Below are 52,440 nucleotides of genomic sequence, written 5' to 3'. Positions count from 1 at the left end.
ACCGCGCTCTTGTTCTCCATGACTGACCCTCCATCGGATCCGAGCTGAAACCAGAGGACGCGGACACGTCCCCTGGAACCCACCTCGGCTCCGGCGTCGGCTCAGCCCTGGAGCGCCCCGGCCGCACGGGGGCCGGAGACGTCGAGGGAATCGAGGTTGCGGTAGGGGTCCGCCGGGTCCACGTTGGCGGCGACCAGGTGGCCGTGCAGCACCCGGACGAAGGTGTCGGGCGCGTCCGCGGTGTCCACCAGGGCCTTGGCGAGCACGCTGGCCCGGTGCTGGCCGAAGCTCAGCCCGTCCATCCCCGGAGCGGGGTCGCGCGGCTCCCAGGCCGTCGACACGCCGGGGCGGATCCGACGGGTGAACACCGAGGTGTCCGATCCGAGTCCGGGCAGCTCCCCGACGGCCTCCGCGAGTCCGTGCACGGCCTCGCGGTCCTGCTGGTCCAGGTAGACCACCAGGGCGTCCCGTCGCGGGTACAGCAGCTTGGAGGAGACGATCTTCGACCGGTAGGTCACCCCGTTCGCCTCCAGGTGGGTCAGCGCGGCGTGCCAGACCGGACGCGCCGCCCGCCAGGACTCGATGTGGACGTAGACCCGCAACACCTCGCGCGAACGGTGCGGGCGCGTCCCCTCGACCATGAAGAACCCGGGGGACAGCGCCGGCCGCAGCGAGGTGTTCAGCACGCCCACCACCGCACCGGCCGTCACCGCACCGGTCGTCACCGCACCGGCCGCCGACTCGCCGTCGACGACGACCCGTTCGGCCGGGATCCGGACGATCACCCCGCCGAACTCCACCCGGTGGGTGTCCTCCCCGACCTCCCGCAGCACGCCGCGCAGCGTGGTCTCCCGGTGCGGTACGGCCTTGGCGAGCTCCGCCTCGAACTCCGGGTCCCGGAGCCGGAACGGGAGCGAACCGCCCTCCACGTCGAGGCCCGCGTGCAGCTCGTGGTAGAGCGCGTCCGACAGGAGCCGGCGCAGCTCCCTGGGGGTCTCCGCCTCCAGTCGCCGCTTCCCCACGGTGGCGCCGGTGCGGTCCGGCAGCACGCTGACGCGCTCGGCGGCCGCGAGCAGCGCGGGGGAGACAGGGGTGTCGCTCATGGCGTGTCCTCGAATCCGAGCAGGGCGGCGAAACGGTGCGGGGTGATCAGGGCGCCGCGGCCGACTCCGGCGGCGGCCCGCTCGATGCCGGACAGCCGCTGGCTCTGCGCCGCGCCGGCGATCAGGCGGTCCAGCAGGTGCCAACCGGCGAAGGCGGTGGCGCGCACGGCGAACCCGGGGTCGGGCTCGGCGCGGGTCCGGTATCCGCGCCAGAATTGGTGCACCAGCGGCAGCAACCGCTCCATCTTCTCGGCGCCGCGGGCCAGGATCTGTTCGTGGGTCAGCTCGGTGTCGGGGAAAGGGATGTCGCCGTCCCCCCGGTTGGTGACGATGTCGAGGACCGAGCGGTAGAGCCACTCCCCGGCGAACGCGCCCACGTCCCGGGCCGGATCCGCGAGGCGGAACTCCTCCCAGTCCGCGATGACCGGGAGGTCGCCCTCCTTGATCAGCAGCTGGTCCACCCGGAAGTCGGTGTGCGAGGGGACGCGCGGCGCCTCCTTCTCCCACCGCCGCAGGTTCTCCAGCGCCTCCCGCAGCGCCTCGTCCCGCTGCATGAGCCGCCACGCCTCCAGTTCGGCGAAGCTCAGCTCGTTGAACATGGCCAGTGGCAGACCGCGCAGCAGCGCCGGCTCCGGCATGACGGGCTCGGTGGCGTCGACGTCGCCCACCGGGGCGGCGGAGTGCAGGACCCCGATCTTCTGCCCCACCAGGAAGGCCAGTTCACCGTCGAAGTCCTCGTCGACCATCAGCTCGGCGCCGGTCCTGGCCGCGATGTGCTCGAAGACCACCAGCCCGGCCGTCCCGTCCAGCCCGAGCAGCACCGGCACGTGCGCGGCCAGCTCGTCCACCGTCGTGACGAAGGACTCGAAGGACTGGATGCGCGTCATCCGCTCCCGCACGTCGGCCTCCCCGCCGACCAGCCGCTTGACGAAGACCCGCCGGCCGCTCGCGGTGTCCCCGGACCAGGCGTGGTTGCGGCCGACCGGAGCGGTGACGGAATCCCGGACGAAAGCGCCGACGCCGAGTTCCTCCAGCAGGGCGTCCACCTCCGGGAAAGCGTCCAGATCGGCCGGCCGGAATGCCGGCCGGGAATTCCCGTCCGCCTTTTCCGGCGACCCGGCCGGATGTTCCTCGACGCTCCTCGCGCCGGAACCTGCCCGTGTGGTTCCCGGCACGGCCACCCCCATTCCTCGCTGCCCGATCGGAACTCGTGTCCCTTGAACCGAGGAAAATCCTCGCGCGGTCGGCGGACCGCCGAAAGCCGCCGATCGTCGGTGGCTGCCAGCCGACCGGCTGCCGTTCCCCCGCATCCGCCGCCGATCGGCTGACCGGCCGCCGCCCGACACGGAGAAGCCGGTACCGGTCGGCGGGAACGGGAAAGCGGGTTCCGGGTGGCGGCAGCCATCCGGAACCCGCTATGGTGTTTCGGGACGAGTCTCCGGGACGGTGCCCGAAAAAGGCCCCCGGGCGGAATCCGTCAAGAACCCGTCGGGAATCCATCGGAAATCCGTCGGGAATCCCCGGGGAATCGGGCCGGGACCGGCCGGTTCAGGCGGCCCTGGTCGGCAGCGGGGCGCAACCGGCCTGCCAGGCCCGGTGGGCGATCACCGCCGCCTGGACGCGGTTGGCCACGCCGAGCTTGGCGAGGATGTCGCTGACGCAGTCCTTCACCGTCCCCGTGCCGATCACCAGCCGGCGTCCGATGTCGGCGTTGGACAGCCCCTCGGCCACCATGGCGAGCACCTCCTGCTCCCGCACGCTCAGCAGGGAGGTCAGCCGTCTGGCCGCCAGCGTGGCGTCGGCGTGCCGGACGTCGTCCGCCACCTCCGACAGCAGCCGGGAGGCGGCCATGGTGGACAGCACGGTGCTGCCGACCGCCAGGGCCCGTACCGAGGCCAGCAGCTGGTCCGGGCCGGTGTCCCTCAGCAGGAAGCCCGCGGCCCCCATCCGCAGCGCCGTGAGCACGCCTTCGTCCATGACGGGCGGCGCCAGCACGGCGACCCGGGGCGATCCGGGCAGGTCCAGCAAGGCCTTCAGGATGCCGAAGCCGTCGGCGTCACTCACCTGCATGTCCAGCAGGACCACGTCCGGCCGGCACCGCCTGGCCTCGGCGACCGCTTCGGCGCCGCCCGCGACCCGGGCCTTGAGGTCCTCCGCGGACTCGATGATCATCTGGAGGCCGGCCCGCAGCAGGGGTTGGTCGTCGACGATGAGGGTGAGGGTCACGATCGGTTCCTGCCTGCTCGAATGCTCATCGCCAGCTGCGCCAGGAAGAGCCCGGCGATGACGGTCAGTGAAATCCAGACGGCGTGGTCGGTGATCGTCTCGGCGAGCTCCACGGCGGGTTGGCCGATCGTGTAGCCGAGGGTGGTGAAGAGCCCTGCCCAGGCGGCCACGCCGATCAGGTCGAGCAGGAGGAAGAGCGGCAGGCCCATGCCGACCCAGCCGGCCGAGGCGAAGGCGAGCGTGGCCGGGATCAGGGGCAGCGGGGAGAGCACGACGGCTCCGGCGATGATCCGCCGGCTCGCCGGCCTCTCCCGCGCCAGGATGCTGCGGGGGCGCCGGACGGCACCCTCCGGCGGGGTCCCCGCGAGGAGCCGCACCACGTTCCCGCCCCACAGCCGCCCGGCGAGCCAGAACACCCAGACGAACTTCATCTTCCCCAGGACACCCGCGATCAGGGCGGTCACGACCGAGGCCTCGCCGACGCGGGCGAACGCCCCGGCGACGGTCATCGAACTCGGCGTCCCGCTCAGCGCCGCCAGCAGCACCGGGTCCGTGCCGATCAGCCAGGGCTTGAGCGGCCACATCGCGAACGAGTAGGCGAACACCAGCCACAGCGCGTACCAGCAGAACAGGTCCCTCGGCGCCGGGGCGCCGCCCCAGGGCAGCCACGGTTTGTCGAGCGGCCGCTTTCTGCTTTTCTGATCGCTTTCGGACATGGTGGTCAAGAGGGACCTCCAGTGCGTTCTGTAGGTACCCGGAAGCCGCCCAGGGGAAATATCGACGGACTTCCGCGAGCAGGAAATATCCCGGAATCAGAGCCGTGCATCTCATGAAACGACAGCGGTCATGTCCGACCGCACTACGGACTATGCGGAATCCACACGCACGGACCGGTCGGGGAGCACGGAATCCGCCCTCCGACGCCGCGGACCGGGATCGACACCGGTCGGCCGGGCGGGCCACAGAAGCTCACTGTCGACAACAAAAAACCTGCGCATGAAGACCCCCCGTCCTGCGCAAATTCCCGATTGGGCCAGAACCGCCGATGCCGGACATCGGCGCGATGATCGTCTCATAGGCGAAGCAGGGGTTCAACCTTTACCTGCACGTTACAGACCCGCCGATCGGCTGGAGTTCGCAGCCGATCGGCTGGACCTTTGCCGTCCTCCGGCGGGGGCCACCCGGGCCGTGGCCCGTCGGGGCACCGCGGGCGGCCTCGCCGGGGTCCGGCGACACCCGGCGGGGCTGCCGCCGAACCACTTGCCAAGTCGGACAGTAGTATGCCTATGGTTTCCATCATGGAAAGCACTTCGCGCAACTCCGGTCCGTCCCAGCCCGATTCCGCCCGTGCCGCCCTGGACGCCGTCGCCGACGCCCGGGCGCTGGTGGCCGACCGGGTCCGCACCCCGTGGTGGTACCACCTCGGGCTGGGCGCGGCGCTCGCCGCCTGGTTCGTCTCGATGAGCCTGCGGGCCGCCACCTGGGGGACCCCCGCCTTCGTCCTCGTGGTGCTGGGCCTCGCCTGGGCGCTCCGGGAGTCGACCGGGGTCTCCTTCGCCGCCCTCACCGCCACCCCCGCGACCCGCAGGCTGTACGCCGGCTACCTGCTCGCCCTCGTCGTCCTGGCCGCGGCCGGCATGTCCCTGGAGTGGGGAGCGGACGTCCGGTGGGCCATCGCCGCCGCGGGCCTGGTGATCGGAGCGCTCACCGTCGCCGTGGGGTACCGGGCCGACGCCGCGGCCCGCCGGGACATCCGGGCCGGGCGATGACGGGGCCGGTCTTCGACGAGCTGATCCACGCACCCAACCGGCTGCAGATCTGCAGCATGCTCGCCGCCGTCGACGCGCTGGAGTTCTCGGTCGTCCGCCAGGCCCTCGACGTCAGCGACTCCGTACTGAGCAAGCACGTGAAGGCCCTCCAGGCCGCCGAGTACGTCAGCGTCACCAAGGTCCGGGGCGCCTCCTACCCCCGCACCTGGCTCGCGTTGACCCCCCGCGGCCGCAAGGCCTTCGACGGGCACATCGCCGAACTCCGCCGCCTGCTGGACCTCGCCCAGGGCAGCGGCTGACCTTCGGCCGCCCCCTGCCCTGGCGGTCCGGCGTCGACGCCCTCGCGTACGGCCTGGCCGGCCGGGGCTCCGCCGGGGCGGAGCGCCGCCCGGGGCGGTCGCAGGACCCCCCTGCGACCGCCCCGCCGTGCTGCCGCCCCGCCGTCCGTCCGCTCCCGCGCTACAGCAGCGCGTACACGGCCGAGGCGTCGTCATGCGTCTTGCCGCGCGGCCAGCGCTCGCAGGCGGCGTCCGCCCGCTCCACCGCGCGGACCTGCGCGATCAGCTCGCCCGGGCCCGACTCCGCGAGCAGCCGCAGCGCGTCGCCCCAACTGCCCAGCCCGAAGCGCTCGGTGAAGCGCGAGGCGCCGTCGGTGAGGGCGGCCAGCGCGTGCAGCCGGTCGAGCCGGACGAAACCGGTCTCGGCGTGCTCGGCCGCGCGCGGGCTGGCCGCCGCGATCCACGGGCCGTTGCCCCGGTTGCGGGCGGCGCGGACGGCCAGCGCGTACTCCAGGTGCAGCGCCGCCCGCTCGGCCGAGCCGGGGACGGTCGACCAGATCTGGCGGCGCAGCCCCTCCCCGCCGGGGAAGCGCTGGTTGTCCCCGATCACCTTCGGCGGGCCGTCCTTGAACTCCAGCACCAGCAAGGAGTCGCCCAGCACCAGGTACTCCAGCGCCTCACCGTGCCGCCGGGCGGCGACCACCATCGCGGCGGGCGTGTTGGGATGGGCCAGGTCACAGCGGCCGCCGTGCAGCGCGGCCGTCTCCACGATGGCGTCGGAAAGGCACTCGGCGATCGAGCGGTCCGCCCGGTCGGTGAGCCGGGCGAGCAGGTGCACGCCCATGCGGCGCACGTACCAAGCCGTTCCGTGCCGGCACCCGGAGTCCAGGCCGGCCGGCGAACTCGCGCCGTCCAGCAGGACCAGCGCTTCCGGCGAGGCCGCCGCGAAGTCCTCGCTCTCGCGGTCGGGCCGCCGCGCTTCCCCTGCGAGCTGTAGCTGCATCCCGACAGTGTGGACGTCGCCCCCGGCCCGCGCCCAGACCCCTGCGCCGGTGCGAGGCGGGCCGGTGCCCGACGCCCGGTGGCAGCCGGGGCGATTCGGCCATACCGTCGGACAGTGACCGGACAATTCGGCCAATCGGGGCGGGACAGGTTTCGGATCACCTTCGGGTGGCCGGGCGGCCTGCGACTGACGAGGAGCGGAAGATGTTCTGGCAATTCATCGTGGTGACGGCCGCCTCGCTCGGCTTCCCGACCGCCGCGCTGCTGTTCCTGATCGGCGGCCCGCGCTTCCCCGACGAGCAGCGCGACCGGAGCTGAGCCGCTTCCGGGCCGGGTCGCGGCCGAGCGGCGCCAGGACGCGCGCGGACCGGTCCGCACCGGCGCCGGGCGGCAGACCCGGACGGACGGCCCTCCCGGCGCCCGGGCCTCCGGGGTGTCCGGGACGGCCTCGGTCGGTCCGCGCACGGGGCCACGGGTCCAGCCGGTCCGGCCGGACGGCGTCCACCTCCTCGGCCGCCGACTCCAGTGATCGTGTGTGCGGTTCGATGAGGTCCATCCGACCGACACCACTCGTCCGACCGCGAATTCCGTTCCCGCGGCGGGGAATTCGATCACCCCTGCCCTGACCGCCCCCCGGTCAGCACGCGTTCCAGCAGCGCCGCCTGGGCCAGCAGGCGCTCGTCGCCGCCCACCGCGCCGACCACCTGGAGCCCCAGCGGCAGCCCCTCCGGGGTGTGCCCGGCGGGCAGGCTCACCGCCGGCCGCCCGAGGAAGCTCCACGGCAGCGACATCGCACCGTCCCCGGTGCCGTGCAGGCCCTCCGGCGCCCCACCGGTCGCCGAGGGCGCGAGCCAGAGGTCCACCCCGGCCGCCGCCCCGGTCCGGTCCACCCGCTCGCGCAGCCGCTCCCGGAACCTCAGCGCCGACGCCCGGTCCTCCGGCACCACGCCCTGGCCGACCCGGATGCTCGCCACCGTCTCCGGCCGGTAGAGGCCGCCGAACCGGGCGAACCAGTCGGCATGGCTGCGGGCCGTCTCGAACCGGTTGATCGCCTGCAACCGCCGCCCGATCTCGTCGAGATCGGGGAACAGCTCGACCCGGCGCACCGTCAGCCCGGCCCGCGCCAGCCGTTCCAACTGCTCCTCGAAGGCCCGCAGCGCGCCCGGCTCGACCCGCTCCAGGTACGTCCCGTCCGGCACCCCGAGCACCGGCCCGGGGCCCGGCTCCGCGGGCCGCCAGCCGTCGCAGAGCAGCGGGGCCGCCAGCGCGACGCCCGCCAGGTCCGCGGTGAACAACCCGAGGGTGTCGAAGCTCGGCGCGTTCGGGATCACCCCGTCGAACGGGATCCGCCCGTACGTCGGCCGGAAACCCACCACCCCGCAGTACGCGGCCGGGCGGATCACCGAGCCGACCGTCTGGGTGCCGAGCGCGAGCGGCACCAGGCCCGCCGCGACCGCCGCCGCCGAACCGCTGCTGGAGCCGCCCGGGGTGTGCCCCGGGTGGTGCGGGTTGCGGGTCGGGCCCGGGGCGGTCCCGGCGAACTCGGCGGTCACCGTCTTGCCCGCGACCATCGCCCCCGCGGCCCGCAGCCGGTCCACCACCGCGGCCTGCGGCCCGGCCAGCACCCCGGGCGGCAGCGCCGAACCGCCGTGCGTGGGCAGCCCGTCCACGTGCACGACGTCCTTGACCCCCACCGCCACCCCGTACAGCGGCGGCCGCCCGCCCGGCTCCGGGTACCGCGCGGCCAACTCCCTTGCCCGCGCCCGCAGTCGGCCGTGCCGCCCGGGCTCCGGCACGAACGCGTGGAGCAGCGGGTCCACCCGCTCGACGAGCGCGCAGAACCGGTCGACGTACTCCGGCAGACCGGGATCCCCGGCCCGCAGCCCGGCGGCCTCACGGGTCAACGACAGCGGCCGGATCAGGGGTTCCTCCATGCCGCGCACCGTAGCCCGGTCTTACGGGTGCTCGGCCGCCAGGTACGGCGCCTCGCGCAGGAAGTACGCCCCACAGGTGTGGCAGCACAGCTCCGGGGTCTTGCCCCAGTCCACCGCCGACCGCACCGGCGCCTGCGGGTCGAGCTCCCGCCCGCACATCGCGACGCTCTCCTCACCCCGGACCACGTGCCACAGCCGCACCCCCTCGGCCTCACCGCCGGCGCCGTACTCGGCTCGCATCTGGTGCATCATGCCCCCCATCGTCCGACCCCCTCCCACCCCCGGCAACCGGAGCCGCCCCACCCCGCGCGGCCACCGCTGCGCCCCCGAACGGACCGGGCGCCCCGGGGCGGGATCCGGCCACCGGGGCCAGGTAGGGTACGCGGGCGCGACCGGCCCCGACGGCCTCGCCGAAGGGCCAATCCGCCCGATTTCAGCCATCTTTCATCCTTACGTGGGGGACTCTCACCGTGCGCACTTCCCGCCTCCTGGCCGCGTCCACCCTGGTGGCGCTCTCGCTCGGCGCCACGGTCGGCGCCGCCACCGCCGGCGCCGTCAGCGTCACCCCGACCCCGACGGCCACCGCGACCCCGACGGCCACCCCGTCGGCCACGGCCTCCCCGAGCGCCACCGCGACCACCCCGGCCCCGACGGCAAAGCCGACCATGCCGGTGCCGACGCCGACCGTCGACAACCGCTGCCACGGCGGCGTCTACCCGAGCTCCCTGCTCAAGGTCACCGGTACCGGCCTGTACGGCACCACGCTCATCAAGGGCGGCCCGGCTGCTGAAGTCACCGTGACTTTCGAGAACAACAGCGGCGTCGACCTGCTCGACGTACAGAACTCGCTCTACGTCACCGACGAGTTCGGCGGCGCACGCCCCGTCGACTGGAAGCCCGACTTCTTCGACGTCCAGCTGAACACCGGAAGCGGCTGGAAGCCCGCGCAGCTCGTCGACCGCGGCATCCGGGGCGCCGACCTCAAGCTGGCCAAGGGCGCGAAGACCACCCTCCAGATCCGGATAGCCGCCACTGCCAAGGCCCCGGTCGGAAAGTACGGCGCCAACTACGACGCCGGTTCGGAAGCCTTCGACAACGACAAGATCCCCACGCCGGCCAACAACAAGCCGCAGGCCTGCACGCAGTTCTATGGCGAATACACCGGCGAGTTCCACGTCGCCGAGGCCGGCGCCACCGCCCCGGTCGCGACCGCCGCCCCGTCGCCATCCGGCGGCCCGCACCTGGCCGAGACCGGTGCGAGCTCGAACACCCTCCCGATCGCCCTCGGCGGCGCGGCCGTGCTGGCCGTCGGCGCGGGCACCCTGGTGGCTCTCCGGCGCCGCAAGTCGGCCGCCGGGAACTGACCCCGCCGGATCGGCTCCGAGGGGCGCGGACCGATGGTCCGCGCCCCTCGGGCGTTCTCGGGGCCGCTGCTCAGGAGGCCGCGCGCAACAGCGCGTCGTCCTGCCACTTCAGGATCTTGTCGAAGCTCACGATCGCCCCCCGGAGGGGGTGGTTGCGGAGCTGGACGTGGTCCGTGAGGGCGTGGATGAGGAAGAGGCCGCGGCCGGATTCGGCGGTGAGGTCGGGGAGGGTGTCGAGGTCGACCGGGCGGAGGGTGGGGGCCGGGGGGCGGCAGGGGAGGACGTGGGTGTCGTACGGGTGGCCGTCGCGGCGGGGGCGGTGCGCGGTGAGGACGCGGGCCGGGACGGTGGCGCGGCCGCGGCGGGTGCGGCGGGGCCCGCGGCCGGTGGCGGCGGGGCGGGCCGGGGCGGCGGCCGGGCGGCGGACCGACGGGGCGGCGGGGGCGGACAGGCCGGGGCCGGAGTCGGTGACCTCGATCCGCAGCCGGTCGCCGCTGATCGAGGCGGTGACCTGGAAGGCGTCGTCGGGCCGGCCGGTGGCGCCGTGCTCGACCGCGTTGGCGCAGGCCTCGCTGAGGGCGACGCCGAGGTCGTCGGCGATCTGCGGGTCGACGCCCGCGGTCGCCATGGCACCGAGCAGGATGCGCCGGGCCAGCGGAACGCTGGCCGGGTCGCGCTTGAGGTGCAGAGTCCACCAGATGTCCACGGGAGGTCCCTCCTGGCTGCGGCTCCACATACAACTAGGTATCTCCGGGCGATTCGGCGGTGAACCGTGCCCGGGGGCCGCTACCGCCCGTTCGGCGGATGGACTGGGGAACGGGGTCTGTGCCGGGCGGCGCACGTCGGGGCCCGCACGCCGCCGCCGAAAGGGGCATTCGTAGGGATTTCCCACCCTGCCCGTGTCGGCGTCGTACGCAATGAGAGGATGGCCCGGCCATGACTGCCCTCGCCGCCGCCCCGTTCCCGGGCGCCCCAGGACCGGCCCAGCCGGTGCGGGCCGCCGCCTGGGACCTGCGGCTTGCCCGGGCCGTCCCGTTCGCGCTGGTCTGCACGCTGATCGCGGCCGCCGGGCACGCCCTGGCCGGTGGCGGGAACGTGCCGCCGACCGCGCTGGCGGCGGGGTTCGTCGCGGTGCTGGCGCTCGCGGCGGTCTGCGGCGGACGGGAGCGTTCGCTGGCGGCCATCGCCGGGGCACTGGGCGCGGGGCAGCTCGGACTGCACTGCCTCTTCCACGGTCTCGGCGGCCACGGCGCCGGCTCCATGTCCGGCATGCGCCACGGCTCCGGTCCGCTGACCGTGCCGCAGGTGGCCGGCCGGCTGATCTGCAACGAGACCCATCCGGGCACGCTGGCCGGCCTGCCCGGCAGCCCGACCCCGGAGCAGCTCGTCTCCTCGGCCGGCCTGGACCCGCACGCGTTCGCCGCCGCGCCCTGGTGGCAGGGCGGCGTGTTCGGCATGTCGCCGACGATGCTGGCCGGGCACCTGGCCGCCGCGCTGGTGGCGGGCTGGTGGCTGCGGCGCGGTGAGGCCGCGCTGTGGCGGCTGCTGCGGGTGGCCGCGTCGGCGGCCCGGGAGCACTGGGCGGCGCCGCTGCGGTCGGCGTTCGCGCTGGTGGCCGCGCTGCTGCGCGGTCTGTTCGGCGTGGCCGGTCCGGTCCGCCGGTTCGGGGGCCGGGGCGGGGAGGGTCCGCTCCCGGTGGGTGCCGTGCTGCGGCACAGCGTGGTGCGGCGCGGGCCGCCGTCCGGGGTCCTCGCGTACTGATCCGCGCCTTCCGGCGGCCCGCGGGCCGTAGCGGGCGCGGGTGTGCGCAGCGTCCGGGCCGTTCTCCGACCACACCGGGGCCGGCCCCTGGTTCCGCCCCACACGTCCCCACCCGCGGCACCGCCGAGGCACTGCCGGGGCACGGCTCCGTCCGTCGCCCGCGCCCGGTCCGCCGCCGAGCTCCGATCGGAGACCCCGCATCATGCGTTCCCTTCCCACCCGCCGTCTCGCCGCCGTCGCCCTGACCGCCGCCGCCTCCGTGGTGGCGCTGGCCGGTCCGGCCTTCGCGCACGTCACCGTGAACCCGGGTGCGGCCGCCCAGGGCGGTTACACGGCCGTCGACTTCCGGGTGCCGAACGAGAGCGACACCGCGAGCACCGTGAAGCTGGAGGTCAACCTCCCGCTGGACCACCCGCTGGCCTCGGTCCGGACCCTGCCGCTGCCGGGCTGGACGGCCACGGTCGAGAAGTCGAAGCTCGACAAGCCGATCAAGGTGCACGGCAACGACGTCAACGAGGCCGTCTCCAAGATCACCTGGACCGCCGACGCCGGCACCAAGATCGCCCCCGGCCAGTTCCAGGAGTTCCGGGTCTCGCTCGGCCCCCTGCCGACCGACTCGGACAGCCTGGTCTTCAAGGCCCTGCAGACCTACGACAACGGCGACGTCGTCCGCTGGATCGACGAGTCCAAGGACGGCCAGCCCGAGCCGGCCAAGCCCGCGCCCGTCCTGAAGCTCACCAAGGCCGAGGCCGGTGACGGCCACGGCGACAGCCACGGCGCCACCGCCTCCCCGGCCGCCGGCGCGCACGGGGACAGCTCGGACCACGCCGCCGCCTCCGACGGCGGCGACAAGGCCAGTGACTCCACCGCCCGCACCCTCGGCGTGGTCGGCATCGTGGTCGGCGTGATCGGCACCGCCGTCGGCGTGCTCGGCCTGCGCCGCAAGAACGGCGGCTCCGCCTCCTGACCCCCACGCTGACGGGGCCGTGCCCCGCGCCGCACCCGCGCCCGGGTACGGCCCCGTCGGCGGTTCACCGCGCACGATCGGATCACGCATGTCCCGCACCGCCCGCACCGCCCGTACCGCCCGGCTCGCCGGGGCGGCCGCCCTCGCGCTGGCCGCCGCCCTGACGCTGTCCGCCTGCGGCTCCTCCGGCGGCGGCTCCTCCGCCGCGAAGGTCACCCAGCAGAAGGAGTCCACCCCGTACCAGGGCACCAAGCTGGCCAAGAACTTCGAGAAGCCGGACCTCCAGCTGACCGACACCTCGGGTCAGCCGTACGACCTGCGGCAGCAGACCAACGGCAAGGCCACCCTGCTGTTCTTCGGCTACACCAGCTGCCCGGACGTCTGCCCCACCACCATGGGCGACATCGGCGTGGCGATGAAGGCGCTCCCCGCGGAGGACCGGCAGAAGGTCAACGTGGTCTTCGTCTCCACCGACCCGCAGCGCGACACCCCCAAGGTGCTGCGCACCTGGCTGGACTCGATGGGCAGCGACTTCATAGGCCTGACCGGCGACCTGGCCAAGGTGAAGAGCGCCGCCAAGTCGCTCGGCATCATGATCGAGGACCCGGTGGTCAACGCGGACGGCACGGTCACCTCGACCCACGGCGCGCAGGTGCTGGCCTTCCTCCCCTCGGACGACAAGGCGCACGTGCTCTACATGAGCGGCACCGAGGAGAAGACCTACGAGCACGACCTGCCGCTGCTCGCCAAGGGGGTCGCGGCGTGATCGCCGTGACCGGGACCCGCTTCCGGCGCACGGCCCTCACCGGCGCGGTGCTGGCCACCGTCCTGGGCGGCGGCGCCATCCTGGCCGCCTGCGGGACGGGCGGCTCCGACGGCTCCGGCACCTCCGGCGCGGCCTCCGGCGGACCGGCCAGGCTCAGCGTCGCCGACCCCTACATCCCGCTGCCCCCGGCCGGCGGCATGGCGGCCGGCTACCTGACCGTCCGCAACGACGGCGGGCAGGACCAGTTGGTCAAGGTGACCAGCCCGGGCGCCGAGTCGGTCACCATGCACCGCTCGACCCCGTCGAGCATGGAACAGGTCGCCAGCCTGGACGTGCCCGCGCACGGCGCGCTGCAGTTCGCCCGCGGCGGCACCCACTTGATGATCATGGGCTGGCAGAAGGCCCCCGCCCTCGGCGACGAGCTGGAGCTCGACCTCACCTTCGCCAAGTCCGGCACCATCTCGGTCAAGGTGCCGGTCAAGGAGCTCACCTACCGCCCCGGCCAGAGTTAAGGGGACCGCCACCATGCAGTCGGTCGGCCTGGAGAAGGCCACGCACCGCCGGATCGCCGGGGTGCTCGGAGTGCTCGGCGCGCTGCTCGCGCTGATGCTCGCGGGCGCCGTACCGGCCTCCGCGCACGCCACCCTGGAATCCACCGACCCGCGGCAGAACTCGGTGGTCGCCACCGCCCCGCAGGCGGTGACGCTGACCTTCAGCGAGTCCGTCTCGCTGTCGGGCGACTCCGTGCGGGTGCTCGACCCGGCCGGCAAGGCCGTGGACACCGGCGACCCGGCGCACGCCGACGGCAAGGGCAACACCGCCCGGGTCGGGCTGAAGGGCGGGCTCGCGAACGGCACGTACACCGTCGCCTGGCGGGCCGTCTCGGACGACTCGCACCCCGTCGGCGGGGCGTTCACCTTCTCCATCGGCGCGCCCTCGGACACCTCGGTGTCGGCCACCGCGCTGCAGGGCGCCAAGGCCGACGGCCTGGTCGCCGCCCTCTACGGGACCGGGCGGACGGTCGCCTACGCGGCGTTCGCGCTGCTGGCCGGCGTCGCCGCCTTCCTGTTGATCTGCTGGCCGGCCGGCACCGCCAGGCGCCCGGTGCAGCGGCTGCTGATGACCGGCTGGACGGCGCTGCTGGTCTCCACCGTGGCGGTGCTGATGCTGCGCGGCCCGTACGAGCGCGGCTCGGGGATCGGGCAGGCCTTCGACCTGTCGCTGGTGCGCGCCACGCTGGACGAGCGGATCGGCACCGCACTGGCCGCCCGGCTGCTGCTGCTCGCGGCCGGCGGGGTGTTCCTGTCGCTGCTGGTCGGCCAGCTGGGGCAGCCGCCGCGACCGCTCCCGGCGCAGGCCCGGGCGGACGAGGACGCGGGCGGCACGGGAACCTCGGGTGCCGAGGGCGTCGAGGGAGCCGAGGCAGAGGACGCCGAGGACGCCGAACTGCGCGCGCTGGAGCAGCGGGCCGCCGAACGGCCGCAGCGCGAGGCCCGGCTCGGACTCGGCGTGGCCGGGCTGGTGCTGGCGGTCGCGCTCTCGGCGACCTGGGTCGGCGCCGACCACGCCTCGGTGGGCATCCAGGTCTGGCTGGCGCTGCCGCTCGGCATCCTGCACCTGATCGCGATGGCGCTGTGGCTGGGCGGGCTGGCCGCGCTGCTGGTCGCGCTGCGCGAGGGCGTCGGAGCCGAGGTGGCGGACCGCTTCTCCAGGATCGCCTTCGGCTCGGTCGCCGTGCTGGCCGTGACCGGGATCTACCAGTCCTGGCGGGGCCTGGGCAGCTGGGGCGCGCTGACCGGCACCGAGTACGGGCGGCTGCTGCTGGTGAAGAGCGGCTGCGTGGTCGTGATGCTCGGTGTCGCCTGGATGTCCCGCTCCTGGCTGGCCCGGCTGCGGTCGGCCCCGGCCGAGGCGGCGGAGGTCGAACCGGCCGAGCTGCCGGAGCCGGTCGGTGCCACCGCCGCGCACAGCGAGGACCCGGTCCGCCGGGCCCAGCTGGCCCGCCAGCGGGCCGCCCGGGAGAACGCCGGGCGCGACCGCGGGCTGACCCCGACCCGGGCCGGACTGCGCCGCTCGGTGCTGGTCGAGACCCTGGTCGCGGTGGCGGTGCTGGTGGTCACCACGATGCTCACCAACTCCCCGCCCGGACGGGTGGCGAGCGAGGTCGCGGCCGGGGCCGGGGCCGGGAGCGCCGGCGCGCCGGTCGCCGGGGGCGGGGCCGCCGCCCCGCAGACCGAGCCCGGCCGCACCGTCGAGCTCAAGCTCCCGTACGACACCAAGGGCCGGACGCCGAACGCCAAGGGCACCGCGACCGTCACCCTCAACCCGGCCCGGACCGGCCCCAACGAGGTGAAGCTCGCGCTGGACGGCGCGGACGGGCAGCCGGTGGACGTCCCCGAGGTGCAGCTCGCCTTCACCCTGCCGGACCGCGACCTCGGCCCGCTGCCGGTCGCGCTCACCCCCGAGGGCACCGGCCGCTGGAGCGGTACGGCGCAACTGCCGCTGGCGGGCACCTGGGTGGTGTCGGTGCAGGTCCGCTCCTCCGACATCGACCAGACCACGCCGACCCAGCAGTTCAAGATCGGCTGACGGCGGTGGACGACGTGACGACGGAACGGGCCTCGACGGAACGGGCCTCGGCGGAACCGGGCCCGGCGGAGCAGACCGCCGCTGGGCCGACGACTGCCGGGCCGACCGGCGCGGACCGGACGGGCTTCACCCGGCGGGCGCTGCTCGGCACCGCCGGAGCCGGACTGCTGGTCGGCGCCGGGGCCGGCGTCGCCGGGGCGGGCGCCCTGGACCGCGACGACCGCACCGGTCCCGCCGCCGGTCCTGCACCCGCCGGGGGCGCGCTCGGCGCCGCCCGGGTGCCGTTCCGCGGCGAGCACCAGGCCGGGATCCTCGAACCGCAGCAGGCCCGGGTGCAGCTGGCCGCCTTCGACCTGGCCGAGGGCGTCGGCCGGGACGGGCTGCGCGCCCTGCTGCAACGCTGGACCAAGGCCGCCGAACGGCTGACCGCGGGGGAGCCGGCCGAGGAGTTCGACAACCAGGTCGCGCTGGACGCCGGGCCCTGCTCGCTCACCCTCACCCTCGGCTTCGGCGCCGCGCTCTTCGACAAGGCCGGGCTGGCCGACCGCCGCCCGCCCGGGCTCGAACCGCTGCCCGCCTTCCCCGGCGACGCGCTCGACCCCGCCCGCGGCGACGGCGACCTGTTCGTCCAGATCGGCGCCGACGACGCCCTGGTCACCGTGCACGCCCTGCGGGTGCTGCAGCGGCTGGCCACCGGCACGGCCGCGCTCCGCTGGCAGTCGGCCGGCTTCGCCCGGACCCCCGGCGCCACCGCCCGGCCGGTGACCGGCCGCAACCTGATGGGCCAGATCGACGGCACCAACAACCCCAAGCCGGGCCAGGACGGCTTCGCCGCCACGGTGTTCTGCACGACGGGCGGCGACCAGCCGGGCTGGCTGGCCGGCGGCTCGTACCTGGTGTTCCGGCGGATCAGGATGCTGCTGGACCACTGGGAGGCGCTGCCGGTCGACCGCCAGGAGCGGGTGATCGGACGGCGCAAGGCGGACGGCGCCCCGCTCGGCGCACCCGCCGGGGCCGGCGAGCACGCCCCGGTCGACCTCTCCGCCCAGGGCCCGGACGGCACGCTCACGATCCCGGCCGACGCGCACATCCGGGTCGCCGCCCCGGCCGCCAACGGCGGGGCGGCCATGCTGCGGCGCGGGTTCTCGTACCACGACGGGCTGCTGCCGGACGGCTCGCCGGACGCCGGGCTGCTCTTCCTCGCCTTCCAGTCCGACCCGCGCAAGGGCTTCACCCCGGTGCAGCGCAAGCTCTCCCGGGGCGACGGCCTCTCCCGCTTCCTGCGGCACGAGGCCGGCGGCGTCTACGCGCTGCCCCCGGCGGCACCGACCGGCGGCTACCTGGGTCAGCAACTGCTGGAGGGGTAGCCGCCGGGCGCCGGGGACGGTGCCGGCTCGGGATGGTCACGGGTCGGGGCACGGCCGGAGGTGCGGGGACGGGCACCGGGAGTACCCCGTCCCGGTTCTCGGAACGCTTACCGGGCGGGCCCGCGGAATCGTTATGGTGACTGCTTCGGCACCACCCGTCAGTGCAGCACCGAGAACCCCACGGAGGCGTCATGTCGGCCACCCGCTACACCTACCTCGGCCCGGCCGGCACCTTCACCGAGGCGGCGCTGCACACCCTGCCCGAGGCGGCGACCCGGGAGCTGGTGCCGCTGTCGTCGGTGGCGCTGGCCCTGGACGCGGTGCGCGGCGGGGAGGCCGCCGGGGCGTTCGTGCCGATCGAGAACTCGGTGGAGGGCGCGGTCACCGCGACCAACGACGAACTCGCCTCCGGCGCACCGCTGATGATCTACCGCGAGGTGCTGCTGCCGATCGCCTTCGCCCTGCTGGTGCGGCCCGGCACCGAGCTGTCCGGGATCAAGACGGTGACCAGCCACCCGGTGGCCCAGCCCCAGGTGCGCCGCTGGCTGGCCGCCAACCTGCCGGACGCCACCTGGGAGTCGGCCGCCTCCAACGCGGACGGCGCCCGGCTGGTCGCCGAGGGCCGCTACGACGGGGCGTTCGCGGGCGAGTTCGCGGCCCCGATCTACGGACTGGACCCGCTGGTCAAGGACATCGCGGACGCCAAGAGCGCGGCCACCCGGTTCGTGCTCGTCGGCCGCCCCGGCCGGGTCTCCTCGCCGACCGGCGCCGACAAGACCTCGATGGTGGTCTGGCTGCCGGACGACCACCCGGGTGCGCTGCTGGAGCTGCTGCAGGAGTTCGCGGTGCGCGGGATCAACCTGGTGCGGATCGAATCCCGGCCGACCGGTGAGGGACTGGGCAACTACTGCTTCCTGATCGACTGCGAGGGCCACCTCACCGAGCGCCGGGTGGGCGAGGCGATGATGGGCCTCAAGCGGATCTGCCCGCAGGTGCGGTTCCTCGGTTCCTACCCGCGCGCCGACCGGCAGGTGTCCACCCACCGGCGGCCGGGGACCTCGGACGAGGATTTCAGCTCGGCCGCGGACTGGCTCTCGCGCGCGCTCGACGGGCGCGGGGACATCTGAGCGACATCTGTTGTCTTTCCGGCCTTTTCCGACCGTTTCGGATCGGGTCGATCAGGTGGGGGCGGGCGACCGCACCCGTCGTCCACAGGGCCCCCGGCACCGGGGGCCACTGTCCACAGGCCTCCCCGCTGTCCACAGCCGGAAGTTATCCACAGGCCTGGGGATGAGTCGACAAACCGGTATAGCCATTGCCCAGAACTGGTCGGATCATCGGTTTGCGTTGCAGAGATGACTAATCGGACCAGAGTCACCCGCTTGCCAGCAAATCACCCGTCCGAGTGCTTCAATTCCCTCACTCGGGAGGGTCGAATGAGGTTTGAAACCTCAATTCCCTGGTTCGATCGCGCGGAGGGTGATCCTCCCCTTCGATCCACAGCCACGGCTCCCCGCCTGTGGATAACCCGCCCCCGGAACGTTCCCCACAGGAGTTATCCACAGGACCGGGGAAGTTATCCCCAGGGGAAAACCGGTACCGGTGGAGGAACGCCCGCCCGGTACGCTTGGGCCTGTGATTGACCTTCGCCTGCTCCGTGAGGACCCTGACCGAGTACGCGCCTCGCAGCGCGTCCGTGGCGAGGACGTCGACCTGGTCGACGCCCTCCTCTCCGCCGACGAACGGCGCCGGTCCTCGGGCAGCCGCTTCGACGAACTGCGCAACGAGCAGCGGGTGCTCGGCAAGCAGGTCGCCCAGGCCAAGGGCGACGAGAAGGCCGCCCTGCTGCAGCGCACCAAGGACCTGGCCGCCGAGGTCAAGGCCGCCGACGCCGAGCAGAGCGCCGCCAAGGAAGAGGCCGACCGCCTGCTCCGCTCGCTCGCCAACCTCATCGACCCGGCCGCGCCGGTCGGCGGCGAGGAGGACTTCGTCACCCTCGAGGAGATCGGCACCCCCCGCGACTTCGCCGCCGAGGGCTTCGAGCCCCGCGACCACGTCGAGCTCGGCCAGATCCTCGGCGCGATCGACACCGAACGCGGCGCCAAGGTCGCCGGTGCGCGCTCCTACTACCTGACCGGCGTCGGCGCGCTGCTGGAGCTCGCCCTGGTCAACATGGCGATCGCCCAGGCCACCGCGGCCGGCTTCACCCCGATGATCACCCCGACCCTGGTCCGCCCGGCCGCCATGGACGGCACCGGCTTCCTCGGCCAGGCCGCCGAGAACGTGTACCACCTCGCCGAGGACGACCGGTACCTGGTCGGCACCAGCGAGGTCCCGCTCGCGGCGTACCACATGGACGAGATCCTCGACGCCGACAAGCTGCCGCTGCGCTACGCCGGCTACTCGTCCTGCTTCCGCCGCGAGGCCGGCACCTACGGCAAGGACACCCGCGGCATCATCCGCGTCCACCAGTTCGAGAAGGTGGAGATGTTCGTCTACACCACTCCCGAGGACGCCGAGAACGAGCACCGCCGCCTGCTCCAGTGGGAGAAGGACTTCCTCAACGCGCTGGAGCTGCCGTACCGGGTCATCGACGTCGCCTCGGGCGACCTCGGCGCCTCGGCCGCGCGCAAGTTCGACATCGAGGCCTGGATCCCCACCCAGGGCAAGTACCGCGAGGTCACCTCGACCTCCAACACCACCGAGTACCAGGCCCGCCGGCTGTCCATCCGGATGCGCGAGGAGGGCAAGACCCGCCCGCTCGCCACCCTCAACGGCACCCTGGTCGCGATCCCGCGCACCATCGTGGCGATCCTGGAGAACCACCAGCAGGCCGACGGCTCCGTCGTCGTGCCCGAGGCGCTGCGGCCGTTCCTCGGCGGACGGACCGTCCTGGAGCCGGTCAAGTAGTCCGGGGCCTCAGCCGCTCCGCACGCAGTACCCGCTCCACCCGCAACTCCCGGGAGACGACCGGCCCATGAGCACCACCAGCCCCAGCCCCGTCTCCCCGGAAGGCACCCGCGGCGGTGGCGACCTGCCCTACCGGCTGGTCGCCACCGACCTCGACGGCACCTTGCTGACCAGCGGGGAAACCGTCTCCGAGCGCACCCGCGCCGCACTGGCCACGGCCACCGGCGCGGGCGCGCTGCACATCATCGTCACCGGCCGCTCGGCCGTCTGGGCCCGGCCCGTCTTCGACGAGATCGGCTACACCGGGATAGCCGTCTGCGGCCAGGGCGCCCAGGTCTACGACGCCGGCGCCCACAAGCTGCTCACCTCGCTCACCCTCGACCGCCGGCTCGCCGCGCTCGCCATCGAGAAGATCGAAGCCGAGACCGGGCCGCTCGCCATCGCCGCCAACCAGGACGGCCTCGACGGCCAGGTCCTGGCCGGGCCCGGCTACGAACTGCTCATCGGCTCCGACCTGCCCGTCGTCCGGGTGGACCGCGGCGAGCTGCTCGCCTCCCCCGTCAGCAAGCTCTACATCCAGCACCACGCCCTGACCGACGACGCCCTCGCCGAAGCCGCCCGCCGCGCCGCCGGCGACCTGGTCGGCGTCGTGATGGCGGGCGCCGGCGTGGTCGAACTCCTCCCGCTCGGCCTCTCCAAGGCCACCGGCCTCGCCGTCGCCGCCCGCCGCCTCGGCCTGCGCGCCCGCGACACCATCGCCTTCGGCGACATGCCCAACGACGTCCCGATGTTCGGCTGGGCCGCGCACGGCGTCGCCATGGCCAACGCCCACGAAGAACTCCTCGCCGTCGCCGACGCGGTCACCACCAGCAACGACGAGGACGGCGTCGCGGCCGTGCTGGAGCAGCTCTACCCGCCCCGCTGACCGGGCCTTGGCGGCCCGGGGGTACGTGCTGGCGCTGACTGGGACGGGGACCGGCGGACGGACGAGGCGGGCGGCCGTGGGGTGTTCACGGAGTGTTCTTCCGCAGTTGTAGGATGACCGGGCAAGCGGTTGTAGGATGACCGATGACCGGTGAGATGCGGTGGCGGAGGGAGGTCCGGGATGAGCGGCGACGGCAACGGTCTGCAGGCGGCCGGGCGGCGGTCCCTGGTGGACACCGCGATCGACCAGCTGCGGGAGCAGTTGGCCGGTGGGGCGTGGCCCGTGGGCTCGCGGATCCCCACCGAGCACGAGCTGGCCGAGCGGTTGCAGGTCGGACGGAACACCGTGCGGGAGGCGATCCGGGTGCTGGTGCACGCCGGGATGCTGGTCTCCCGGCAGGGCGAGGGGACCTTCGTACGGTCCACCAGCGACCCGGCGTCGGTGCTGCGCGGCGTCCAGCGCTCGGGCATCCGGGACGTCCTGGAGGTCCGCGCGGCGCTGGAGACCGAGGGCGCCCGGCTGGCCGCGCTGCGGCACACCCCCGAGGACGTCCGGCGGATGCGCGCCGCGCTGGCCCGTGAGGCCGAGGTGTTCGCGGCGCACCCCGAGCGGGCGAGCCGCGAGGCGACCGTCGAACACGACCTGGAGTTCCACACCGCCGTCGTCGAGGCCGCGCACAACCCCGCGCTGACCGAGGTGTACCGCTACTTCGGCGCCTCCGTCCGCGAGTCCATGACCTCCGCGTTCGGTGACCACGAGATGCCCGAGGCGGTCATGGCGACCCACGAGGCGCTGGTCGACGCGATCGAGAGCGGTGACCCGGACCGGGCGGAGGCGGCGTGTCGTGCGCTGCTCGCCGGCCCGACCGCGGCCGTCGAGCAGCTGCTCGCGGCCATCGCGGCCCGGAAGTAGGGACGGCGCGAGCCTCCGCTTCCCGCCCGCATCCACGTACGTCCAGAAAGAAACAGCACACCCATGGCCGTCACCCGTGCCCAGCAGCCGGTTGTCACCACTCCTGCCCCGCTCCCCGTCCGCGCCCGGCTGGCCCACCCGCTCCTGCTGCTGACCGGCATCGTGCTGGTCGCGCTGAACATGCGCGCCTGCCTGGCCGCGGTCTCCCCGATGGTCGCCGAGATCCAGCGGACCTTCGGCCTCTCGGCGACCGCGAGCGGCCTGATCACCACCGTGCCGGTGTTGTTCCAGGGCGTCGGTGCCCCGCTCACCCCCCGGCTGACCCGCCGCTTCGGTGCCGAGCGGGTGGTATTGGGCGCGGTGCTGGTGCTGGGCGCGGGCGTGCTGCTGCGGGTGCTCCCCTCGGTGTTCGCGCTGTACGCGGGCTGCGTGGTGATCGGCGTGGCCATCGCGGTGCTGAACGTGTCGATGCCGGGCCTGGTCAAGCGGGAGTTCCCGGACCGCGCGGCGACCATGACCGGCGTCTACTCGACCACCATGCTGGTCGGGGCCACCCTCGCCGCGGGCACCTCCGTCCCGCTGGAGCACGTGCTCGGCGGCGGCTGGCGGGCCTCGCTCGGCGCCTGGTCGCTGCTCGCGCTGGTCGCGGCGGTGGCCTGGCTGCCGCAGGTGCTGCGCAGCCGTCAGGAGCGGGGCGCGGTGGCCGCGGCGGCCGCGCCGGGGAAGCCGATCGAGGGGCTCTGGCGGTCCCCGCTGGCCTGGCAGATCAGCCTCTTCATGGGCATCTCTTCGCTGCTGGTCTACACCCTGGTGGCCTGGATGCCGACGATCCTGGCGGACCACGGGATGGACCGCGGCCAGGCAGGCCTGGTCTTCGCCTTCTCCAACCTGGTGCAGGTGGCCGGGGCCTTCCTGGTGCCGCTGATGGCCGGCCGGATGACCAGCCAGCGGGCGCTGGCGGTGACCATGGCCGCGCTGAACGGGCTGGGCATCGCCATGCTGCTGGTCGCGCCGGTCTCCGCGGCGTGGGTCTCGGCGGCCGTCCTCGGCGTGGCCCAGGGCGGTTCGCTCGGCCTGGGTCTGGCGTTCATCGTGCTGCGCACCGGCAGCGCGGCCGGGGCCGCCCAGCTGGGCGGGATGTCACAGGCGATCGGCTACCTGGTCGCGGCGGCCGGACCGGTCGGCGCGGGTGCGCTGCACCAGCTGACCGGCGGTTGGGAGACCACCCTGGCGCTGATGCTGGTGCTGGTCGTGGTGGTGGGCGCGGCCGGCTGGGGCGCGGGCCGCAACCGTACGCTCTGAGGCCCTTCGCGGGTCCTTCCGTACGGCGCTCCGGGGTTCCCGGGGCGCCGTACGGCTCATTCCGCGCCGCGCGCGCCGGTGGGGCTCACTCCGCGCCGCGCGCGCAGGTCGGGCTCACTCCTCGCCGGCCAGGGTCAGTCCGGCCAGCTTCACCGAGGCCAGCACCGTCGCTCCGACGGTGACCGCCAGCAGCAGCGGGACGGCCACGCCGAAGGAGACGTCGGCGCCGATCGCGGTGTCCCCGGCGACCGCCTCGGCCACCGCGCGGCCCCACTGCTGGATGCTCAGCGTCCGGGCGCCGTCGACGTAGTTGCCGACCACCGACTCCCAGATCAGGGCGTACCCGAGCCCCGCCACCACGGCGTGCCGGGTGACCACGCCGAGCAGCAGGAACAGCGCGCTGTACGCGGCCCCGGCGACCAGCACCGCGACGGTGTAGCCGAGCACCATGCCGTCCCGGGTGCCGTACAGCAGCAGCCCGGACAGCAGCGTCGGGACGACCGAGAACAGCCAGGTGACGCCGATCGCGACGGCCAGCTTGGTGGTGATGATCCGCCACCGCGGGAGCGGCTTGGCGAGCAGGTAGACGATCGAGCCGTCGTCGATCTCGGTGGCGATCACCCCGGTGCCGACCACCAGGCCGAGGATCGGGACGAGGGTGCCGAGACCGAGCTCGCCGAGGATCCGGACGGTCAGCCCGTGCGTGTCGGTGTTGTCCGACCCGCTCGCGAGGGCGGAGACGAGCAGCAGCAGGGCCGGGACCACCAGCAGCAGCAGGCCGCGGCGGCGCCCCAGCAGCCCGCGCAGGGTCAGCCTGGCGACGGTGGGGTTCATGGTCGGTCGGCCCCTTCCTGGGCAACGGAGGGCATGGCGTCGGGCCTGGCGGCGGGCGGGGCGGCGGGCAGGGAGTCGGGCACGTCGGCGGGCGCGGCGGTCACGCGGAGACCAGGTACGAGAAGACGCTCTCCAGCGACTCGTCGGCCGGGGAGACGGTGTACAGGCGGATGCCGGCCTCCCGGGCGACCCTGGGCAGCAGGGTGGTGAAGCCCTGGAAGTTGACCGCCTCGATCCGCAGCGCACGGTCGCGCTCGTCCACCTCGATGCCGGTGGTGGAGCCGTCGGCGATCAGCGCGGCGGCGAGCCGGCGGTCGTCGCTGGAACGGACCAGGTAGCGGTGCGGGCGGTCGGTCATCAGCCGGCGGATCTTGCGGAAGTCGCCCGAGGCCGCGTGCCGGCCGGCCACCACCACCTCGATGTGCCGGGCGAGTTGCTCGACCTCCTCCAGGATGTGGGAGGAGAACAGCACCGTCCGGCCGTCGGCGCCGAAGCGGCGCAAGAGCTCCATCAGCTGGAGCCGCTGGCGCGGGTCCATGCCGTTGAAGGGTTCGTCCAGCAGCAGCACGGCCGGGTCGTGGACCAGCGCGGAGGCCATCTTGACCCGCTGCTTCATGCCCTTGGAGTACGTCCCGGTGCGGCGGTCCCTGGCGTACGCCATCTCGACCAGGTCCAGGGCCCGGCGGGCGGCGGCGCCGGGCTGGGGCAGGCCGTGCAGTTCGGCGTTGGCGAGGACGAACTCCCAGCCGGTCAGGTAGTCGTACATGGACTCCCGCTCGGGGACCAGTCCGATCTGCCGGTAGACCTGCTGGTTGCGCCAGATCGGCGCGCCGTCCAGGGTGACCGAGCCGCTGGAGGGGGAGAGGAAGCCGCTCATCATGTGGATGAGGGTGGACTTGCCCGCGCCGTTGGGCCCGAGCAGGCCGGTGATGCCGGGGCCGATCGACATGGTGATGTCGTTGACCGCGACCACGTTCCCGAACCAGCGGGAGACCTTGTCGATGCTGATGGTGGCCATGCCGCCCTCTCTCAAACCTTCTTGTAGCGGCGCAGCAGCAGCTGGTACGAGCCCACCACCATGGCCACCGCGACGAGTGCGAAGACCGCCAGGCCGAGCCCGCCCGGCGCGTGCCGGCGGTCGAGGCCGGTGCCGAGGTCGAACAGCTCGTTGACGAGGGACTCCACCAGGTTGGTGGGCGAGATCAGCGAGGTCCACTGCGCGGTGTCGGAGCCGGTCGTGCTCGGGTTGCTGATGCCGACCGCGACGCCGGCCACCGCGGCGCTGATCGCCAGGTAGCCCATGACGGCGGCCACCCCGAAGCCCCGGCGCGGGGTGGCGGCCGCGATGACCAGCGCCACCGAGGTCGGCACCAGCGCGTACAGCACGGCCGCGGCCAGGCCGTACAGGACGTGCCCGGTGTTGTACGAGAAGTCCATCCCGCCGAGCAGCGCGCCGAGGTACAGCACCAGCAACGGCGCCGACATCAGCAGCAGTTGGGCGCAGACCATGGCCGCGAACTTGGCCCGGACGTAGTCGGTGCGGGTGATCGGGCGGGAGAAGTAGAGCGGGACGGTCTGGTAGCGGAGGTCCCGGGAGAGCAGGACCGGCGCCTGGGAGGCGAGGAAGACCGAGACCACCAGGTTGAGGCTGGCGAGGTAGCCCGCGTACTCGACCGGGAGTTCCTCGCGCTTCAGGGTGATCGCGAACGCCACCATGATGACGGCGGGCACGGTGACCACGCCCAGCACCAGCATCGGCAGCACCTTGGACTTGCCGGAGCGGCCCAGGCCGTAGGCGGCGCGCAGGCTCTGGGTGAAGAGCGAGCGGGTGGCGTAACCGCGGCCCAGCCGGGGGCCGTTGTAGCCGCGGTAGCCGATGTCGTGGATGACGCCGGTGTCCGCGGGCGCGGTCTCAGGAGGCAGCGACATCGCCCGTCCCTCCCCTGCTCTGCTCGCTCTGCTCGGTCCGCTCGGCCTGCTCGGTCCGCTCGGTCCGCTCGGTCCGCTCGGTGGTCCGGCCGTCCTCGGCCGGGGACGTGAAGAGTTCGGCGACCCGGTGCCGGCGCTGCTCCAACCGGACCAGGCCGAGGCCGAGTTCGGCGACGGCGTCGCGGATGGTGTCGTACGTCGACTCGTCCGCGAGCCGGACCAGCAGCAGGTGCGAACCCTCGGGCTGGACCTCGATGCCGGCGGCGGCCAGGCGCTCGCGCACGGCCGCGCCGGGTTCGAGCCGGCGGTCCTCCGGGTGGTCGGTGACCTCGACCGCGAGGACGGCGGTCGCCTCGGTGAAGGAGGCGGTGGAGGAGGAGCGCAGCAGCTTGCCGCCGTCGATGACGACCAGGTGGTCGCAGGTGCGCTCCAGCTCGCCGAGCAGGTGGGTGGTGACCAGCACCGAGATGCCGAAGTCGGTGTGCACGCGGCGGATCAGGCCGAGCATCTCGTCCCGGCCGGCCGGGTCGAGGCCGTTGGTCGGCTCGTCCAGCAGCACCAGCTCGGGGTCGTGCACCAGTGCCTGGGCGAGCTTGACCCGCTGCTTCATGCCGGTCGAGTACCCGCCCATCGGGCGGTACCGCTCCTCGTACAGGCCGACGTGCCGCAGGGTGTCGGCGGTGCGTTCCCGGGCGGCGGTGGCGGGCAGGCCCGCCATCCGGGCCATGTGGACGACGAACTCGGTCGCGGAGACGTCCGGCGGCAGGCAGTCGTGCTCGGGCATGTAGCCGACCCGCTCGCGGATCTCGGAGCCCCGGGTGGCGATGTCCAGGCCGAGGACCTCGCCCCGGCCGGAGGTCGCCGGGGCCAGCCCGAGCAGGATCTTGATCAGGGTGGACTTGCCCGCTCCGTTGGCCCCGACCAGGCCGACCACCCCGGGCCGCACCTCGACGGTGAGCTGGTCGAGGGCGGTGACCCGGGGGAACCTCTTGGTGAGGCCGTCCGTCGTGATGACAGCTGTGGACACGCCCACAACGTAGTGCGCACCGGCCGCGACGGGCATGCGCTGGAATGACGAGGCCCTGTGCTGCTGCGGTATGACGTCGGGGCCGATCTCCCCTAGGGGGAGGCGGATCGGCCCCGGGCCGCCGGTGCGGACTCAGCGGTGCGGACTCAGGAGTGCGGGCGCTCCCACAGCTCGACGACCTGGCCGGAGGCGTCGAGCGCCAGCTTGTAGTCGCCGGTCGAACAGGGGTACGAGCCCTTCTGGTTCCCCGGGGTGGCGATGCACTCGTTGATGTGCTTGACCACGTCGGCCACGTTGACGTCCTTCGGCGCGGCGACCACCGAGCGGAGGTGGCCCTTGGCGGTCGGCGCGAAGGCGGCGGTCTTGTCGGCGCCCACCGGCTCGAAGCCGACGTCGTCGACGCCGCAGACGTCCTTGGTCTCCTTGTAGACCAGGGTGGTCGTGGTGGTGCCCTTCACCGGGTAGATCCACTTCTGGCCGGCCGGCAGCGGGCCGTGGGTGCAGAAGCCCTCGGGCTCGCCGGAGGCCGCCGGCGCACCGGTCGCCGAGGGCTTCCCGCTCGGCGCGGGCTTCCCGGGGGCGGCGGAGGGCGAGGCGGCCGGAGCCGCGGTGGTCGGGGCGGCGGTCGCGGCGGTCGCACCGCCTCCCGCGCCCTGGTCCGACGAGTCGTCCGGCCCACAGGCCGCCAGACCGAACGCGGCGGTGGCCACCAGAGTGGCGGCGAGCAGTCTCCTGGAAGCAGGCATGACGAAGGAACCCCCGTTGTGACGCATGATCAGTTGGACGGTGCGGCCGACAGACTAGCGCCTCCCGCCGACACCCTCGGGGGTGTTCCACCACCGCCTGCCCGGCCGGGGCGCGCGACGCCCCGCGCACCCCGGCCGGAAGGGGTCAACCCAGCTGCGCCAGGCCCTCGGTGGCGATCCGCTCGAAGACGGCGAGGTCGTTCTCGAAGATCGAGTCCGGCACCGGCCAGTGGATCACCAGCTCGGTGATCCCGAGCTCCTGGTACGTACCAGCCCAGTCGACGAAGGCGTCCAGCGACTCCAGCGGCTTCTCCGCCGTCGAACCCTGCAGCAGCACCTTCTCCAGCGTGGCCGCGTCCCTGCCCTGTGCCTCGCAGGCCGCCGTCAGCTTCGCGATCTGCTGGGCGATCACCCCGGGGGCCTGCTCGACCGGGACGTCCGCCGGGCCCTTCGGGTCGCCGTAGGTCACCCAGCCCTGCCCGTGCTCGGCGGCCAGCCGCAGCCCGCGCGGGCCGGTCGCGGCGACGTAGAACGGGACCCGCGGCGTCTGCACGCAGCCGGGGATGTTCCGCGCCTCGACCGCCGAGTAGTACGTGCCCTCCCGGGTGGTGGCGTCCTCGCGCAGCAACTCGTCCAGCAGCGGCAGGAACTCGCCGAACCGGTCGGCCCGCTCCTTCGGGGACCACGCCTGCTGGCCCATCGCCGTGGCGTCGAAGCCGGTGCCGCCGGCACCGATGCCCAGGGTGAGGCGGCCGCCGGACACGTCGTCCAGCGTGATCAGCTCCTTCGCCAGCGTCACGGGGTGCCGGAAGTTGGGCGAGGTCACCAGCGTGCCCAGGCGGAGGCGCTCGGTGGCGGTGGCCGCCGCCGTCAGGGTCGGGACCGAACCGAACCACGGCTCGTCGCGGAAGGACCGCCAGGACAGGTGGTCGTAGGTGTACGCGGCGTGGAAGCCGAGGTCCTCGGCCCGCCGCCAGATCTTCTGCCCCTCGCTCCACCGGTGGATGGGGAGGATCACCGTGCTCAGTCGCATGCAACGACCCTACGGGAGCCCTCGGCGGCCGGGCGTCCACGGACGCGACGACCGCTTCGTCGACCGCTACGTCGACCGCTACGTCCCGAACGAAGCGGGTCGGGGACGAGGACACGACCGCCGGGGCGGACCGACCCCGGTCGGGTTCACCGTCGTAGCCAGCTCAGCAGGGTCGTCGCCGTGAACACCGCGCCCGACGCCAGAAGGACCGCGCGCCGGGTCAGCCACCCCGGGCCTTCCGGGGGCCGGGGCTGCGGGACCGGAGCCAGCAGCGCGTCGGCGAAGGCCCGGGCGGTCGGCGGCCGGTCCGCCGGCTCGACGGACATCGCCGCCCGTAGCAGCAGGGCGACGTTCGGCGGGAGCTCCGTTCCGGCGGGGAGCGCCGGCAGCGTCGAGGCGGGCGGCTGGCCGGTCATCAGGGCGGTGGCGCGTCCGCCCGGGCCGAACGGCTTCTGCCCGGTCAGCAGCTCGTAGGCCACGACGGCCAGCGCGTAGACGTCGGCCCGCCCGTCGAACCCGCCGGTCTGGAAGGCCTGTTCCGGTGCCATGTAGGCGGGCGTGCCCGTGGTCACCGTCAGCCCGGACGCGTCGGCCAGTTGCTTCGCGCTGCCCAGATCCGCCACCAGCACGGCGGCGGGCGCGGAGCCGGTGGCGAGCAGCAGGTTGGACGGCTTGACGTCGCGGTGCACCACGCCCGCCTCGTGCAGGACCTGGACCGCGTAGCCCGCCTCCGCGGCCAGCCGCAACGCCTCCTGCGGGTCGCACTGCCCGACCCGGTCCGCCAGGGTGCCGCCGCGTACGTAGTCCATGACGAAGTAGGGCCGGTCCTCCTGCACCCCGACGTCGTGCACCCGGACCACCCGCGGGCTGGCGATCCGGCGCAGCAGCCTCGCCTCCGCCAGGAACCGCTCGCGCACGTCGGCGTTGGCGGCCCAGTTCTCGGCCAGCACCTTCACCGCGACCTCGGTGTCGAGCTCCGGATCGTAGGCCTTCCAGACCGTGGCGAAGGAGCCGGCTCCGAGCCGCTCCAGGAGGAGGTAACGGCCGAGCTTGCGCATGTGGCAGCATTCTGCCGGAGTCGGGGTGAGCGCGGAACTCCCGCCTGACGGGCGGGGTGCCGGGCGGGACGAAACGGGGGATCCGGGTGTTCGAGGATGGCGAGCTGGAACGGCTCGTGGCGGCCGCCCAGGCGGGGGACCCGGGGTCGAGGGAGTACCTGCTGGCCAAGCTGCGGCCGGTGGTGCTGCGCCGCTGCGCGCGCTTCCTGCCCCACCACGCCGACGCGGAGGAGGCGGCGCAGGACGCGCTGCTGTCCATCAGCACGCACCTGGGCGAGTACGGCGGCCACGGCTCCTTCCAGGGCTGGGTGACGGTGATCGCCTCGAACGCCGCCCGGTCCACCTACCGCTCGATGCGCCGGCGCGCCGAGGACAGCCACGCCGACCTCCCCGAGTCCGTCGACCCGCGCACCACCAGCGTCATCGCCGGGACCCGGCTCGACGTGATGGAGGCGCTGGCCGCGCTGGAGCAGCAGCACCCCGCCCTCGTGGAGGCCTTCGTGCTGCGCGACCTGGGCGACCTGACCTACGTCCAGGTGGCCGAGGCGCTGGACGTGCCGTTGGACACGGTCAAGGACCGTATCCACCAGGCCCGCCGCTTCATGCGCGAGCGCCTGGTCACCGGTCCGTGAAGGGCCGTCCCCCGGCGGGCGGCCGCGTCGTCGTCCGGCCGCGGTCCGCCGTCGCCGCCCTGGTGGCAGCCGCCGCGCTCGGGCTGGCGACCGGCCGGTTCGTCCTGCCGACGCCCCCGGGCGTCGGCGCGCACCCGGCGGCGCGGTCGGGTGCCGCGGTCGGCGGCCCGTCCCCGGGTGCGTCCGCTCCCGTGACGCCCGGCGGGTCCGTCCCGACGCCCGCGTCCTCGGCCTCCGGCTCCGCCCCGCCGACCGGGGTGACCGGGGCGACCGGGGTGACCGGGGCGACCGGGCCGTTGACGACCGCGAACCTCCTGGGCCCCGCGGCGTTCGGCCCGGACGTCGGCAGCGGGCAGATCCACGTCACCGACCGGTACGGCGACGGGTCGTACGCCAACGCGGCCTGCACCGGCGAGAAGACCCTCACCCAGACCCTGGGCGGGCGCGGCGCCCACTTCCGCGGACTGATGACCGGCACCCGCACGACCCCGGACGACCCCACGCTCGCCGTCAGCCTCGACGCCCAGGTCGCCCGCGAGGTCGCCGCCGAGGCCCAGAGCCCTTCCCTGGCGCAGAACTACGCCCAGCGCCTGCTGCTGGAGGAGGAGCCCTGCCAGGAGGCAGCACCGGGGCACTGGGTCTACGGAAGGACCACGACGCTGCAGCTCGCCCCGGACGTCACCGCGAGCTGGATGGGCAGCTACCAGGGATCCCTCAACACCGGAGGCACCGCGCCCGAGGGGAAGGAGCCCTGCGGCGGCATCGCCGTGCTGCGCAGCGGCAACCACTACGGGGTGCTGGAGGTCTACGCCTGCCTGGGCACGGCCGCGATGGACCGCGTCGTCAGGACCGCTCTGTCACAGCTGTGAAACAGCGGGTCGGGGCTCCAACTTTCCCTCCTGCCGCGGCATCTCCCCGGTTGTACGAGGACGCAGCAGGCGTCCCGACCAGCAGGGGGACACGATGACCGAGAACCAGACCGTCCAGCAGAAGTCCGCTCGCCGCAACCGGCTCGCCGCCGCGGCCTGCTTCGCCGCCGCACTCATCACGGCCAGCGTCGTCGGCACCCAGTCGGCCACCGCCGAGGGGGCCGCGCACAACGCCGCGCGTCCGGCCGCGGTCGCGGCCGCCGCGCCCGGCCTCGGCTCCGCCCGCCTCGTCCAGAGCGAGGACTTCCAGCGGGGCCTGAACCCGGTCGGCGCGACCGTCGAGCTGACCGGACGCCAGGGGCTGTCCGCGTGCTCCGGCGAGGAGACGATGCGCGACCTGACCCAGGGCAAGGCCACCGCGTACGCGTCCGTGACCTGGACCTTCGACACCAAGGGCCTGCTGCTCGAGTCGGCCGCGAACGCCCCCACCGGGACGACGGCCGACACCTGGGAGAAGCAGCTCGTCGCGCTCGTGCAGGCCTGCCAGGACGAGCCCGCCGGCCACTGGCACTACGGCACCGCCCACACCCTGACCGCCCCCGGCGGCAGCGGCCACTGGTACCCGGCCTACAACGGCGACGGCACCGTCAGCGGCGGGGTCGCGGTCCTGCGCAGCGGCGCCAAGGTCGCCGTCGTCGAACTCACCGGCCAGCCCGCCGACGCCCCGACCTACGTCGAAGGCCTCGCCACCGCAGCCCTGAAGCGCCTCGCCTCCTGAACGGCCGCCCGGCTCCGCCCGGGCCCCCGGGCGGAGCCGGCCCCGGAGATCGGAGAGGCTCGTACGCCCGGGGGACCTGCACCCCCCCGACCGCACGCCGCCGACGTCCCGGCCCGACTCCGCCGAGCGGTCACCGCGGAACGCAGAGCCCCGCCACCGCGAGGCGGGCGACGATGCCGGCGGCCGCCCTCGACTCGGCCTCGGTCACGCCGGAGAAGGCCAGCCGGACCGAGACCGCGGTCATGCCGAACGCCGAACCGGGGGAGACCCGGAGGCCGTGCTCCTCGAACAGGGCGACGGCCGCGGACTCGCTCGGGCCCGGCACGGCGAGGGTGACCGAGACGCCGGCCTCCAGGCCGGTGAAGGTCCAGCCCAGTTCGGACCGGAGACGGTCGAGGAACGCCCGTCGGGCCGCGACGGTGGGCTCGACGCACTGGACGTGGAGCGCGTGCGAAGCGGCGGCGTCGAGGAAGAACGCCCAGCTGCGCTGCCAGATCGTCGAGGGCCCGGACGTCCGCAGCCCGGCGGGGTGTTCGACGTCCTCCGGCCCGGTGACCCAGCCCAGTCGGCTTCCGCCCCCGCAGAGCTTGCTGAGCGAGTCCACCGACCACCAGGGAGCGGAGTGGTGTTCGGCGCCCGCCGGACCGGCACCGTCCTCGGCGTCGAACCAGCGGTACACGCGGTTGACCCACACCTGATGCCCGGCCAGGACCAGGTCGCCGAGGAGGGCTCGCTCGGCCGCGGACAGCGAGCGGCCGTCCGGGTTGCGTCCCGGGCTGGTGAGCCAGAGGGTCATCGGTGCGGTGGCCGTCCCGGCCAGGGAGAACATCTCGCCCCAGGAGAGCTGCCGGACCACGCCGTGACCGCCGAGCAGTTCGGGGATCGGGGCGAAACCCGGGCGCTCGACGAGGCACCCCGCGGTGCGCCCGGCCCGGACGGCCGCGGTGGCCCGCACTCCCGCGGTGACCGAGACGCGGCCCGGCGGCGCACCGTAACGCTCGGTCAGTCGTTCCAGGAGGAGGAGGTCCCCACCCGGCCTGGGCGGGCCCCAGGCTCCCTTGCTGCGCAGTGCGGATTCCTGTGCACGGCCGAACGCCGTCAACAGCGCGTCGGACCAAGGGCGTTGGGGACCGGTGAGGTCAATCACCGGGACGCTGACGTGGCAGGGCGCGGGCGGCGCCCACCAGCCCGGGAGCCAGCCGGTAGCTCACCGTGGCCACGAAGGGCTCACCGTCGACCACCAGGCAGCTGCCGACCGCGGTGTCGGCGCGCACCAGCCCGGGGTCGTCGACCAGGTGGGCTCGCCGGACGACCGTCGCCGCGGGGTGGGCCGCCGTGGACGAGCCCTCCGCCAGGGCGTCGGCGAGGTCGACCGGCACGAGCCGGACGCAGGTCGAGGTGTCGAACCGCTCGAGCAGATCCGGAGCCCGGTCGACCCGGTCCAGGCTCAGGCGCAGCCGCTTGCTGTAGTAGGCGTACGCGCCCGCCGCGGTGCGCAGGGCGGGCACCGTTCCCTGGGCGCGGGTCACCCGGAAGGCGTGCACGGTGGTCGCAAGGTAGCGCCGGTGCCAGTCTGGCCGGTCCAGGCGGGGGCGCGGCTCCAGCCCGCGGGCGCGCGGCAGCCGACGGAGCGCCTCCGTCTGCCGGGGGGTGAGCAGCGAACTGAGGCGGAGCTTGTCGACGATGTGGCCGAGGAACTGGGTGAGCCCGGCGTCCTCGACGAGCGTGCGGAACCGTCCCCAGTCGAAATCGTCCCGGTCGAGCGCCGACAGCAGGTCGTTGGTGTCCTTGATGGTGACGAAGTGGTCGCCCGCCGCGTTGTTGACGCCGCCGGCGAGGTTCTCCTCGGCCGGCATCACGCTCAGCCCCGGGCCGGTGGCGAGCCCCGGGGCCCGGTCGAGGCCGAGCCGGGCGCAGTGGCGGACGGAGTAGTCACCGAAGTGGACGTCGACGTTCAGCAGGTCGTCCGCGCCGTTCGGGGCCAACAGGTTGATCTGCCCGTAGACCAGGTGCGCGGCGCGGTCGTACTTGAGCCAGGGAAGCTCGTCCGGGTTGAGCCGGTAGCCGTACCCCTTCCGCAGGGCGGCGGCCAGCCGGCCGGCCTCGGCGCGGCTGTGGACGTAGAGGTCGAGGTCGCCGAAGTCCCGCTGGGCCGGATCCGCGTAGCCCCGGCGGGCGGCGAGACCCTTGAAGGCGAGGACGGGCAGGCCGAGTTCGCGCGCCAGGGTGTCGATCCGGTCGAGGTTGGCGTCGAGGACCGCGTGCATGTGCCGGATGCGCGCCGCGCGCGGCTCCAGCAGGTCCAGGCAGCGGGCCACGGTCCGGTGCACGCGGAACGGTTCGAGCCTCGCCACCACGATGCTGCGACAGCGCTGCCGGCCGAGGACGTCGGCGGCTTCGTCGGCGCCGAACGCCTGCAGGGCCTGGATCGACTGCTCGATGGTGAAGCGCGGCTGGATGCTGCACAGGCTGAGCAGTTCGGGCAGCCGGGCGTCCGTACGTCGATGGGGTGTCCAGGGGCGCAAGGCGGGCTCCGTGAGGATGGGCGTCGAGGGGGTGGGCCGGGCGCCGCGGGGGTACGGCGCCCGGCGGGGAGGCGGGACCGTCAGGCCTCGCGGCGGAGCGCGGCGGCCGGGCCCTTCGCGGGGTCGAGGACGACGGCGGCGACCCGGTACTCGGGGTTCAGGGCGGACCAGATCTCGTCCAGCAGCTCGGCGCCGGTGGTGGCGTCGACGGTGGTCTCGTCGAACGGCGCGGCGACGAGGACGGTCCGGCCGTCCGAGCGGTACGTGGTCAGCAGCACCGCCTCGCCGGGTTCCAGGTCCTGCACGGTGAGCGTCATGACGTTGGTGGACAGCCGGGATCCGGTGCTCGGTCGGGCCGCGCCGAGCACCGCGGTCCGACCGCCGTCCCGGCTGAGCAGGGCGGTGATCCGCGAGGTGCGGATCGGGGCGTCCGGCTCGTACTCCAGCCCGCCCAGCGAGTCGGCGGCCGAGGCACCGGCCCGCAGGCGCTCGGTCACCTGGGAGACCTGCTCGCCGTTGCCGAACACCAGCCAGTCCGGGGTGCTCTGGGCGGCCGCGTAGTGCCGGAGCGGGTCGTGGCCGGTGGGGGCGATCGGCCCGACCACCAGGTCGTCGCCGTCCACCCGCAGGGCGCGGTCCTTGGACGCGGCACTGCGGCCGGTGAGGAAGTAGCCGCCCAGCACGGAGCCGGAGCGGGTGCGCGCGCAGAGCACGCCCCGGCCCGGGTACGGGTTCGACGACAGCAGGGTGGTCAGGTCGGTCATGGGTGGTGCTTTCCTTCGTCAGTTCGAGTCGCGGCCGGGGCCCGAGGCCCGGAGCTCGTCGAGGGTGAGCAGTGCGTGGAGCGGAACGCCGAGCTCGGCCAGGCGTTCGGCGGCCCCATTCTGGCGGTCCACCACCACCCAGGCACCGACCACCCGGTGGCCCAGCTCGCGCAGGCGGAGCGTGCCGCGTTCGAGGCAGGCGCCCGTCCCGGCGACGTCGTCCACCAGGGCGAACCGGCTTCCGGGCGGGACGGCGGTGCTCAGCACGCCGGTGACGCCGTGTTCCTTCGGCTCCCGGCGCAGGGTGCGGGCGGGCAGTCGGCGCCCCCGGGCGAGCGCCGCGAGGGAGACGGACATCGCCAGAGCGCTGCCGGCCGCCACCTCTCCGGCGACGTGGTCGGCTTCCGGGGGGATGCGCCGGGACAGTTCCTCCCCGACGGCGGCGAGCACCGACGGCTCGCCGAGGATCCGGTGCCCGTCGAGGTAGTCGGCCAGCAGGGTGCCGTCGCCCCGCCGACCCCGGACGAACGGGCCGGTGCGGTGGATCGCCACCGCGAGGCCCGGCTCGCGCGCCGTCACCGGGCGCCCTTCGCGGCGAGTGCCTCGTCCACCCAGCGGCAGACGGTGTCCGCCGTGTCGGCGATCCCGGTCACCGAGGTGTCGATGCCGCGCAGGACGCCGGCCGCTTCGAGGCTGCGGAAGCCCTCGTATACCCGGCCCATGTGGGCCAGGTCGATGGGGCGCTCGGCCTCCTCCGGCCTGGCGCGGATGCGCGCGACGGCGGTCTCCAGCGGGCAGTGGACCAGGACCGCCAGATCGGGCCGCGGGAGGTGACCGGCGGCGTCGAGGAACCAGGGCTCGCACTCCTGCTCGCGCGCGATCAGGTTGGCCAGGGTCGTGTAGACGTAGCGGTCGCAGACCACCACGCCGCCCGCCATCAGGTGAGGGAGCATCACCGCGTGGGCGTGGTAGAGGCGATCGCCCAGGGTGACGAGGTAGAGCGCGCGGTACAGCTCCTGGCGGGCGCCGCCGATCTCGGAGAAGCCGCGGAACACCTCGTGCGCGCGGGCGCTGGGCGTGGGCTGGAAGGTGTCCAGCACGTCGTGCCCGGCGGCCCGCAGCCGCTCGCCGACCTGGCCGAGCAGGGTGCTCTTCCCGGCGCCGTCGGTGCCTTCGATCACCAGCAGCAGGCCGGGGGTCTCCAGGGGGCTGAGCGCGGGGAGACCGGCGGGGTCCACCGTTCGCGTCGTGGCGGTCATGTTCACGAGATCCCTTCGACGACGTGCACCTCGTCCGGCGCGACCTTGATGGTGAGCAGCGACCGGACGGGGACGCCCAGCTCGCTCTCCAGCAGTTCCCGGCCGCCGTTCCCGGCCTTCTCGACCACCACGGCCACCTCCGTCACCTCGGCGCCCATGTCCCGGACGGCCTCGATCAGCGCGGCGACCGTGCCGCCGGTGGAGAGCGTGTCGTCGATGACGCACACCCGGTCGCCCGGCTCGATCCCGTTGACGTTCAGGGTGTTGCGGTCGTACTCGCTGGAGAACGAGATCGTCCGGCTCGGGAACTCGTACGGGTAGTGCCGGGCCATGGCCAGCGGCAGCCCGGTCAGCAGGGAGAAGGCCGTGCCGATCGGGGCACCCTTCTCCTCCTCGACCAGCACCTTCGTGACCCCGGACAGGTCGACCCTGGTCCGCAGGTGGGACGTGACGTACTGGAGCAGCTCCGGGCGCAGGGCCGGGAGCTGGTCGCACAGCTCGTTCACGGTGGTCAGGTAGGAGCCGGTGTTCAGAACACCGGCCCGCTGGTACACGTCTCTCAGCATGGGGCGCCGCCCTTGTCGAAGCTCTGTCGGATGACATGGAGGTCAGGCTTGCCCGAGGCCGTCCGCGGGGCCGACGGCACGATCTGCCAGCGGCGCGGGACCATGAAGGGGCTGAGCCTGCGCCGTAGGTGGTCGGCGAGATCACCCGGACGCACGGTGTGCGGATCGCCCTCGACCAGGGCTCCGACGATCTCGCCGCGCAGCGGGTCGGCCAGGCCGAGGACCACCGCGTCCTGGACGTCCGGATGCTCCAGGAGCGCGGCTTCCACCGTGTGGGGAGCGACCTTGGAGCCCGCGACGTTGATCAGGGTCTTGGTGCGGCCGGTGAGGTGGAGCAGGCCGTCCTCGTCGAGGTGGCCGAGGTCGCCGGTGTCGACCGCCGCGGACGTCCCGTCGAGGCCGGGGACCGGGACGAACCCGCCGTCCGGGCCGATGTAGCGCGACGGGTTGCCGCGCCGCGCGATGACGATCCGGCCGGGCCGGCCGTTGGCCACCGGGCGGCCGGTCTCGTCCACCACGGCGATCCGCACGCCCGGCAGGGCGTGGCCGACCGAGGAGGGGACGTCCCGGGCCCGCAGGTGGTTGACGGTCGCGATGCCGCCCTCGGACAGGCCGTACTCCTGCACCAGCGGGGTGCCGGTGGTGTCCAGCCAGTCGGCGGCGAGGTCCGCGTGCAGGGGTGCGCCGCCGGTCATCGGCAGGCGGATCCCGGCGAGCGCGTCGGCCGAGGTCCGCGCCGAGCGCAGCAGCGCCCGGAAGACGTACGGCGTGCCGCACAGGACGGCGGGCCGGTGCCGACCGGCCAGTTCGACGAGGGCCGTCGGGTCGAAGGTCGGGACCACGACGGTGGGCGCGCCGACCGTCAGCGCGGCCAGGAACAGCCCGGACGCGAAGCTGTGCGCGACCGGGGTGCCGCACAGCACCGGGCTCTCGGAGGTGAGCCCGAGGCCGTCGGCCACCGATCGTGCCTCGTCGAGCAGGTTCTCCTCGCTGCGGGGCACGCCCATGGCCGAGCCGGTCGTGCCGGAGGTCAGGTGGACCAGCGTGGCCTCGTGCCACCACGGCTCGCCCGGGCGGACCTCGCCGTCGAGCGGCTCGACCGTCTCCCCGACGAGCACCGCGGCGGAGAAGGCCGCGGCCTGGCGGAGCACCGAGGAGCGCGGCACGGCCGGGGGGAAGCACACCACGGTGGTGCCCCTGGAGCGCAGGGCGAGGAAGTCGATCATCCAGGCGGTGTCGCTCGGGCGGTGCAGGGCGGCCACGTCCGTCCGCGGGGCGGCGGGCAGGTCCGCGGCGCGCCGTGCCACCGCGTCGGCGAGCTGTCGCCAGGTCAGCTCGGTGTTCCGGTCGGCGATCGCGAGTCGGTCCGGCCGCCGGGCGGCGTGCCGGTTCAGCAGGGAGAGGAAGGCGTCAGACACGATCGATCCGTTGGTAGCGCACGACGGCGGAGGGGGCGGCCTGGGCGGTGGTGACCACGATCAGACCGGCCGGCGGACCGGCGGTGAGGTGGGCCATGGCCCGCAGGTGGCCGTCGAGGGGGGAGGCGGCACCGGCGGCGGAGGCGATGGGCCGGCAGCGGGAGCCCAGGGTGGCCGCGAGTTCGTCGCGGACCGGGTCGTCGAGGCCCGCCGGGTCGAGCCAGACCTCGTCCACGGGGCCGTCCGCCTCGAGCCGCCGAACGGCGGCCAGCAGCGCGGCGGCGGTCCTCGCCCGGGTAGTGGGGGCGAGCCGGCGGTGGTCGGCCAGCTCGACCAGGCTGCCCGGGCGGACGGCTTCCGGGGTGCCGAGCAACAGGGCCGTCGCGGCGGAGGGCACGTCGGGATCGGTCTCCAGCCGCCACAGCCGGTTCTCCGGGGCGTCGTAGGCCGCCGCGAGTACGGCCCTTTCCCGGCCGGCGCGCACGCAGTCGGCGGCGCAGAGCAGCGCTTCGACGCCCCCGGTCGCCCCGATGAACGCCTCCAGGCGGCCCGTGATGCCCAGCGCGGAGGAGCACTGGGAGGCGGCCACGTTGAAGGTCGAGCGGGCGAAGTCCATGGGATCCACCGCGCGGCCGCCGGCCCGGAGCATCGCGGCCCTCATCCGCGCGTGGTTGGCCTGACCACCGAACGCCGTCCCGGTGAGCAGCCCGCCGCGCCGCGCCGTTTCGGCGCCGTCCGGGCCGGCCGCACCGAGCACCGCGCCGAGGGCGTCGCCCAACAGCACGGTCACCGGGTCGGGGACGGGCGTACGGGCGAAGGCCGGGCGGGGGGACCCGCCGGCGTCGACGGGATCCACCACTGCGCCGGGGAAGCCGAGAAGCCGCACCGGGCGGTCCTGGCCCGCCCGGGCCGCGAGGTGGACCAGGACGCGCTGACGGGCGCGCCGGCGGGCCGGGGCCGCAGCCGTACCACCGGGTCGGTCGAGCACCACGGTGCAGTTGACGCCGCCGAAACCGGAGGCGTGCACCAGGGCGGGTGCGGGCGGCTCGGCGAGGGCCGCGCCGTCGGACAGGGTGAGATGACCGAGCTTCGGGTCCGGCTCCGTCACGCCGACCACCGGCGGGAGTTGGGCGCGGCGCATGGCGTCGATCGCCGCGATGGCGGAGAACAGTCCGGCCGCGCCCTCGGTGTGGCCGGATCCGCTCTTGGTGGCGGTCACCACCGGGCCGGCGTCCGGCCCGAACACCTCGGTCACGGCTGCCGCCTCGGCCGCGTCGCTCGCTCCGGACGCCGTCCCGTGCGCGTGGTAGACGCGGATCAGGTCGGGGGTGAGGTCGGCATCGACGAGGGCGGCCCGCAACGAGCGGGCGATACCGTCGGCGCTGGGCGTGGTGATGTGGGCGGCGTCGCTGCCGGCGCCCCAGCCGGCGAGGACGGCGAGGACCTCGGCGCCCCGGGCCCGGGCGTGCGCCTCGTCCTCGACGATCAGGAAGGCCGCGCCCTCGGCCAGGACGAACCCGGACCGGTCCGCCGAGAACGGGCGCGTGGTGGACGGGCTGAGCAGCCGCATCGAGTGGAAGCCCGCGAAGACGATCTCGGTCAGGACGTCCACCGCGCCGACCGCCATCAACGGCGCCTGCCCGTTGCGGATCCGCTCGCCCGCCCAGGCGAGGGAGCCGGTCGCGGAGGCGCAGGCGGAGGAGAGGACGGCGTGCGGGCCGTCGAACCGCCAGCGCTCGGCCAGCCGCAGCGCCGGGCCCTCCTTGCGCAGCGCCGTGGTGTCGGTGCCACCGGAAAGCGGCGGCCGGCCGGGTTCGAGGGTCTCCTCGGGCAGGTGCCACCCGGCACTGGTCGAGGCCAGCACCAGGCCCGCCTCCGGCACCGACCCCGCGACCAGCCCGGCCTGCGCGCAGGCCTCGGCGAGGGCCCGCTCGGCGAGCTCCGCGGGCAGATCCCGGCTGTCGGCCGGCACTCCGGCGACAGCCGCGTGGTACACACCGGAGGTGCGGTAGCCCGCGGGGTCGAACACCCGGGGCGGCTCGCTCGGCCGGCCGGTGCGCAGACCCGCGGAGAACGCGGCGACGCCCGGACCGAAGGGCGAGACGCACCCCAACCCGGTCACGACGATCTGGGACATGGATCAGGCCGGGCTTCCGGTCGCCTGCAGCCGCTCGACGAGGAGGGCGAGGTCCTCGACGCTGTGGACCGCGTCGAGGTCGGCGTCGTCTATCTGCACGCCGAAGCAGGTCTCCACGTCGACCACGAGCGAGAGCCGCTCCAGCGAGTCGATGCCGAGGTCGGTCAGCAGGTCCGACGGCTGGATGTCACGTCCCGCCAGCTCCTCGCTGCGTCTGTGCAGTGCTTCGCAGAGCGGAGTGAATGTCGAAGGGTTCACAAGTGACTCCAGGATGGGGCGGGTTTGCGGTGTCTGGTCAGTGGAAGTCCGGGTCGACCCGGCCCATGTGCAGCAGGCCGACCTTCAACTGCCGGTCGGGGCCGTAGGTGTTGTAGAAGGATCCGGCCTCGATGTCGAAGATGCGGGCGTTCGGCTGCCGGGACCTGCCCCGGACGAACAGCGTCAGGCAGGGCTCGTCGTCACTGTCGTTGATCACCTGGTGCGCCAGGCCGGTGGCCATCGAGTTCGTCATGCCGGCCGTCAGGATGTGTTCCCTCAAGGGCTCCACGCGGCAGGTGCGGTTCTCCTCGTCGAGGTCGAACACCTCGAACTGCCGCTCGCGGTAGGCGCCGCTCAGGATGACCGTGCTGCAGTCCCACTTGTGGCTGTGCACCTTCTCGACCGCCCCGCCGTTCTGCCGACGGCTCTTGAAGCGGTGCAGCCGGACTCGGAACCGGTCCTCGGGGTCCATGTGGATGACGAACTTGTCCATCAGGATCCGCGGGTAATTCGAATGGGGCGCAAGCGACTTGAAGAGATCGTCGTCCGCGACGATCTGCTCCGTCCGTTCCCGCAGGATGTCGTGGTGGGCCGCGGCCTCATGCAGGATCCGCTCGACCACGGGTGCCTGAGTGCCGGCGTAATCGGCGGTGGACCAGTCCACCTCGCACTCGAGTGCACGCACGAATTCATTCCAGCGCAAAGAAACTCAGCCTCTAACCGTGGATCGATCGAGATCCGGCCTCCCCGGTGGAGGCCAGCCCAGGGGAAGCCGCGGTCGGGCCGGTCGACGCCGGTCCGCCCTCGCATATAGCACATCCCCCGACACCATGGCTCTTGGAGCTTTATACGAACTCAGAAGCTGTCCAGCCAGGTTGGGTGAGAGGATCACACGGTTGCCTGAGCGCTGCCAAGTGTTTTCGGCCAGCCGGCCATGTGGCCTGGATCACAGTGACGGACTGTGCTTGACATGCCTACACTCACCGCTGCGTCAGCCCGCCGAGGTCGTCCAGTCCTGGTCACGCCGGCAATTGCGGGGCCGTCCACTCCTGGTCGCGTCGGCAATTGCGCTACCAATGCGGGCATTTGACGGGGGAACTGTCCAAGGGGGGATCGTGGAAGCCGAATCGCTCCACCGCCCCTCGCTCCGGCCGTCGGCATTCACGCTCCTGAAGGGGCCGCCGCGGCCCGCACGTGGCGCGCGATCAATTCCGGGCCGCATCAGGGAGAACGCATGAACACGCCCGATCTGGCCGCCATCACCGAGCGGAAGCTCGCCGCCGTGCAACCGGTGGCCGCCCGCCTGCTCGCCGAGGAGGACGTCGTCGACGCCTACTACGGCGGCAGTCTGATGGCGGGGCTCGGCACCTCGCGCAGTGACGTCGACCTGTTCGTCCTCTCCGACCGGAAGACGGGCCCCCTGCCCGCGCAGCACATCCACGACCGCGAGCGGCTCGACGTGGAGGTGCGCAGCACCGCGGACATCCAGCGGCTGCTGGAGAAGTTCGCCACCTACCGGGTGGTGGACGGCAACTGGTCGCAGGCGACCCCGGTCAAGGACATCGACGACGCGGTGCGCCTCGCGCACAGCCGGCCGGCCACCCCGGACGGCGAGGCCGCCCGACTGCGGGAGGCCATGCGCGACCGGCTCCCGGTGCTGCGGCAGCTGCTGATCAACCGGGCCTCGATCGAGTGCCTGATGATCATCGAGGACCTCTTCGGCGCCCGGGAGATGGGCGACTGGGGCGCCGTCGGCCTGCTCGGCCGGAACCTCCTGATGGAGGCCCTGCAGGGCTACTTCGTGGGGTGCGGCGAGCCGTACATCGGCCACAAGTGGGCCTACGTGAAGCTCGACCGGGTCGGTACGGCCAACGGGCTCAAGGACGTCGCCGTCCCGCTGCTGGAAGCCGACGTCAGCACCCCGGAGCGCGCCGCCGCGGTCGCGGACGAGCGGATAGCCCTCGCCCAGAAGCTGCTCTCGGTCGCCAGCACCCTGGGCTGGAACTCCCCCGACGCGGCCTGGTGGACCCAGTGGTCCGGCGGCCGCGGCGGCCTCGGCCGGGAGCAGGAGTGGGTGCCGATCCGCTTCGGCGACGACGTGAAGTACGAGAGCCCGAACGCCCGGATGCGCCAGCTCACCCCGGAGGCGACGGTGCTCTGGGCCGCCCTGGACGGACGACCGACGCAGGACGGCGTGACCCAGGCGGTTCGGGCGCTCGACCACCTCGGCAGCCCGCAGCGGACCGACCTGGTCGCGGACTTCGCGGAGCGCCTCGCCACCAGCGGCCTGGTGAGACCGCTCGTCTGAGCCGAACCGCGCCACGGGGGAGAAGACATGATCGACCAGCGACCGGTGGGAGCCGGCCCCGAGCCGGAGCTCTACACCTCGGCGACCCGCAGGTTCGCCGCGGCGTTGGTGCAGGACGGCATCGACGAACTGTCCGCGGCCACCGACCGCGGGACGGCCCTGCGGTACCCGTCGGAGCGGGGCGGTCAGCGGCACGAGGTCGTGACCGGGAACCGGCTCCCGGCCGTCCCGCCGGAGTTCCGGGACCTCGCGGCGGGGCACCAGGAGCTGGTGGAAGCCGGCGCCGACGCGATCCACGAGGGCGCGGTCGCACCGGCCGCGGCCGTCGACCTCGCCGTCCGGATCCGCGACTCCGCTCGCCGCGCCTGCGCCGACATCGGGTTCGTCCAGGTCCGGGTCGAGGAGTTCGCCCAGCACATGACGGTGAGCCGGCCCGGCCTGTCGCCGCGCGGCGAGACCCGCCGCTGGGTCCGCCTGGTGGTCCGCACCACGGCCGGACGCGACGGTGTCACCCGGACCGCGAGCCTGCTGGCCGCGGCCCCGGACTGGGACGAACTGGTCCGCGGCGCCGAGCAGCGGTGCCCGGGCCGACGGGCGGCCGAGGCGGCGACCGGACTGCTGACCGCGCACCCGCTGCCGGACGGAGAGCTGCCGGTGGTCTTCGCCGGCGCCACCGCGGCGACGTTCGTCCACGAGGTGTGCGGACACGTGCTCGAAGGGGACCTCCTCGCGGACCGCCGGTCCCTGCTGGCCGGTCTCGCCGGCGCCGAACTGGCGACCGGCGCCCTGACCGTGTCCGACGACCCCCGGATCGCCGGCCGGTGGGGCTCGTACACTGTGGACGACGAGGGGTCCGAGGCCGTGGCGGTGACCCTGATCGAGGCCGGGCGACTGGCCGGACAGATCACCTGCCGGGCGTCCGCGGACCGGCTGGGCGTGCGGGCCACCGGCCACGGCCGCCGGGCCGACTACCAGCGGCCGCCGCTTCCGCGACTCACCAACACGGTGGTGCAGGCGGGCCCGGAGCGGCCGGATGCCCTGCTCTCCGGGATCGGCCACGGCGTGCTGGTGACCGAGGTGGCCGGCGGTCACGTGAATCCGATGACCGGGGACTTCACCGTCCAGGTCGCGGCCGCCCGCGCGATCCGCGCCGGACGGCCGGCCGAAACCCTCGGGGCCGGCGTGATCCGCGGCAACGTCCGTACGGCCCTGGCCGGGATCGGGGCCGTGGCCGACGACGTGGCGGTCGTCGACTCCGTGTGCGTCAAGCGGGGACAGCGCATGCCGGTCTCCTTCTCCTCCCCGAGTCTGCTCGTCGAGCAGGGGCTCCAGCTGTCAGGAGGACGGCCATGACGGACGGTCCGACGTACGCCGAGCTGGCCGGCACCGCCCGCGCCGTGCTCGCGGAACGCCCTCGCGGCAGCGACATCGAAGTGTGCGTGCGCTCCGAGGAGCGGGCGGAGCTGGTCGCCGAGGGCGCCGGCGGTCCGCGGAGTTCGGTCGGCAGCGGAACCGGGGTCGCCGTCCGGCTCGCCGTCGGCTCGCCGCCCCGGATCGGCTTCGCCGCGACCTCGGACCTCTCGCCGCACGGGTTGCGCCGGGTGGTCGAAACCGCCCGAGCCCTGGCCGGAGCGGCGCAGCCCGGCGGCTTCCTACCGGAACCGCCCGTCGCCGCGGCCCCCGCCGCGCGGGTGGGCGCAACCGCGGACGGACCGGCGATCGGGCCCGCCGACGCCGACCGGCGAACGCTGTTGGACGGACTCCTCGACGAGGCACGGGCCACCGGTCTGACCCCGGTGACCGCCGCGGTGACCGCCGCCGCGCACCACCAGGTGGTGCTGTCGAGTCGGGGGATCGAGGCGCACTCCTCCCTGGGCTGGAGCCGGGCGCACATGACCGCGCAGGTGGCGGGCCCCACCGGCCGGCCGCGGCAACTGCTCGGCGTGCGGCTCGGCGAGGGACGCGACGCGAGCGGGACGAACGGGCTGGTCCCGGGTCTCGCGGCCGATCTCCTCCCGCAGCGGGAGCTCCCGCTGACGCCGCTGCCGGACGGTGTTCCGCTGCTGTTCGAACCGTTCGCGGCGGCCAAGCTGCTGAGGCCGCTGGTCTGGGCCCTGGACGGCGGGGCCGTCCGGGCCGGCAAGTCCCCGGTTCGGACGGGCACCGACCTGCTGCCACCCTGGCTGGAACTGGTGGACGACGGTCGCCCGGACGGCGGGCCGTTCGGCGCGGACACGGACGACGAGGGCCTGCCCACCCGCCGGGCCCGGCTTACCGGGGCCGGTACGGTCACCGGCACCCTCGACCGGTGGTCCCCGGACCGGCCCGACGGTGGCGGGCAGGCCCGTCGCTTCGGCTGGGCCGAGCCGCCGCGTGCAGCGGCCTCGAACCTGCGCCTGAGCGCCACCGGACCGGTCGGAGCGGCCCCGCCCGGGGAACGTTTCGTCCGAGTGCTGGACGCCACCGGGATCGAGACCTCGTACAACCGCGCCACCGGGGACTTCCGCGCGCAGCTGCAGGGCTGCCTCTGCGCGGCGGACGGCACACCGACCGGTTACGTCCAGGCACCGTGGTCGGGAAATCTCGTCCGGATACTCCGGAGAATCTCCTGGATCGGTTCCGAATACCGCTGGTTCCCGCTCGAATCGGCCATCGGCGGCGCCGCCATGGGAATTGATCCGGAATAGCAGACAAGCCTTCCGACAGGCGGTGCGGAATTACCGCACCGCCCATTCGGCATGCCTTTTTCCAGGCCGTTCCGAGATTTTTTCTTTCCGGCGAAACAGTGCTGGCCATTCCCGGGCCGGACTGCTAGCGTTACCGCAAGCTTTGAAACAGAAAGGGGGGTGAACAATGGGCGACATCATCGAGTCGGAGGAGATCCACCACAACAACGCTGCCTGAGCGTGGTGAATCCCGGGTGGCGCGACCGCGGAGCGGCGCGCCACCCGGCGCGTGAAATACCTGCCACCCCGACGAGGAAAACGTGGACACCGCTTTCGCCATCGAGGCATCCGGGCTGACCAGGACGTACCGGGGCTCCCGGAAGACCGCCCCCCGCACCGCGCTGGACGGTGTGTCCTTCCAGGTCCCCGAGGGTGCGGTGGTCGGTCTGCTCGGGCCCAACGGCGCCGGGAAGACCACCTGCGTCAAGATCCTCACCACCCTGCTCGAACCGACGGCCGGCCAGGCCCGGGTGCTCGGCCACGACGTCGTCGCCGACCGCCGCGCCGTGCAGCGCCTGGTCGGCGTCTCCTTCGGCGGTGACAGCGGCCTCTACACGCGACTCACCGCGCGGGACAACCTGCGCTTCTTCGGCACCATGTACGGACTCTCCGGTCGCGCCCTCGACAGCCGGGTCGACGACCTACTGGAGCAGGTGGAGCTGTCCGACCGCCGCTCCGACCGGGTGGAGACCTTCTCCTGGGGCATGCGCCAGCGCCTGCACATCGCCCGGGCGCTCGTCCACGACCCCCGGGTCGTCATCCTCGACGAGCCCTCGTCCGGACTGGACCCGCGCTCCGTGCGCGGCCTGCGGGACCTGGTCCGCACCCTGCGCGGGAACGGGCGCACCCTGCTGCTGACCACCCACGACCTCGCCGAGGCCGAGGAGCTGTGCGACTCGGTGCTCATCCTCGACGGCGGGCGGATCGTCCGGGAGGACTCCCCGGCCCGGATGCGCGCGGAGAGCGCGCGCAGGCTCGGCTCGTGCATCGAGCTGACCCTGACCGGTGATCCCGGTGAAACGTTCCTCGCCGAGTTCCCCGCCCTGGTCCGCTCCCAGGTGGACGGCTTCGACTACCGGCTCTTCTGCACGGACGCATCGGCCGGACTCGCCTACGTGATGAGCCGGGTACCCGGGCTGCTCCAGCTGGTGGAGGTCGCACAGCCGTCCCTCGAGGACGCCTACCTGGACGTGCTCGACGAGGCGATCGCGTGATCCGGGCCTTCACGTCGGGGCTCGTCGCCCAGCTGCGGATCTCGTCCATGACCCCGCTGGCGATCGTCTCCGCGGTGCTCAGCCCGATGGTGTACGGCATCCTCGTGGTCAGCAGCGGTTCCGCGCCCGACATCGGCCTCACGCTGGGCATCGCCGCCGCCGGCATCTGGACCACGACCCTGACGTCCGCGCTCTTCGCCGTGCTGGAGGAGCGCCGGAGCCGGACCCTGCAACTCCTCGTGACCGTGCCCGCGTCGATGGCCTGGCCGCTGCTCGGCCGGGTGCTCGGCGGCGCGGTCCAGGGGCTGACCGCCGTGCCCGCGAGCGCCGTCACCGTCAGCCTCATCTGGGGCGTGCCGGAGATGGGCGACCCGGTCGTCCTGCTGGGCGCCCTCGTACTGGTCACCGCCGGATGCACCGCCATGAGCGCCTTCCTGGTCGGATTCCTCGTGCGCTACCGGTTCTTCGCCGGAATGGTGAACGGCTTCTTCGGCCTGGTCACCTTCCTGACCGGCATGTTCGTTCCCGTTTCGGCGCTGCAGCCCTTCGGCCGGTACCTGGCCGAGCTGCTGCCGCCCACCTGGGGAATGTCCGCGGTGCGCGACCAGTCCTATTCCGAGCTCGGGATAGGCTGCCTGGTCCTCCTGGTGTGGCTGGTGGCCGCGCTGTCCTATCTTTCCGGCGCGGAACGGCGGGTCCGCAAGATATCGTCCGCGTTCTTCGCGTGATGGCGTCCGGTCGGAACACCCGTCGATCTGGAGTTCACCATGCGTAGGTTCTGGCTGTCGGCGCAACTCTCCTACCGGGCGCTTTTCACCTGGCTCAACCCGGCCGGATACGTGGCGTCGCGATTTCTCTCGCCCATTTTCGCCGCGCTGCTCTTCGGCACGGTCGCCGAGCATTCCGGCGGCGCGGTCGAGCGGCCGGTGGTCGGCGGGGCGCTGATGGCGGTGACCGCCGCGGCGGTGTTCGGCGTCACCCTCGCCGTCACCAACGAGCGCTTCTACGGAACGCTCAGCGCGTGGCTGTCGTCCCCGCAGGGTCTGCTCGCCAGCATGCTCGGCAAGTCCGTGACCCATGCGGTGGACGGACTGCTCAGTGCCTCGGTCACCTTCCTGGCGAGCGCGACCGTCTTCGGTGTGGCGATCTCGCCGGAGGACGGGTTCTCCCTGCTGCTCAGCGCCCTCGCGGCGTCGATCGGCGGCGTGGGCATGGGGATCGTGCTGGCCGCGCTGGCCGTCGCCCTGCGCGACACGTTCACTCCCGCGAACATCGGCCAAGCGGTCCTGACCGTCGTCTCGGGCGCGTTCGTCCCGGTCGACCGGCTGCCGGCGTTCGTCCGGGGCATCTCGTCCGTACTGCCGCTGAGCCATGCGATGGACGCCGCCATGGCCTACCTGGCGCACGGCCGGGTCGACTGGCGGGCGCTCGGCATCGAGTGCCTCGTGGGGCTGGCCTGGGGCGCCGTCGGCCTGGTGCTGTTCGCGCGGATGACCGGGCAGGCACGACGGCACGGGACCTGGAACCTGGTGTGAGCCGCGCCGACCGGCTCGGCTCGGCAGTGAGGAGAACGTCGTGGGTATCGAGATCGAACGCAAGTTCCTGGCGGACCGTCCGGCGCTGGAACCGCCCCTGCCGCGGGCGGAGCGGATCCTCCAGGGCTATGTGACGATCGGCCGGAAGGAGGTCCGCCTCCGGAGCCACGGTGACCGGTTCTTCCTGACCGTCAAGGAGGGTGCGGGCGTCCTGCGCTCCGAGTACGAGGTGGAGCTCCACCGGGAGCAGTTCGCCGAGTTGTGGCCGGCGACGGACGGCGCGCGCCTGGAGAAGACGCGCGCCGCCGTGCCGATCGGTTCGGCCGTCGCCGCCCTGGACGAGTACCGGGGCCGGCTGGAGGGCCTGCGGACCGTCGAGGTCGAGTTCGCCTCGCTCGCCGTGGCCGAGACGTTCGAACCGCCCGCCTGGTTCGGGGCGGAGATCACCGGACAGGACGGGTACCGCAACCAGGCGCTCGCCGTCCTCCCCCGGTGGAGCGCCCGCGACCGCTGAGACCGGTCAGCGCTGGAGGGTGAGGAGGCCCGGCCGCCAGGGCAGCTGGTCGTAGGGGCCGGTCGCGGCGGGGGACTTGCCCTGGTAGAGCAGTCGCAGGTTGCAGGGGTCGATGGTCATGGTCTGGTCCGGGTTGTCGCGGACCAGGTCGCCGTGGCTGATGTCGTTGGTCCAGCCGGCGCCGCTGTTGGCCTTGCCGGCGAAGGGGCTGCCCTCGCTCGCCGCCTGCGGGGTCCACGAGCCGTTGAGGCTGGTGGCGGTGAAGGAGCGGAAGTAGCGCTGCTCGCTGGCGCCGCGGGCCTCGACGATCATCAGGTACTGGTTCTGGTCCTTGACCTTGTAGACCTGCGGCGCCTCGAAGAGGTTCTTCACGCTGTCGGTCATGACCGTCGTGTACGAGGAGCCGAAGTTGCCGGGGAAGTTCCCGATCGGCATGCTCGCCCGGTAGATGCTCCCGTTGTCACCCGCGAAGAACAGGTACATGTTCTGGTCGTCGCCGATCAGGGTCTGGTCGATCGGGGCGGCACCGCCCGGGAGGCCGCCGGTGAACAGCGGCTGCGGCGCGGACCAGCCGTTGGGGTTGGTCGGGTCGCTGGAGGTGCGGTAGATGAAGGGCCACTGGCCCCACTGGTAGGCCAGCACCCAGATCTTCTTGGGCGCGAAGTAGAACAGGGTGGGAGCCACCGCGTTCTGGTTCATCCCGGTCTGACCGGCCGAGGCCATGGACGACCAGTCGGTGAACGGGGCGAAGGCCATCGAACCGTACGAGGAGCCGTTCACGGTCGAGGCGTAGACCAGGTGCTTGCCGTTGTAGACGACGTCGGTGAAGTCCTTCAGCGCGCCCCAGCCGTTGGCCGGCTGCGCGAGCGCGCCGGTCGAGGACCAGTGGTACGTCGACGGCAGGGCGCAGGTGCTGCTGCCGCCGGCCGGCGCCCCGGACGGCTTGAAGGTCCAGTGCTGGTTGGCGGCGCCCCAGGAGTCCCAGATCTGGACGGCGGTGCCGTTGGCGGTCTGGTTGCCCGGGGTCTCCAGGGCTCGGCCGCTGGCGACGTTGGTGAGGGTGTGGGAGCCGTCGCTGTTGCGGGCGGCCTTCCAGTGCTGGTTGGCGCCGTTGTTGGCGTCCCAGACCTGCATCTTCGTCCCGTTGCCCGTCCGGTTGCCCGGCTCGTCCAGGACCCTGCCGCTGGCGACGTTGGTGAGCGTGTAGGAGCCGTCGCCGTTCCGGGTGGCCCGCCACTGCTGGTTGGCGGCGCCGCTGGCGTCCCAGACCTGGAGCGGGGTGCCGTTGCCGTTCTGGCCGGCGGGCTCGTCGAGGACGCGTCCGGTGGCCGCGCCCGTGAGGGTGTAGACGCCGCCGGAGGTGATGTCCCCGTCCGGCGTGCCGCCGCCGGCGCCCGCCAGGGTGGTGAGCACCGAGCCGTAGGCGGGCTTCTTGTTGCCGTTGCCGTCGAACAGCAGGGGGTTCTCACCGGTGCGCCAGGAGTCGCTGTCGCGGATGCCCCAGACGGTGATGCCGGTGCAGCGGGGGACGTCGAGGCAGGCCCGGACGGCATCGGTGTAGGCGTTGGCGGAGGCCTGGGCGATGTCGAGCTCGGTGAGCTGGACGTCCACGCCGAGGGCGGCGAAGTTGGTCAGGGTGGTGCGGAAGCTCGCCGGGGCGCCGCCGGCGCCGAAGTGGCTCTGGAAGCCGACGCAGTCGATGGGCACCCCGCGGGACTTGAAGTCCTTGACCATGCGGTAGACGCCCTGGGTCTTGGCGTCGGACCAGTTCTCGATGTTGTAGTCGTTGTAGCAGAGCTTGGCCGCGGGGTCGGCGTTCCGGGCGGTGCGGAAGGCCTCCTCGATGAAGCCGTCGCCCAGCACGTCCTGGAAGACCGAGCTGCGGTGGCGGCCGCTGCCGTCGTCGCTGAAGGCCTCGTTGACCACGTCCCAGGCGTAGATCTTGCCCTTGTAGTGGGACGCCTCCTGGGTGATGTGGTTGTCCATCACGCCGCGCAGCGTGTTGGCGTCGTTGATGGACTTGACCCAGCCGGGCAGTTGGGAGTGCCACACCAGGGTGTGGCCGCGCATCTTCTGGCCGTGTGCGGCGGCGTGGTTGACGATCGCGTCGGCGGGGCCGAAGTTGAACGATCCGCGGGAGGGCTCGGTGCTGTCCCACTTCATCTCGTTCTCCGGGGTGATCGTGCCGAACTCCCGGTCGAGGATGGTGGAGTAGGTCGAGTCGCCGAGCCGGCCCGTGGACACCGCCGTGCCGAAGTAGCGGCCGCTGCCGGCGGCCGCCGCACCCAGCGTGGTCGGCGTGCCGGAGTTCGGCGTGAACGCGGCCTGCGCGATCAGCGGTACGGCCGCGCCCACGGCGGCGAGGGCCACGGCGACGGCGATGACGCGGCGGGTGGGCGGACGGCGGCGATGAACACGGTTCTGGTCTGACAACGGCTTGTCCCTCCGACGCTGTGGGCCTCGATCTGGGCCTCGGTCACCTGCCGGTTGCCGCCGCGCGCACGGAGGTTGCCGCCGTCGGGAGGAATTTTTTCGTCGAGCCGGCCCGAAGGAATTTCCGGCCCTCCGGCAACCTTCGCGGAGCCGGTGACCACCAGGGGGTGGATCCGGCCGGTGCCGCCGTCCGGATCCGCACCTCTTCCGTGACCGGTTCGCAAGGAGAACGTCTACCCATGAGCACCCCTCCGAAGGGCAGCCGACGCGGGCGTCACCGCCGTCGCGCGGGCGCCACCGCTCTGCTGCTCGGTGTGCCCCTCGCCGCCGTGTCGTACTTCTTCGTGCACGAGGAGTCGCAGGCCGCAACGATCGACGACGGCGCCTACTACCGGCTGGTCTCCGTACGCAGCGGCCAGGTGCTGGACGTCAACGCCTTCTCCACCGCCGACGGCACCCGCATCCAGCAGTGGACCGACCAGAACACCGCCAACCAGCAGTGGAAGCTGAAGTCCACCGGGGACGGCTACTACGAGCTGGTGAACCGCAACAGCGGCAAGGTGCTGGGCATCGCGGGCGACTCGACCGACCGGGGCGCCCCCGCCGAGCAGCAGACGGACCGCTCCTCGGGCTCCCAGCAGTGGAAGATCGCCGACGTGAGCGGCTCCGACGCCGTCACCCTCACCTCCCGCAGGAGCGGTC

51 protein-coding genes (1 of these 51 running past the window's edge) are annotated in these 52,440 nt (G+C 73.5%); 25 read left to right on the top strand and 26 right to left on the bottom strand.

Translation table 11 applies throughout. The features are described 5' to 3' along the window. Positions 1–101: 101 nt before the first annotated feature. From ACIRD3_RS27050 to ACIRD3_RS27035, 4 genes are all read right to left on the bottom strand, one after another. Positions 102–1,103, bottom strand: a complete 1,002-nt coding sequence (locus tag ACIRD3_RS27050) for a T3SS effector HopA1 family protein (RefSeq protein ID WP_402221525.1) — start codon at positions 1,101–1,103, stop codon at positions 102–104. After that, positions 1,100–2,149, bottom strand: a complete 1,050-nt coding sequence (gene lxmK / locus ACIRD3_RS27045) for a class V lanthionine synthetase subunit LxmK (RefSeq protein ID WP_402221522.1) — start codon at positions 2,147–2,149, stop codon at positions 1,100–1,102. The genes ACIRD3_RS27050 and lxmK overlap by 4 nt, the downstream gene beginning before the upstream one ends. Before the next feature lie 502 nt (positions 2,150–2,651). Beyond that, positions 2,652–3,329 carry a response regulator gene (locus ACIRD3_RS27040; RefSeq protein ID WP_402221519.1) on the bottom strand — a complete coding sequence of 226 codons (678 nt, stop codon included), beginning with the start codon at positions 3,327–3,329 and terminating at the stop codon, positions 2,652–2,654. Beyond that, complete coding sequence (locus ACIRD3_RS27035) at positions 3,326–4,045, bottom strand: DedA family protein (protein WP_402221517.1); 720 nt, start codon at positions 4,043–4,045, stop codon at positions 3,326–3,328. The genes ACIRD3_RS27040 and ACIRD3_RS27035 overlap by 4 nt, the downstream gene beginning before the upstream one ends. Before the next feature lie 582 nt (positions 4,046–4,627). On the opposite strand from ACIRD3_RS27035, the gene ACIRD3_RS27030 reads away from it, so the two are divergent. Both ACIRD3_RS27030 and ACIRD3_RS27025 read left to right on the top strand, forming a co-directional pair. Beyond that, on the top strand, positions 4,628–5,098 hold the full coding sequence (locus ACIRD3_RS27030) for a hypothetical protein (RefSeq protein WP_402221515.1): 471 nt from the start codon (positions 4,628–4,630) through the stop codon (positions 5,096–5,098). Continuing rightward, entirely contained in the window at positions 5,095–5,397 is a 303-nt protein-coding gene (locus ACIRD3_RS27025) for a transcriptional regulator (protein WP_402221514.1), read from the top strand. The genes ACIRD3_RS27030 and ACIRD3_RS27025 overlap by 4 nt, the downstream gene beginning before the upstream one ends. A 160-nt stretch (positions 5,398–5,557) precedes the next feature. Here the strand turns inward: ACIRD3_RS27025 and ACIRD3_RS27020 are convergent, their stop codons facing one another. From ACIRD3_RS27020 to ACIRD3_RS27010, 3 genes are all read right to left on the bottom strand, one after another. Beyond that, positions 5,558–6,379 (bottom strand): integrase, encoded by an 822-nt coding sequence (locus tag ACIRD3_RS27020; RefSeq protein WP_402221513.1) that lies wholly within the window; start codon positions 6,377–6,379, stop codon positions 5,558–5,560. A 610-nt stretch (positions 6,380–6,989) separates the two neighbouring features. Then, entirely contained in the window at positions 6,990–8,312 is a 1,323-nt protein-coding gene (locus ACIRD3_RS27015; RefSeq protein ID WP_402221511.1) for an amidase, read from the bottom strand. A 21-nt stretch (positions 8,313–8,333) separates the two neighbouring features. After that, positions 8,334–8,564 (bottom strand): hypothetical protein, encoded by a 231-nt coding sequence (locus ACIRD3_RS27010; protein ID WP_402221508.1) that lies wholly within the window; start codon positions 8,562–8,564, stop codon positions 8,334–8,336. Between the two features lie 218 nt (positions 8,565–8,782). Here ACIRD3_RS27010 and ACIRD3_RS27005 point away from each other — a divergent pair, with 218 nt between their 5' ends. Beyond that, positions 8,783–9,676 (top strand): LAETG motif-containing sortase-dependent surface protein, encoded by an 894-nt coding sequence (locus ACIRD3_RS27005; protein WP_402221506.1) that lies wholly within the window; start codon positions 8,783–8,785, stop codon positions 9,674–9,676. Between the two features lie 70 nt (positions 9,677–9,746). Here ACIRD3_RS27005 and ACIRD3_RS27000 read toward each other — a convergent pair whose 3' ends face one another. Further along, a complete protein-coding gene (locus tag ACIRD3_RS27000; protein WP_402221503.1) occupies positions 9,747–10,382 on the bottom strand; it encodes an ATP-binding protein in 636 nt (211 codons plus the stop codon). Between the two features lie 230 nt (positions 10,383–10,612). On the opposite strand from ACIRD3_RS27000, the gene ACIRD3_RS26995 reads away from it, so the two are divergent. From ACIRD3_RS26995 to ACIRD3_RS26945, 11 genes are all read left to right on the top strand, one after another. Then, positions 10,613–11,437 carry a hypothetical protein gene (locus ACIRD3_RS26995; RefSeq protein ID WP_402221500.1) on the top strand — a complete coding sequence of 275 codons (825 nt, stop codon included), beginning with the start codon at positions 10,613–10,615 and terminating at the stop codon, positions 11,435–11,437. A gap of 202 nt (positions 11,438–11,639) precedes the next feature. After that, positions 11,640–12,404: a YcnI family protein gene (locus tag ACIRD3_RS26990; RefSeq protein WP_402221497.1), complete on the top strand. Its 765-nt coding sequence runs from the start codon at positions 11,640–11,642 to the stop codon at positions 12,402–12,404. A gap of 88 nt (positions 12,405–12,492) precedes the next feature. Then, entirely contained in the window at positions 12,493–13,170 is a 678-nt protein-coding gene (locus ACIRD3_RS26985) for an SCO family protein (RefSeq protein WP_402221494.1), read from the top strand. Further along, positions 13,167–13,682 carry a copper chaperone PCu(A)C gene (locus ACIRD3_RS26980; RefSeq protein ID WP_402221491.1) on the top strand — a complete coding sequence of 172 codons (516 nt, stop codon included), beginning with the start codon at positions 13,167–13,169 and terminating at the stop codon, positions 13,680–13,682. The genes ACIRD3_RS26985 and ACIRD3_RS26980 overlap by 4 nt, the downstream gene beginning before the upstream one ends. A gap of 13 nt (positions 13,683–13,695) precedes the next feature. Then, on the top strand, positions 13,696–15,759 hold the full coding sequence (locus tag ACIRD3_RS26975) for a FixH family protein (RefSeq protein ID WP_402221485.1): 2,064 nt from the start codon (positions 13,696–13,698) through the stop codon (positions 15,757–15,759). A gap of 14 nt (positions 15,760–15,773) precedes the next feature. Then, positions 15,774–17,126, top strand: coding sequence for an iron uptake transporter deferrochelatase/peroxidase subunit (gene efeB / locus ACIRD3_RS26970; protein ID WP_402221635.1), 1,353 nt, complete (start codon positions 15,774–15,776; stop codon positions 17,124–17,126). A gap of 191 nt (positions 17,127–17,317) precedes the next feature. Further along, positions 17,318–18,253 (top strand): prephenate dehydratase, encoded by a 936-nt coding sequence (pheA, locus tag ACIRD3_RS26965; RefSeq protein WP_402221482.1) that lies wholly within the window; start codon positions 17,318–17,320, stop codon positions 18,251–18,253. A 508-nt stretch (positions 18,254–18,761) separates the two neighbouring features. After that, positions 18,762–20,036, top strand: coding sequence for a serine--tRNA ligase (gene serS, locus ACIRD3_RS26960; RefSeq protein ID WP_402221479.1), 1,275 nt, complete (start codon positions 18,762–18,764; stop codon positions 20,034–20,036). Positions 20,037–20,103: 67 nt separating this feature from the next. Further along, positions 20,104–20,961: an HAD family hydrolase gene (locus ACIRD3_RS26955; RefSeq protein WP_402221476.1), complete on the top strand. Its 858-nt coding sequence runs from the start codon at positions 20,104–20,106 to the stop codon at positions 20,959–20,961. A 180-nt stretch (positions 20,962–21,141) separates the two neighbouring features. Next, on the top strand, positions 21,142–21,873 hold the full coding sequence (locus ACIRD3_RS26950) for a FadR/GntR family transcriptional regulator (protein WP_402221473.1): 732 nt from the start codon (positions 21,142–21,144) through the stop codon (positions 21,871–21,873). A gap of 63 nt (positions 21,874–21,936) precedes the next feature. Next, entirely contained in the window at positions 21,937–23,175 is a 1,239-nt protein-coding gene (locus tag ACIRD3_RS26945) for a CynX/NimT family MFS transporter (protein WP_402221470.1), read from the top strand. A gap of 114 nt (positions 23,176–23,289) precedes the next feature. Here the strand turns inward: ACIRD3_RS26945 and ACIRD3_RS26940 are convergent, their stop codons facing one another. The 7 genes from ACIRD3_RS26940 to ACIRD3_RS26910 form a co-directional block, all read right to left on the bottom strand. Continuing rightward, a complete protein-coding gene (locus ACIRD3_RS26940) occupies positions 23,290–24,009 on the bottom strand; it encodes an ABC transporter permease (protein ID WP_402221468.1) in 720 nt (239 codons plus the stop codon). Between the two features lie 100 nt (positions 24,010–24,109). Then, complete coding sequence (locus ACIRD3_RS26935; RefSeq protein ID WP_402221465.1) at positions 24,110–25,027, bottom strand: ABC transporter ATP-binding protein; 918 nt, start codon at positions 25,025–25,027, stop codon at positions 24,110–24,112. Between the two features lie 11 nt (positions 25,028–25,038). After that, positions 25,039–25,938 carry an ABC transporter permease gene (locus ACIRD3_RS26930; RefSeq protein WP_402221462.1) on the bottom strand — a complete coding sequence of 300 codons (900 nt, stop codon included), beginning with the start codon at positions 25,936–25,938 and terminating at the stop codon, positions 25,039–25,041. Next, the gene (locus ACIRD3_RS26925; RefSeq protein WP_402221459.1) at positions 25,922–27,001 is read right to left on the bottom strand and encodes an ABC transporter ATP-binding protein; all 1,080 of its coding nucleotides are present in this window, start codon (positions 26,999–27,001) and stop codon (positions 25,922–25,924) included. The genes ACIRD3_RS26930 and ACIRD3_RS26925 overlap by 17 nt, the downstream gene beginning before the upstream one ends. A 110-nt stretch (positions 27,002–27,111) precedes the next feature. After that, positions 27,112–27,711, bottom strand: coding sequence for a hypothetical protein (locus tag ACIRD3_RS26920; RefSeq protein ID WP_402221456.1), 600 nt, complete (start codon positions 27,709–27,711; stop codon positions 27,112–27,114). Positions 27,712–27,856: 145 nt separating this feature from the next. After that, entirely contained in the window at positions 27,857–28,744 is an 888-nt protein-coding gene (locus tag ACIRD3_RS26915) for an LLM class flavin-dependent oxidoreductase (protein ID WP_402221453.1), read from the bottom strand. A 146-nt stretch (positions 28,745–28,890) separates the two neighbouring features. After that, positions 28,891–29,802 (bottom strand): serine/threonine-protein kinase, encoded by a 912-nt coding sequence (locus ACIRD3_RS26910; RefSeq protein WP_402221450.1) that lies wholly within the window; start codon positions 29,800–29,802, stop codon positions 28,891–28,893. 86 nt (positions 29,803–29,888) lie between these two features. Here ACIRD3_RS26910 and ACIRD3_RS26905 point away from each other — a divergent pair, with 86 nt between their 5' ends. The 3 genes from ACIRD3_RS26905 to ACIRD3_RS26895 all read left to right on the top strand — a co-directional run bounded on the left by ACIRD3_RS26905 (position 29,889) and on the right by ACIRD3_RS26895 (position 32,081). Next, complete coding sequence (locus tag ACIRD3_RS26905; protein WP_402221447.1) at positions 29,889–30,434, top strand: RNA polymerase sigma factor; 546 nt, start codon at positions 29,889–29,891, stop codon at positions 30,432–30,434. Further along, on the top strand, positions 30,431–31,303 hold the full coding sequence (locus ACIRD3_RS26900) for a hypothetical protein (RefSeq protein WP_402221444.1): 873 nt from the start codon (positions 30,431–30,433) through the stop codon (positions 31,301–31,303). The genes ACIRD3_RS26905 and ACIRD3_RS26900 overlap by 4 nt, the downstream gene beginning before the upstream one ends. A gap of 94 nt (positions 31,304–31,397) precedes the next feature. Next, positions 31,398–32,081, top strand: a complete 684-nt coding sequence (locus ACIRD3_RS26895; protein ID WP_402221441.1) for a hypothetical protein — start codon at positions 31,398–31,400, stop codon at positions 32,079–32,081. A 130-nt stretch (positions 32,082–32,211) separates the two neighbouring features. Here the strand turns inward: ACIRD3_RS26895 and ACIRD3_RS26890 are convergent, their stop codons facing one another. The 10 genes from ACIRD3_RS26890 to ACIRD3_RS26845 all read right to left on the bottom strand — a co-directional run bounded on the left by ACIRD3_RS26890 (position 32,212) and on the right by ACIRD3_RS26845 (position 41,693). Next, positions 32,212–33,036, bottom strand: a complete 825-nt coding sequence (locus ACIRD3_RS26890) for an aminotransferase class I/II-fold pyridoxal phosphate-dependent enzyme (RefSeq protein ID WP_402221438.1) — start codon at positions 33,034–33,036, stop codon at positions 32,212–32,214. 184 nt (positions 33,037–33,220) lie between these two features. Then, a complete protein-coding gene (locus tag ACIRD3_RS26885) occupies positions 33,221–34,606 on the bottom strand; it encodes a nucleotidyltransferase family protein (RefSeq protein ID WP_402221436.1) in 1,386 nt (461 codons plus the stop codon). Positions 34,607–34,686: 80 nt separating this feature from the next. Further along, the gene (locus tag ACIRD3_RS26880) at positions 34,687–35,370 is read right to left on the bottom strand and encodes an IMP cyclohydrolase (protein WP_402221433.1); all 684 of its coding nucleotides are present in this window, start codon (positions 35,368–35,370) and stop codon (positions 34,687–34,689) included. Between the two features lie 18 nt (positions 35,371–35,388). Further along, positions 35,389–35,949, bottom strand: a complete 561-nt coding sequence (locus ACIRD3_RS26875) for an orotate phosphoribosyltransferase (RefSeq protein WP_402221430.1) — start codon at positions 35,947–35,949, stop codon at positions 35,389–35,391. Further along, positions 35,946–36,629 (bottom strand): dTMP kinase, encoded by a 684-nt coding sequence (locus tag ACIRD3_RS26870; RefSeq protein ID WP_402221427.1) that lies wholly within the window; start codon positions 36,627–36,629, stop codon positions 35,946–35,948. Before ACIRD3_RS26870 ends, ACIRD3_RS26875 begins: the two co-directional genes overlap by 4 nt. A gap of 2 nt (positions 36,630–36,631) precedes the next feature. Continuing rightward, positions 36,632–37,195: a phosphoribosyltransferase family protein gene (locus ACIRD3_RS26865; protein WP_402221424.1), complete on the bottom strand. Its 564-nt coding sequence runs from the start codon at positions 37,193–37,195 to the stop codon at positions 36,632–36,634. Further along, the gene (locus ACIRD3_RS26860; RefSeq protein WP_402221422.1) at positions 37,189–38,613 is read right to left on the bottom strand and encodes a class I adenylate-forming enzyme family protein; all 1,425 of its coding nucleotides are present in this window, start codon (positions 38,611–38,613) and stop codon (positions 37,189–37,191) included. The genes ACIRD3_RS26865 and ACIRD3_RS26860 overlap by 7 nt, the downstream gene beginning before the upstream one ends. After that, complete coding sequence (locus tag ACIRD3_RS26855; RefSeq protein WP_402221419.1) at positions 38,606–40,750, bottom strand: beta-ketoacyl synthase N-terminal-like domain-containing protein; 2,145 nt, start codon at positions 40,748–40,750, stop codon at positions 38,606–38,608. Before ACIRD3_RS26855 ends, ACIRD3_RS26860 begins: the two co-directional genes overlap by 8 nt. A 3-nt stretch (positions 40,751–40,753) precedes the next feature. Then, entirely contained in the window at positions 40,754–41,008 is a 255-nt protein-coding gene (locus ACIRD3_RS26850) for an acyl carrier protein (RefSeq protein ID WP_402221416.1), read from the bottom strand. A 37-nt stretch (positions 41,009–41,045) separates the two neighbouring features. Next, the gene (locus tag ACIRD3_RS26845) at positions 41,046–41,693 is read right to left on the bottom strand and encodes a hypothetical protein (protein WP_402221414.1); all 648 of its coding nucleotides are present in this window, start codon (positions 41,691–41,693) and stop codon (positions 41,046–41,048) included. A gap of 549 nt (positions 41,694–42,242) precedes the next feature. Here ACIRD3_RS26845 and ACIRD3_RS26840 point away from each other — a divergent pair. The 7 genes from ACIRD3_RS26840 to ACIRD3_RS26810 all read left to right on the top strand — a co-directional run bounded on the left by ACIRD3_RS26840 (position 42,243) and on the right by ACIRD3_RS26810 (position 49,305). After that, complete coding sequence (locus ACIRD3_RS26840) at positions 42,243–43,316, top strand: hypothetical protein (protein ID WP_402221412.1); 1,074 nt, start codon at positions 42,243–42,245, stop codon at positions 43,314–43,316. Between the two features lie 27 nt (positions 43,317–43,343). Beyond that, positions 43,344–44,669, top strand: coding sequence for a TldD/PmbA family protein (locus ACIRD3_RS26835; RefSeq protein WP_402221409.1), 1,326 nt, complete (start codon positions 43,344–43,346; stop codon positions 44,667–44,669). Further along, the gene (locus ACIRD3_RS26830) at positions 44,666–46,003 is read left to right on the top strand and encodes a metallopeptidase TldD-related protein (protein WP_402221407.1); all 1,338 of its coding nucleotides are present in this window, start codon (positions 44,666–44,668) and stop codon (positions 46,001–46,003) included. Before ACIRD3_RS26835 ends, ACIRD3_RS26830 begins: the two co-directional genes overlap by 4 nt. A gap of 299 nt (positions 46,004–46,302) precedes the next feature. Continuing rightward, positions 46,303–47,256, top strand: coding sequence for an ABC transporter ATP-binding protein (locus ACIRD3_RS26825; RefSeq protein ID WP_402221404.1), 954 nt, complete (start codon positions 46,303–46,305; stop codon positions 47,254–47,256). Next, a complete protein-coding gene (locus ACIRD3_RS26820; RefSeq protein ID WP_402221402.1) occupies positions 47,253–47,984 on the top strand; it encodes an ABC transporter permease in 732 nt (243 codons plus the stop codon). The genes ACIRD3_RS26825 and ACIRD3_RS26820 overlap by 4 nt, the downstream gene beginning before the upstream one ends. Before the next feature lie 39 nt (positions 47,985–48,023). Next, positions 48,024–48,791: an ABC transporter permease gene (locus tag ACIRD3_RS26815; protein WP_402221399.1), complete on the top strand. Its 768-nt coding sequence runs from the start codon at positions 48,024–48,026 to the stop codon at positions 48,789–48,791. A gap of 40 nt (positions 48,792–48,831) precedes the next feature. After that, positions 48,832–49,305 carry a CYTH domain-containing protein gene (locus ACIRD3_RS26810; protein ID WP_402221396.1) on the top strand — a complete coding sequence of 158 codons (474 nt, stop codon included), beginning with the start codon at positions 48,832–48,834 and terminating at the stop codon, positions 49,303–49,305. Positions 49,306–49,311: 6 nt separating this feature from the next. On the opposite strand, the gene ACIRD3_RS26805 is transcribed toward ACIRD3_RS26810, so the two are convergent. Beyond that, positions 49,312–51,738, bottom strand: a complete 2,427-nt coding sequence (locus ACIRD3_RS26805) for a non-reducing end alpha-L-arabinofuranosidase family hydrolase (protein ID WP_402221393.1) — start codon at positions 51,736–51,738, stop codon at positions 49,312–49,314. Positions 51,739–51,977: 239 nt separating this feature from the next. On the opposite strand from ACIRD3_RS26805, the gene ACIRD3_RS26800 reads away from it, so the two are divergent. Beyond that, on the top strand, positions 51,978–52,440 hold the 5' end (the start) of the coding sequence (locus tag ACIRD3_RS26800; protein ID WP_402221392.1) for an RICIN domain-containing protein. Its footprint extends 2,159 nt past the window's final position; only the first 463 of its 2,622 coding nucleotides appear in the window; its start codon is at positions 51,978–51,980; the stop codon falls past the right edge of the window.

Source organism: Kitasatospora sp. NPDC093550 (genome assembly GCF_044764985.1).
Taxonomy (GTDB): Bacteria; Actinomycetota; Actinomycetes; order Streptomycetales; family Streptomycetaceae; genus Kitasatospora.
The sequence above is the reverse complement of the archived record's forward strand: the minus strand, read 5'-3'. Positions and strand labels throughout refer to the sequence as shown.

Bases quoted from the DNA above. Each gene is read 5' to 3' on its own strand.
- ACIRD3_RS27050 (WP_402221525.1), bottom strand. From the start codon at position 1,103: ATGAGCGACACCCCTGTCTCCCCCGCGCTGCTCGCGGCCGCCGAGCGC.
- ACIRD3_RS27035 (WP_402221517.1), bottom strand. From the start codon at position 4,045: ATGTCCGAAAGCGATCAGAAAAGCAGAAAGCGGCCGCTCGACAAACCG.
- ACIRD3_RS27030 (WP_402221515.1), top strand. From the start codon at position 4,628: ATGGAAAGCACTTCGCGCAACTCCGGTCCGTCCCAGCCCGATTCCGCC.
- ACIRD3_RS27025 (WP_402221514.1), top strand. From the start codon at position 5,095: ATGACGGGGCCGGTCTTCGACGAGCTGATCCACGCACCCAACCGGCTG.
- ACIRD3_RS27020 (WP_402221513.1), bottom strand. From the start codon at position 6,379: ATGCAGCTACAGCTCGCAGGGGAAGCGCGGCGGCCCGACCGCGAGAGC.
- ACIRD3_RS27015 (WP_402221511.1), bottom strand. From the start codon at position 8,312: ATGGAGGAACCCCTGATCCGGCCGCTGTCGTTGACCCGTGAGGCCGCC.
- ACIRD3_RS27010 (WP_402221508.1), bottom strand. From the start codon at position 8,564: ATGATGCACCAGATGCGAGCCGAGTACGGCGCCGGCGGTGAGGCCGAG.
- ACIRD3_RS26995 (WP_402221500.1), top strand. From the start codon at position 10,613: ATGACTGCCCTCGCCGCCGCCCCGTTCCCGGGCGCCCCAGGACCGGCC.
- ACIRD3_RS26990 (WP_402221497.1), top strand. From the start codon at position 11,640: ATGCGTTCCCTTCCCACCCGCCGTCTCGCCGCCGTCGCCCTGACCGCC.
- ACIRD3_RS26985 (WP_402221494.1), top strand. From the start codon at position 12,493: ATGTCCCGCACCGCCCGCACCGCCCGTACCGCCCGGCTCGCCGGGGCG.
- ACIRD3_RS26975 (WP_402221485.1), top strand. From the start codon at position 13,696: ATGCAGTCGGTCGGCCTGGAGAAGGCCACGCACCGCCGGATCGCCGGG.
- pheA (WP_402221482.1), top strand. From the start codon at position 17,318: ATGTCGGCCACCCGCTACACCTACCTCGGCCCGGCCGGCACCTTCACC.
- ACIRD3_RS26955 (WP_402221476.1), top strand. From the start codon at position 20,104: ATGAGCACCACCAGCCCCAGCCCCGTCTCCCCGGAAGGCACCCGCGGC.
- ACIRD3_RS26950 (WP_402221473.1), top strand. From the start codon at position 21,142: ATGAGCGGCGACGGCAACGGTCTGCAGGCGGCCGGGCGGCGGTCCCTG.
- ACIRD3_RS26945 (WP_402221470.1), top strand. From the start codon at position 21,937: ATGGCCGTCACCCGTGCCCAGCAGCCGGTTGTCACCACTCCTGCCCCG.
- ACIRD3_RS26940 (WP_402221468.1), bottom strand. From the start codon at position 24,009: ATGAACCCCACCGTCGCCAGGCTGACCCTGCGCGGGCTGCTGGGGCGC.
- ACIRD3_RS26935 (WP_402221465.1), bottom strand. From the start codon at position 25,027: ATGGCCACCATCAGCATCGACAAGGTCTCCCGCTGGTTCGGGAACGTG.
- ACIRD3_RS26930 (WP_402221462.1), bottom strand. From the start codon at position 25,938: ATGTCGCTGCCTCCTGAGACCGCGCCCGCGGACACCGGCGTCATCCAC.
- ACIRD3_RS26925 (WP_402221459.1), bottom strand. From the start codon at position 27,001: ATGCCCGTCGCGGCCGGTGCGCACTACGTTGTGGGCGTGTCCACAGCT.
- ACIRD3_RS26920 (WP_402221456.1), bottom strand. From the start codon at position 27,711: ATGCCTGCTTCCAGGAGACTGCTCGCCGCCACTCTGGTGGCCACCGCC.
- ACIRD3_RS26915 (WP_402221453.1), bottom strand. From the start codon at position 28,744: ATGCGACTGAGCACGGTGATCCTCCCCATCCACCGGTGGAGCGAGGGG.
- ACIRD3_RS26910 (WP_402221450.1), bottom strand. From the start codon at position 29,802: ATGCGCAAGCTCGGCCGTTACCTCCTCCTGGAGCGGCTCGGAGCCGGC.
- ACIRD3_RS26895 (WP_402221441.1), top strand. From the start codon at position 31,398: ATGACCGAGAACCAGACCGTCCAGCAGAAGTCCGCTCGCCGCAACCGG.
- ACIRD3_RS26880 (WP_402221433.1), bottom strand. From the start codon at position 35,370: ATGACCGACCTGACCACCCTGCTGTCGTCGAACCCGTACCCGGGCCGG.
- ACIRD3_RS26870 (WP_402221427.1), bottom strand. From the start codon at position 36,629: ATGACCGCCACGACGCGAACGGTGGACCCCGCCGGTCTCCCCGCGCTC.
- ACIRD3_RS26865 (WP_402221424.1), bottom strand. From the start codon at position 37,195: ATGCTGAGAGACGTGTACCAGCGGGCCGGTGTTCTGAACACCGGCTCC.
- ACIRD3_RS26855 (WP_402221419.1), bottom strand. From the start codon at position 40,750: ATGTCCCAGATCGTCGTGACCGGGTTGGGGTGCGTCTCGCCCTTCGGT.
- ACIRD3_RS26840 (WP_402221412.1), top strand. From the start codon at position 42,243: ATGAACACGCCCGATCTGGCCGCCATCACCGAGCGGAAGCTCGCCGCC.
- ACIRD3_RS26835 (WP_402221409.1), top strand. From the start codon at position 43,344: ATGATCGACCAGCGACCGGTGGGAGCCGGCCCCGAGCCGGAGCTCTAC.
- ACIRD3_RS26830 (WP_402221407.1), top strand. From the start codon at position 44,666: ATGACGGACGGTCCGACGTACGCCGAGCTGGCCGGCACCGCCCGCGCC.
- ACIRD3_RS26815 (WP_402221399.1), top strand. From the start codon at position 48,024: ATGCGTAGGTTCTGGCTGTCGGCGCAACTCTCCTACCGGGCGCTTTTC.